We start from the raw sequence: 57,671 nt of genomic DNA, 5'->3' as shown, positions 1-57,671 counted from the left end.
GCTTTTTAAGACATGCCCGGAATACCGCGAGATAGTGCTATCCCAAATTACCGAGGAGGAGTTAGCATGAGCATAGGACCGCGAGGGCCTTTTTTCCATGGAAAGCGGCCTGGTGCAAGGGGCTTTGTCGGTGGACCGCCCATGGTAAGGCCGGCGGAAAAGCCAAAAGACCTGAAGGGTACTTTGAAAAGACTCCTGAAATATCTAAAACCCTTTTTTTTCCAAATTACGATTGTGTTCGTGCTGGTAGTGCTGTCCAATGTGTTCAACGTGCTTGGCCCCAGAATAATGGGAGATATAACTACAGAACTTTTCAAAGGTATCGTTTCAAAAAGGGCGGGCTTAGGTTCAACTATAAATTTTAGATTTATATTGCAAAAAATCACACTTTTGGCTGTACTTTACATATCGGCTGCTTTTTTCACATACATCCAGCATTATTTGATGGCCATAGTATCCCAACACATGGTTTTTTCTCTCAGAAACGAGGTTATGGCAAAACTTACCAAACTGCCTCTAAAATTTTTCGACTCCCGCACCTACGGCGATGTTTTGAGCAGGATTACAAACGACATAGACAATATAAGCACTACGCTGCAGCAAAGTATCTTACAGCTTTTATCTGCTGTAGTTACTCTTTTGGGCATCGTGGCGATGATGCTGGCGATAAGCCCGGTTTTGACCTTTATCACATTATTAACGCTGCCCCTTAGCATTGCATCGACGATGTCCATAGCGTCCCGCTCGCAAAGGCTTTTTTCAAAGCAGCAGGCTGTTTTGGGCGATTTGACAGGACACGTGGAGGAAACCTACGGCGGGTTTAGCGTGATTAAAGCCTTCAACCGCGAAGGGGATTTCATAAAAGCTTTTGTGGAAATGAATGAAAAACTCTACGACGCGTCGTGGAGAGCCCAGTTCCTCTCGGGAATCATAATGCCATTGATGAACTTTATTAGCAACATAGGATACGTGATAGTCTGCGCAGCCGGAGGAATATTTGTAATTAGAAGGGTTCTCGAAATAGGAGATGTCCAGGCCTTCATTCAGTATTCCCGGCAGTTCAATCACCCCATAACCCAGACGGCCAACATTACAAACATCATCCAGTCTACCATAGCTTCTGCCGAGCGCGTCTTTGAGATTTTGGATGAAGAGGAAGAAACCCCTGATAATCCTAAATTGGTACTGAAAGATGTAAAAGGATGCGTGAAATTCGAAAACGTGAGCTTCAGTTACAGCGAAGATGTGCCCCTGATAGAAGACCTGAACGTTGAGGTAAAACCCGGCCAGAAGGTGGCCATCGTGGGTCCGACGGGGGCCGGAAAAACCACCATAGTAAACCTTCTGATGCGGTTTTACGAAATTAAAAAAGGAAGTATAACCGTGGACGGAGTGGACATAAGGGATATTTCCAGGGAAAATTTGAGGAAAATATTCGGGATGGTCCTGCAGGACACCTGGCTTTTCAGCGGGACCATACGGGAAAACATAGCGTACGGCAAAGAAGGGGCTACAGAGGAGGAAATCATAAACGCGGCGAAAGCAGCCCACGCCCACCATTTCATAAAGACTCTGCCGGGAGGTTACGATGCGGTTTTAAACGAAGAGGCATCAAACATTTCCCAAGGACAAAAGCAGCTTATAACCATCGCCCGGGCTTTTCTGGCCAATCCGGAAATACTGATCCTTGATGAGGCAACGAGCAATGTGGATACGGTTACGGAAATATACATCCAAAAGGCTTTGAAAGACCTAATGAAAGGCAGGACGAGCTTCGTCATAGCCCACCGCCTCTCCACCGTAAAGGACGCCGACATGATTTTGGTGATAAACAACGGAAGGATAATCGAGAAAGGCAAGCACGAAGAGCTGGTAAAAAAAGGTGGATTTTACGCGGAACTGTATAAAAGTCAGTTTACTGTCACATCTTGAGCCCGAACAAAAATTTGGGGCTTTCTTTTTTTAGGTGTACATGTATGGTATAATTTTAAGGTGAATAAGATGAAGAAGGTGGTATTGCCATGGGGGAGTTTCGGGTTGTTTCTAGTTTTACTCCGAAAGGCGACCAGCCCAAAGCAATCGCTCAGTTGTCCGAAGGTATAAAAAAGGGATATAAGTTCCAGACACTTCTCGGAGCTACTGGCACCGGCAAAACTTTTACCATCGCTCACATAATAGAAAAGGTCCAAAAGCCGACTCTGGTCATAGCTCACAATAAGACCTTGGCGGGTCAGCTTTGCAGCGAGCTCAAGGAGTTTTTCCCAAATAACGCTGTGGAATATTTTGTCAGCTACTATGACTATTACCAGCCCGAGGCGTACATCCCCCATACCGACACCTACATCGAAAAGGACGCATCCATAAACGACGAGATTGATAAGCTCCGCCACTCGGCCACGGCGGCATTGTTCGAACGGCAGGACGTTATCATAGTCGCCAGCGTTTCCTGTATATACAGCCTGGGTTCTCCGGTGGATTACGAAAACCAGGTTATATCTTTAAGGCCCGGAATGGTAAAGGATAGGGATGAGGTCATTCGCCGGCTGGTGGAAATTCAATATACGAGAAACGATTACGATTTTACCCGCAACACTTTCCGGGTGCGCGGCGACATCCTTGAAATATACCCCGCTTCTTTTACCGAAAGGGCCATAAGGGTGGAGTTTTTCGACGACGAAATCGAGAGGATAACAGAATTTGACACCCTCACCGGCGAAGTTATCGGGGAAAGAAACCACGTTTCGATTTTTCCGGCATCCCATTACGTAACTCCGAAGGACAAGCTGGAAGCTGCTATAAAGTCCATACAGCAGGAACTTGAAGAGCGGGTGGCAGAACTGAAGGCTAAAGGGAAGGTCCTTGAAGCGGCAAGGCTCGAGCAGCGCACGAACTACGACATTGAAATGCTTCGTGAGACCGGATACTGTAAGGGGATTGAAAATTACTCCAGACACCTTACGGGGAGAAAACCAGGAGAGCCGCCCTTTACTCTCCTTGATTATTTCCCGGAAGACTACCTTATAATTATAGATGAATCCCATGTTACGATTCCCCAGCTTAAGGCCATGTACGCGGGGGACCGCTCCCGCAAGGAAGCCTTGGTGGAACACGGCTTCAGGCTTCCTTCGGCCTTCGACAACCGGCCTTTGACCTTTGAGGAATTCGAAGAGAGGATAAACCAGGTCATATTCCTCTCAGCCACGCCGGGTCCTTACGAACTTGAAAAGAGCTCTCAGGTGGTCGAACAAATCATAAGGCCTACAGGGCTTTTGGACCCTGAAGTGGAAGTGAGGCCCACAAAAGGGCAAATAGACGACCTCATCGGCGAGATAAGAAAAAGAGCTGAAAGGGACCAGAGAGTCCTGGTAACCACCCTGACGAAAAAGATGGCCGAGGACCTTTGCGACTATTTGAGGGAATCGGGAATCAGGGTAAAATATCTGCATTCTGAGATAAATACCCTGGAAAGACTTCAGATATTGCGGGACCTCAGGCTCGGAAAATTCGACTGCCTAGTTGGAGTCAACCTCTTGAGGGAGGGACTGGACCTTCCAGAGGTCTCGCTGGTGGCAATTTTAGATGCCGATAAGGAAGGTTTTTTGCGTTCAGAGACTTCGCTGATTCAGACTATCGGACGCGCAGCCCGCAACGCCGAAGGACGTGTAATAATGTACGCCGATACAATAACCGAGTCAATGGCAAAAGCGATAAGCGAGACCAACCGCCGTCGAAAGATACAGATGGAGTACAACAAAAAGCACGGCATAGTGCCCACCACTGTCAAAAAGGGCATAAGAGAGCTCATCGAGGCCACTAAGGAAGTGGACAAAAAGGAAGACTTCCTGCCTGATAAGGACCTTGCCAAGATGACTAAAAAAGAACTGAAAGCCTACGTAGAAAAGCTGGAAAAGAAGATGAGAGAGGCAGCGAAAAATCTGGAATTCGAAAAGGCAGCCCAGCTTCGCGATATCATCTTTGAGATAAAAGCCCAGGCTTTCGGTGTCGTGAGAGAGGGTAGTGATATTCATGTCGAAAGACAAAATAATAGTTAAAGGAGCAAGGGAGCACAACTTAAAGAACATAGATGTGGAAATACCCAGGGACAAGCTGGTTGTGATAACAGGTATTTCCGGGTCGGGTAAATCCACTCTGGCCTTCGATACCATTTACGCCGAAGGGCAAAGGCGCTACGTGGAGTCGCTTTCGGCTTACGCCCGCCAGTTTCTGGGCCAGATGGATAAACCAGACGTGGATTATATAGAAGGTCTATCCCCGGCTATTTCAATTGACCAGAAGACCACCAGCAAAAACCCCCGTTCCACTGTGGGGACGGTTACCGAAATCTACGACTACTTGAGATTGCTTTATGCAAGGATAGGCCGGCCCCACTGCCCGCGCTGCGGCAGGGAGATATCACAGCAAACTGTCGACCAGATGGTGGACGCGGTGATGGAACTTACCGAGGGCACTAAGATACAAGTGCTTTCACCGGTGGTGCGGGGCAGGAAGGGAGAGCATCAGAAGCTCCTGGAAAATATAAAAAAAGATGGTTTTCTAAGAGTTAGAATAGACGGTGAAATCGTGGAAGTTGGTGAAGAAATTAAACTTGACAAGAATAAAAAGCACAACATAGAAATAATAGTGGACAGGATTATTGTGCGTCCCGGCGTGGAATCAAGGCTTGCCGACTCCATTGAAACGGCACTTGCAAGGTCGGGGGGGCTTGTGATAGTAGATGTCATCGGGGAAAGAGAATTACTTTTCTCGCAGAATTTTGCCTGCCCGGACTGCGGCATCAGCTTAGAGGAACTGTCGCCCAGGATGTTTTCCTTTAACAGTCCCTACGGTGCCTGCCCGGCCTGCAGCGGACTCGGGGTGAACATGGAAATCGACCCGGACCTTGTAATACCAGATATATCGAAGTCTGTGGCAGAAGGCGCCGTAGTGCCATGGAGCAGCAGCCCCGACGGGTATTATTTCCAGATGCTTCAAGCGGTGCTGGAGCACTATGGATACGATGTGGAGACTCCTCTCGAGAAGATGGATGAGCGCATGATAGACATTTTGCTATACGGCTCCGACGAGGTAATAGACTTTTACTACGAAAGCCGCTACGGCAGCACAAGGCGCTACCGGGGATATTTCGAGGGTGTTGTCAATAATTTAAAGCGGCGATACGAGGAAACCGATTCCGAATGGTCTAGGGAAGAAATCGAACAGTTTATGAGCACGAGGCCTTGCCCCGTCTGCAAGGGGGCAAGGTTAAAGCCGGAAAGCCTTGCGGTAAAGGTGGGAGGCCTCTCCATAGCCGAGGTGACGGCGCTTTCCATAAGGGATGCCATGAAATTTTTCAGCGAACTTGAGCTTACCGAGAAGGAAAGAATTATAGCTCAGCAAGTATTAAAAGAAATAAAAAGCAGACTCCAATTTTTAATAGACGTGGGCCTCGATTACTTGACGTTGGACAGACCTGCCGGTACGCTTTCCGGCGGCGAGTCCCAGAGGATAAGGCTTGCAACCCAGATAGGCTCGAGGCTAGTCGGAGTTTTATATATACTCGACGAGCCCAGCATAGGGTTGCACCAAAGGGACAACGAGCGCCTTATAAGAACCTTAAAAGAACTTAGGGACCTTGGGAATACGGTGCTGGTGGTGGAGCACGACGAGGATACCATGAGGGCGGCCGATTATATCATAGATATTGGCCCCGGTGCGGGAGAGCACGGCGGTAGGGTTGTTGCGGCAGGACCGGTGGAAGTTATTGAAAAATGCGAGGAATCCTTGACCGGAAAGTTCCTAAGCGGAAAACTTAAAATACCCGTGCCAAAGGAAAGGCGAAGACCCGATGGCAGGTGGATAGTGCTAAAGGGCTGCCGAGAACACAACCTTAAAGATATAGACGTGAAATTTCCGGTGGGGCTTTTTACCTGCGTGACGGGGGTTTCTGGTTCCGGAAAGAGCACCCTTGTGAACGAGATCTTGTACAAAGCTTTGAAGGAAAAGTTATCCGGCGTAAAGACAAGGCCCGGCGACTTCGATGGCATAGAAGGCGTAGAATACGTGGAAAAGGTAATAAACATAGATCAATCTCCAATAGGCAGGACGCCCAGGTCCAATCCTGCCACATACACCGGAGTTTTTAACGATATCCGGGAGGTCTTTTCGCTAACCCCAGAGGCTAGGATGAGGGGATACAAACCGGGCAGGTTTAGCTTTAACGTAAAAGGCGGTCGGTGCGAAGCATGTAAGGGAGATGGAATAATAAAGATAGAAATGCATTTTCTGGCAGATGTTTACGTCCCATGCGAGGTATGCAAGGGCAAGCGCTATAACCGGGAAACCTTAGAAGTAAAGTACAAGGGAAAGAGTATCGCCGATGTGCTCGATATGACGGTGGACGAAGCACTGGAATTTTTCCAAAACCTTCCCAAAATAAGGCGTAAGCTGGAAACTTTACGGGATGTGGGGCTGGGGTACATCAAGTTAGGACAGTCTTCCACTACACTGTCGGGAGGCGAAGCCCAGAGAGTAAAGCTTGCTGCCGAGCTTTCGAGGAAGAACAACGGCGGCACGGTATATATACTGGACGAGCCCACCACAGGACTACATCCGGCAGATATAAAAAAGCTTTTGGATGTGCTTCACCGGTTAGTGGATGGTGGGAGCACGGTCGTAGTTATCGAGCACAACCTTGATGTGATAAAAACCGCCGATTATGTAATAGACCTCGGTCCGGAAGGAGGAGATGCGGGAGGCGAGATTGTGGCTGAGGGCACTCCGGAGGATGTGGCCTTCAACGAGAAGTCTTATACGGGTCATTTTCTAAAGAAAGTTTTGGGATGTAAGAAGTAAAAATACCCGGCCTAATCGGTCCGGGTATTTTTTTGTGCGCCCGGCATAGGGCGAAAGCTCTGTGAAAGTCCACTGCATGCGAGAAAGCAAAGTCTTTCGCCAAAGGCAAGGGTATCCAATGCATTTTGAATTACATCATTAAAAAATTATAATAGTTATGCTATAATAGTTAACTAGCCGGATAATATAGTTAACTAAACGATGACTTCTTTATTGAATTATAATCGTAAGATAGGGGTGGTATTATCGTGAAGGAAGCGATAATTTATAATTTGGAAACCCTCTTAAAAGGTTTGGCAAAACAGGATGGGATAAAAAAAGAATGGGAGGATTTTTTGGTTAATCTTGCGGATGCTTTCGGAAACGCGGACATGAAGGAAAAAATTAAAGAACCGCTAAAAGGTCTTATGAATGTCGTTGATTCAAGTGATTTATTGAAAGGATTTGAGTTTTTGGACGATAAAATAGAAGGATTTCCCCTTGCGGAGATTTTAAAAGTCGTAGTTGAGGTATTTGATGAGTCGAAAAAAGAAAAGGAGACGCGAATAAGAGAACTGGGGGATATTCTTGCCGAACTTGCGACACCAATAATAAGGATCTGGCAGGACATACTCCTCGTACCTCTTATTGGTACCCTTGACAGCCACAGAGCACAAAACATGGCCGAAAAACTTCTGGAAAAAACGGCAAGCACCAGGGCAAAGATAGTCATCGTGGATGTTACGGGAGTGCCGATGATCGATACAATTGTCGGAGGATTTTTAATAGAAATGTTTAACGCGATAAAGCTGCTCGGCAGCGACGTAATTCTGACGGGAATAAAACCGGAAATAGCCCATACCCTTGTAAAGCTGGGAGTTGATTTCAACATGGTAATTATAAAGAGAGACCTGGAAAGCGCTCTCAAGTATGCGATTGGTATTGCACCTGACAAGAGCGACAGAAAACATAGCCGAAAAAGAGGGGACGACGATGAAGAATAAGGTAGTGCCGACTATAAAGCTTTATGATTACCTGCTTGTCCCAATACAAATAGAACTTGACGATAATACGGTTGAAAGGCTTCAGATGCAGATACTCCACGAGATTCACGAGAATGACGTCCGGGGGATAATAATAGATGTCAGCATGGTAGATGTAATCGACAGCTACATATCTTTTGTCCTGTCGGAGACGGCTGGTATGGCTAAAGCTATGGGATGCCATACTGTTTTATGCGGGATTCAGCCACAGGTAGCGCTTACGCTAGCCCAGATGGGAATCAGGTTGAAAGACATAATTACTGCCCGGAGCCTTGAGGATGCTATAGATATTCTGGGTGAGCTGGATTAAGCTGCGCTTTTCAATGTTTTTGCGTTGGGAGAGTGATACCTGGTGATAGAAGTAAATCCCCAGGACTACGATATAGTGCTGAAGATAAAAGATGAAAGCGATATAGCGGTGTCTAGGCAGATGGCAAAAAATTTTGCACAGAAAATGGATTTTTCTCTGGCAGATGTAACTAAAATAGCCACAGCAGTGTCAGAGCTTGCAAGAAATATATACAGGTATGCAAAAGAAGGATACATTTTCATCAGGAAAAAGGAAGCTGGTCCTGAGAAGGCGATAGCCATAGAGATTTTGGCGTGCGACAAAGGACCTGGAATAGAAAATGTAGAACTTGCAGTGAGTGGAGGATATACGACTTCGGAAAGAAGCCTGGGATTAGGCTTAGCAGGGATCAGAAGGCTGATGGACAGTTTTCATATAGAGTCTAAAGTAGGGAAAGGAACTGCCGTTATCGTGGAAAAAAGGAGGCGCGTGTTTTGACGGAAAAGTTAAGGGTTGATATTGCAGTTGAGGCCGATCTTTATATATTGGAGCACCGCCTTAAAAAATTTTTAAGAGAAGTTAATCTAGACATACCAATCGCAATTCTCGTGGCCAAGGAATTGGCCACTAATATTTTGAAATACGGAGATAAAGGTTGTATAGAGGTAGGATTGAAGAATGGCAGTCTTCGCATTTTTGCTGAAGATAAGGGGAAAGTTGCGGTAATAGGCAACGGAGAGAAGCTAGCCGGTGGGCTTGGTATTGGCCTTGAAGTAGTAAAAAAAAGCAGTAATGATTTTAAAATAGAGCAAAAGCCCGGTGGAGGAACAAAAGTGGAGGTATACCTTAATCCTTTTGGAGAGAATAAGAAGGGTTTTGTTTTGCAAGTGGGAACCGCATCAAAGCCACATTATTTGGAAGATGAGTGTGGAGATGTTTGTTTGTGGAAAAGGGTAGGAGATAAATATATACTGCTTGTAGCTGATGTCCTTGGTCACGGCAAGAGGGCGCATGAAGTTGCAAAAGTTATAGAGAGTTACTTTAAAGACACGTTGGAGGAAAAAATTGAAAGGATATACGAAGACCTTCAAAGATATTTATTCTCTACCCGGGGGTGTGCAGCTTTTATTGCCCGTGTTTCGGAGAACGTGATGGAATATATAAACGTGGGTAATATTAAAGCTTGGCTCGTTGATAAGAGGTTTTCAAAGAGAATAATGGGGACAGGCGGTGTCATCGGAAAAATGCATGGTAGTCCGAAAGTGTTTAAGGAGTCTTCATCTCTACTTTGCTCTACATTAATAGTTTGCACCGATGGGATAAAAAATCAATTTATTCCGACACCTGACATGGTATGGTTGAGAACTCTAGATGTTAGAGATGTTGCTTTAAAGATAGTAAATGAATACAGTATAAAAGAAGATGATGCTACTGTGCTGATAGCAAGGGGGGGTTACAGTGAAAAATATTAAAGATTTTATTATGGAATACAAGAAATATCTTTCAGAGTACCTCTTAAAAGGCGGACAGGATGAAATATTATTTGAGGCATATCAGCACCTTATAAAATTAATGGATGACTCATTAGCTCAGGCTGCAAATATACTTGATATTCATAATCAAGTCTTGAAAGAGGTCCTAAATATAAAGCAGGATAACCATGTGGTCCAATGGATTTATATAGAAAGGGCTACAGAGTTTTTGGCCCAGATGTTAATAGCTATGGATGCTTTGCTCCTTTCTCTTAAGGAAAGTATCGAAAAAGATCATCTTACAGGGCTTTACAATAGGCTAGCTATAGATAGAATTCTTTCGAAACTTTGGTCGAATGCGGTTGCATCGAAAACGCCCCTTACAATTGCTATGGTCGATCTAGATAATTTTAAAATTATTAATGACCGATACGGTCACACAATCGGGGATGAATTGTTGAAGGAAGTAAGTGTTGTCATAAAGACCTGCCTTAGAGATAAGGACGTAGTTATTAGATATGGTGGCGAAGAATTCCTCATAATTCTTCCAGAGACAGATACTAATGGCGCTAAAAAGCCTCTGGAAAGAGTTAGAAAACGAATAGAGGAGGGGGTTTATACAGAGGCAAGGGTCAAAATTACCGCCAGTATTGGAGCGGCAGTGTATCCGGATGATCGTCCATTGAGTATTGAAGAAATAATAGAATTTGCAGATGCTGCGATGTACGCAGCTAAGGCAAGAGGTAAAAACAAGCTCGTTTTCTACAGCCAATTGGAATGCAAGAATTAGGAAGGTGTGCTAAAATGGAAGATATCATGAAAGACCGATGCGATATGCCTGTGGTTCCACCGGATGCCGATTTAAGAGAGGTTGCGAAAGCACTGCTTGAAAGTGAGGGAACTCTGGTAGTTGTAGAGAAGGAAGAGGGTGTCTATGGATACATTGACGGTAAATCGATAATAAAGTGGTTTCTCATGGGAGATGAAGGTGCAAAATTTAAGGCCAAGGACATTGCCACTTTGATAAAGGACGAGGATAAACTAGAATCGTCCGTGGACATAGAAGCCATTGTTGAGAGGATAAATAAATACGGAAGGTTGCCATTATTTATTGGCGGAGAGGGAAAAATAACGGGAAGGTTTTCACCGGATAAGCTGATAGGCGAACTTATAAGGTCGCACAGTGAGGAAAGGAAGAAAAGAGTAGATACGGAACACTTGATTGGGGCGGTTATAGACCTCCTTCCCTTTGGGATTGCGCTGGTATCGGATGGCGGCGAGGTAGTACAGGCCAATAAACTTGCTACAGAGATAATGAGGGAGAACTCAATAGGTACTGAAGAATTGAAAGCGATAATTAAGAATAGTAAAAGAAAAATATTCACAACAAGAACAGGAACCTACTACAGGATGTGTACGGATATTTTGCGGGAAACCGATTATTTTTTGGTTACTTTTGCCGATATAACTGCGGAGTACGCTATGGTAGAAAAATTGCGAAGTATGCAAAACGAAGTAGAAACGGCATTTTCAATAATGCTTCCGGACCAGCGCATAGAGGCACGGCTAAAATCTATAGTGGAGTATATGGACGAATATGACGAAAGTACGGGCATGATAAAGATAACCGGAGTGATCAAAAACGGCTGCTTCAGGCACGTCATAAACATGCTAAAGCTAATTGCAGACGCCTTTAGTCAAGGGCTGATGGAATTGCCTGGGATGGAAAAGAATGCCCTTGTGCAGGCTGCAGTTTTGCACGATATCGGGAAGGTGCAGCCGGATTTAAAGGTTGGGGATGTGGTAAATCCGAAAGAAGCATTTGAAAAGGGTCACCTTCATGCATTTCGGGGGGCTGATTTGAGCAGAGCGTTATATGCCATAGATGATAAAGTGTATTATTTGATAAAGTTCCATCATCATGAAGAGAATGAGCTGCCGTCCGACTTTCCAAAGTATCTCTTGCCAATGTACAGGTTTTTCAGATTGATCGATGGTCTTTCAGCCGGGATTACAAGAAGGGGTTCAAGAGTTACAATGAAGGTAAGGGGGACAAAAATACACGTGCGGGAGGAGAGCAGTTTTCCTGCATATAATCAAGAGATTGAGATGGACATTTACACGGGATTTTTTGCTAATAAAAAAATCGTGTTATAACAGTTTGCGATGATTCTTTTTTATTATTAATTTTCAAAAAAAAAAAAAAAAAAAAAAAAAAAAAAAAAAAAAAAAAAAAAAAAAAAAAAAAAAAAAAAAAAAAAAAAAAAAAAAAAAAAAAAACGTGGGAGGATTTTGGTAAAAAATGTCGAAATGTGTAAAGGACGGTATCCCAAAAAGTACAATTTTTTATGTTTTGCTAGCACGGGATCGAATAACGGTAATTATTTTTAAATCTTCCCTGGCTGTATTCAGCCGATGGCCTGTGTAGCTTACCCAAGTAAACTGAAACTTAAAGGCTGCAGGGGCCACATTAAATTCAAAGGGTGTGGGACTGAAGCAGTGACTGCTTAACATCTAAAAAATTATTATGTGATAGGGGGTATTATTTATGGAGAAAAAACTTGCGGCACCGGAATTTTCGCAAGAGGCCGGTGCAAAAGAGGCGGGAAACAAGCGCTTCAACGAGACAGCCAAGAAGCTGGAGGCCCAACGTCGTCAGGCAAGGCTTATTGCCAAGAGACAGCAGTTGGCAGAGAGGATCGCAAGCGCCACAGAGCAGCTCTCGGCAGGAGTAGAGGAGGCTTCTTCAGCAATTAATGAGCTTCAAGCGGCTATGGAACAGATAGCCAAAGGCGCGGAAGAAGCTTCTAGTGCCACCCAAGAGTCCCTGGCGGGTATTGAACAAATCAACCAGAATGCCCAAGTGAGCGTAACCAGGGCTCAAGAATCGTTAAACAAGGTAATTTCTATACAGGCACTGTCTAGCGAGACTTCGCAAAGCATCCAAAAATTGGTGGACGGAGTTATAGCCGCGGCGGCGCGGAATGAAGAGTCCGCCCGGTCGGTGGTGGAATTGGAGAAACAAGCTGAAGAGATCGGTAGCATTATTCGCACGGTAGTTAGGATCGCAGATCAGACTAACCTTCTGGCTCTAAACGCTGCTATTGAAGCAGCCCGGGCCGGTGACTACGGCAAAGGATTTGCAGTGGTAGCAGATGAAGTACGTGCCCTAGCCGAAATCTCTGAAAAAGCAGCGGAGGACATTCGCAGGGTAGTAAGTTGCATCCAGTCGCGGGTAAGGGAGATAGCCGCTGCCATAAATAAAGCGGCAGAAGTGGCCAGGGGAGAGGCCGATAAAGGGCGCGAGGTATCGGCAGGGCTGGGGAAGATATTACAGGATATGGCTACTGTGCGTGAAGGTTCGGAAACAGTATTAACCCTTTCCCAGGAGGTAACGCGGGCCACCCAGGAGTTTCAAAATGAGGCCTCTCAGATAGCCCAGGCGGCTGAAGAACAGAGCAGTGCAGTAGCTGAAGCCCTTACTTCCATAGAACAACAAACTAAGGCTCTAGGCGATATCGGTGCCGCAGTAAATGACCTTTTAGTCCAGGCGGATGCAGTCAAAAGCGCTCTAGACTCCTCCAAAGCTTCTGAAAGTGTAGCCGCGTCAGCTGAGGAGGTTTCTGCTGCACTGGAAGAAACTAATACAGCAGCTAGACAGATTATGACTGCTATTGAGCAGATAAGCAAAGGAGCTCATATACAGTCACAGGCTACCGAGAAATCGCTCGCAGTTGCCGTCCAGGTTTCGCGGCAGATGGAAGGGATAAGACAGGCTGCCGTTAAAAGCCTTGGCCGAGTAGAAGCGATGCAGGAACTATTGAAGCAAAACCGCGAACTTATAGAGAGGCTGATATACGGTATATACCAAGCATTGAAAACAGCCCAGGAAAATGCGGCTGCTATGCGGGACCTGGAACAGGAGGCTAGAAAAATAGATAAGATAGTGGAAAGCATAGTTACTGTTGGTATTCAGACAAATATGCTGGCAGTAACCGGCGCTGTGGAAGCAGCCCGTTCCGGCGAATTCGGGAAAGGCTTTGCAGTAGTAGCCTCAGATATACGGAATTTGGCTCAGGAGAGTGCACTCAATGCGGATCAGATAAAAGATCTGGTACGTTCCATCCAGGACCGCATTGCCCTTGTTATGAGGGAAATAGAAATCGCAGTATCCGAAGCCGAACGTGAAGTAGAAGAAGCGAAAACCGTTGTCGGACAACTTGAGAAAATGACTCAAGACATAGAGACAATAGTCCAGGGGGCTAAGGAGATTGCAGGTAATGCCGAACAGGCTGCAAAAGCGACTGAAGAAGCCAAGAAGGCTGTAGAAAATATTGCCAGCGCCGCTCAAGAGACTGCTTCTGCCTGCGAACAGGCGTCCAGTGCTGCTCGCCAGCAGGCCCAGGGCATGGAAGAACTTGCACGGGCTATTGAAGAGATTGCCACCATGGCCAACGAGCTTCAGAACTTGTAAGGACCATGGCAGCAGGAAAGGGTGAAGACTTATGCCTTTAACCCAGTATGTACTGTTTCGCCTCGCTGAGGAACAATACGGGGTACCTGTACAGGCGGTGCAAGAAACCATACGACTTCCGCATATAACCAGAGTTCCACAGGCCCCCCATTACGTTGAGGGTCTGGCCAATCTCCGCGGGCTTGTTATCTCGGTAGTCAGCGGTAGGAAGAAGTTAGGCCTTCCCGATAAAGAACATGACGAAGATACTAGGGTCTTAATAATAAAACTGGGTGACTATCGTGTTGGATATGTGGTTGATGCAGTAACAGGCGTTGTCACTGTAGATACTGAAGAGATCGAAGCCCTTCCCCAGGACCTCCCCCATCAAGCATATTTCTACGGGCTCCTACGCTCTGATAAGGGCGTTATTATGCTAATTGATCCACAAAAGCTTTTCGGCCAGAACATAAGTTTCCATGTAGGAAAAGAGGAAATCAGGGTGCAAGAATACGGTGACGAAAAATACAGAAAGAGCTTAGAACACGCAACTGGCGAAGCAGAGCGAAAGTTAGTTACCTTTGGCGTCGGGGAGGAAGAATACGGCTTAGACATCGCCTGTGTCCAGGAAATAGTAGCCTACCCGGAAGAGTTAAGTAGCGTCCCTACCTTCCCACAATACGCTGAGGGGATAATGGTACTGAGGGACCAGTTGCTGCCGGTGATAAACCTGGCAAGACTTATGGGGCTAAATGAGGAAGAATACGACCGAAGCAGGAGCAGGGTTATTGTCTTGCATGGTGAACGGGGGCTTTTTGGGATAGTGGTAGACAGTGTATTTGAGGTGCTCACCATAGATGCAAATAACATTGAAGAGATACCGGAGTACCTCCAAGTTGATGCCAGGGTCAAATTTAAGGGAATATGTAAGGTAGACAAAGAAAAGAAAAAGCACCTTACATACATCGTGGATCCCGCTTACCTCATGGGACTAGAAGTAGTGAAGTCCAGGATAGGCAACGTAAATTGTGAAGTCAGGGAAGAAGCCGTGGCAGATAAAAACAGTGAGGGCCAGTATATCCTTTTCAGGCTTGGTGAACAGGACTTTATAACAGAGATAACCTCTGTACGTGAGATTCTCAATGTGCCGGAAATAACACACGTACCCCAGGCTCCTCCCTTTGTAGAAGGGGTAATAAACATTCGAGGCAAGATTATTCCGGTGATAGACCTTCGCAAGCGCCTGGAAATGGGTAGTTTTACCAGGGGAGACCAGAATAGGATTATTGTGGTAGACATTGGAGACAGCCTGACTGGATTTATTGTTGATGCAGTCAAAGAAGTAAAGAGAATACCGCTTGCCGACATTGAGTCTACTAAAGCCCTGACTCCAGTGGGATTGAACCATGAATACCTGATAAGCATAGCGAAGCTGGGACAAAAGGGAGCTGTAGCTTTAGTAATTGATCTCCATAAATTATTGAGCCGTTTTGAAGTGCGTATTTTACAGAGTATGAACGTTGACGCTGCGGAGACGCCAACAACGGAAGAAGGAGAGGAGGTTCAGTAAATAAATTTTTATGGAGAATCGAATCAGAGTATTGATAGCAGATGATTCTGCTTTTGTTAGGAAATATTTGAAGGAAATTCTGGCGGGCGATTCTGAAATAGAAATAGTAGGAACGGCACGGGACGGAGAAGAAGCAGTTAAACTTGCCCTGGCTTTACGGCCCGATGTTGTTACTATTGATGTGGAAATGCCCAAAATGGATGGCTTGACGGCCCTTCAGTACATAATGAATGAAAATCCTATCCCGGTAGTAGTCATATCTTCTTTGACCCAAAAAGGCGAACTTTTGACCTATGAGGCGCTGGCTCTGGGAGCCGTGGACGTTATAGCTAAACCCAGCGGTCCAGTTTCTACTGACTTAAGAAAGATAGCTGAAGATATAAGGCGCAAGGTCAAGGCGGCAGCGAAATCCAATATAAAAGCGGCCACGAGGGCCATAAAAAAGAGGGGGGCGGGACCATATTTTGAGCCTGTCCCCTCGGTTACTTCAATTACGTTTAAAAAACTGGTAATTATAGGAGTATCTACTGGTGGTCCCAAAACGTTGACAGAAATATTACCCGAACTCCCTGCAGACCTTCCTGCTCCTGTCATAGTAGTCCAGCATTTGCCGGCAGGGTTTACTAAAAGCTTCGCTGAAAGGCTTAATAACATCTGCCGGCTGGAGGTTTCGGAAGCCCAAGATGGAGAAATTATTACTCCGGGCAAGATACTCGTAGCACCTGGGCACAGCCATTTAAAAATAGAGCGCAGATTAGGCAGGAACGAAGTAAGAGTGAGACTAACCGATGAACCCCGGGATGCGCTGTATAAACCTTCAGTGGAAGTGGCTATGGAGAGTGCTTTAAAAGTTTTAGGCGGGCAACGGCTGGTTGCTATACTGCTCACTGGCATGGGAGACGATGGTGCTAACGCCATGGTTAAGATAAGAAACGCGGGAGGTATTACTATAGCTGAGGCCGAAGAGACCGCAGTCGTATGGGGCATGCCCAGAGAAGCTATAAATAGGGGTGGTGCCTCCGTAGTGGTCCCTGCCTACCGTGTAGCACAAGAAATAGTTAAAGCAGTAAAGGAGGGATGAGCCCCTGGATCATGAAAACTTTAATAAACTTACAGAACTAATTTACCGCACCGCGGGGCTCCACTATGATTTAAAAAAGAAGTATTACCTGGAGCGCAGGTTGAAAGAGCGCATGAAAGCGCTGGAAATTGAGGAGGTAGAAAAGTATTTACGCATTTTACAGTTTGATGCCATTGAAAGGCAAAAATTTATAAACGCTCTGACTGTGAAAGAAACTTACTTTTTTCGGGAGTACGAACAGCTTAAGTTTTTCGCTGAGGAGATACTACCAAAGATATTAAAGGAGAGGCTTGCTGGTTCGGGCAAAACGATCAAGGTGCTTTCAGCAGGATGTGCGACTGGAGAAGAAGCATACACGTTGGGGATAATCTTGAACGAAATGCTCGAGGGGGAAGACTTCGATTGGTGGGTTGTGGGTATAGACATCGATACTTTCGCCCTGGAAAAGGCCCAAGAAGGAAGGTATGATAGTCGGTCAACCCGTTTAATACCTAAGGAATACTTGAACTGTTACCTTTTAGAGGACGGGGAGTTTTATAAAGTCAAGCCCTTTTTGAAGCAAAAGATTACTTTTGCCTGGGCTAACCTTTTGACTGGTATACCTGAAAATCTTGCCCCTTTTGAGGTCATATTTTGCCGCAATGTGCTTATATACTTTGATGATGTAAGCAGGGAGAGAGTCTTAAATAACCTGTATAAAGCCCTTGTACCAGGTGGATATATTTTCTTCGGTCACGCTGATTTTGTGGGTAAATTTTTTACAATTTTCAAGCCGGAGAGGATAGGCAGGCACCTCGTTTATCGCAAATAAAGCAGGAGGTGGGCTGGTCAGTGGAGGAAGTGGATAGGACGCTACTTGTCTCTTTTCTGGAAGAAGCACAGGAACTTCTTGAGGAAATAGAACAGAAGCTTTTAAAATTGGAGAAGCGTCCCCAGGATAGAGAGCTTATTCACGATCTCTTTCGGGCTTTCCATACATTAAAAGGGTCTTCTGGTATAGCAGGCATGGTGACTTTTCAAAAGATAGCTCACGAGTTTGAAAACCTTCTTGAAATATTAAGAAAAAATGAGATCGATGTAACACGTGACCTAATTACACTTTTTTTCAAAGGTGTAGATGCTTTGAAAGAAATAGCTATAAAACTTAAAAAAAATAGCTGTGAACCTCCCCTTGAACTGTGGATGGAATTATTGGAAGAAGTTAAGGCAAGCCTTGGAGTAAAAAAACCGCCAGCTGGAAGTCAGCTCGAACAAACTGGTGCTGAAAAAATAAATAGCTTTGACGGCCTCTACCTTCTGCCATTCTCTTTTCGCCTTGCTATACTGAACAACATGTTGGAAGAAGATAGATTGGAGGTAAAGGAGCAGGGTCAAAGAAAAGGGAAGCAGCGGACCTACATATTAGCTATAAACTGTGTCTGTGATATTTTTGAAAGAGGTCTTGACCCTTTAAGGCTAGCTCTTCAAGGAATTGAAAGTCTAGGGGGAAGGGTAATATCACTTACAGTCCTGGGCGATAAATTACCCTCTGTTTACGAGTTTGACCCCGAAAAATGTTATTTGCCTCTTATAGTGGCCTTTCAAACTCCAGACAACAAGATAGAAACACTTTTAAACGAACTGGAATTTCTGGCCGATGATGCTGATGTAAATCTGGGAGATATTAGCTCAATCTTTGACCTTTTTGCCCCGGAACTATCGGAAACCCAACTGCCATCAGGTGAAGAGAGGGAGAGACTAAAAACTTTCGTAGAGGGAGCCTCCTGGGAGATACCGGATGAAGGGTTAAAAAAGCAGATTGATTCCTTTATATCGGTGGCCTTAGAAATGTATAGATTCCCAAGTATGAGCAACTCGCTGTTTTGTGAGGCAGTTCTCCTCCTGGCTTTGTTTAAGCAGGTTCTTGTAGAAAAAAATGATATAGACCAGCTTTTGGAAGACTTTCAGGCTTTACTGCTGGAGTATGCGAATGCAGATCATAAAAGCATGTGTGAACTTATGGCTCCTCGGGAAGCCGCCCGGGACATATGGGAGTATTGGAGGGGAGAAGCAGGTGAAATTGAACATGCTGGTGTGGCTGTATCTAAGGAACCCTGCGCAGCATTAACCGGTCCAGGCAAGGCTCCAACTATTGTTTCTTCATCACTTAATTTAAAGGGCGAAAGTATTCGCGTGGATAAACATAAAATTGACCGTCTTATGGATTTGATTTCTGAATTGATCTTGCAGAAGAACGGGGTGGAATACTGGATTAGAAGGCTCCAAAAAATGGTACAGGATCGCGAGCTGCTTTATGCATTAAAAGTGCAAGAGCAGGGTTTGACGGCGGTAGTTAGAGAACTCCAGGAAACTGTAATCAGCTTGAGAATGACGCCATTGCGGGAACTTTTTTCCAAGTTCCCCCGTTATGTGCGGGATATATCTATAAAGCTTGGTAAAGAAGTGGAGCTTATTTTTGAAGGGGAGGACACCGAAGTTGACCGGGAAACGATAGAGAGGCTTTACGAACCACTCCTTCACTTGATACGCAACGCTTTAGACCATGGACTGGAGACGCCTGAAGAGCGGACGAGAAAGGGGAAGGAAAGTACAGGGCATTTAATCGTAAAGGCTTCCCGTGAGGCTTCGGCGGTGTTTATAGATGTAATAGACGACGGCCGCGGGATTGACGTGGGAAAGGTGAAATACAAAGCTGTACAGAATGGTCTAGTCTCCATGGAAGAGGCCGAAAAAATGAGCGATCAGGAAGCCATGAGATTAATATTTATGCCCGGCTTCAGTACCGCGGACAGTGTAACAGAAATATCGGGCCGTGGGGTTGGTATGGATGCAGTACAGCGTACATTAAAGGGACTCGGTGGTTCTATTGACCTGCACAGCATCCCTGACAAAGGGACAACTGTAAGGTTGATATTGCCTCTTACTCTTTTGACTACCCAGGTATTAGTAGTAGAGGTGGCAGGGGAAGAAATCGGCATCCCTGTAAGTGATATTGAACGAATAATAGAAGCCGAAAAAGTTCACCATTCCTCTGCTTGGGGAGAAATCGCCAAGGTAGGTAACTGCACCTTAATTATACAGGATTTGGCGTCGATACTAGGTGTTTCGGAGGCGAGAAATCGACTCCAGGATAGAAAGGCTATCGTGTTAAGAGCAGGAGTGTGTCTTTTAGCGGACCGCATTTCGGCCACAGAAGACTTGGTAGTAAGAAAGTTGACCGGAGAGCTTTCCGGTTTAAACCTTTACCTGGGGGTAGCGGTAAGGGGCAACGGTAAAGTGCTTATGATACTTAACACTCGCAGCTTGAGAGAGGCGATTGCTTATGAACATTGAGCTCCGGGATGGGAACCTCATAATAGAGGAAAGTTTGACTATTGAAGATGCTAGGAACGCCTGGAAGCTAATATTCGATAATCAACATGAAATTAAAACTGTAGACTTAAACGGTCTCAAAGATATTGATTTGGCCGGTATACAGGTGTTATTAATGCTGGTTCGCTTAAAACGGGATATAGATCTCATAATACCACTGGCACAAGGAGATTCCAGGTTTTTAATTTTCTCTGCAAATAGTTAAGATAAAGTATGTGGGGTGTAGAAAATTGGCGTGGCACGAATTGAGCTTTTTTCTTTGTGGAATTTCTGTAGGATGGGTTTTGGGTCGCATTCTAAGTCATTCTCTTGAGATACCAGCTTTTCCGAAGGGACAAAGAGCACTCTCAGAGGAACCTTTGGCCGACTCGGTTGAGATCAGGGAACCGGAGACTCATCCGGGAGTTGAAACCAGCCAGCATAATTTAGAATTACCAGGGTTATCTCAGCTTCTAGAGATAATTGAGCTGCAGATTAGAAGTCTGGTATCGGAGAGCGAAAAAGTGTTCTCATCGATACTACATAACATAGACCAGTTGCAGGAGCGGGTGCGGCACAGTCTTGCTAACGCTCAAGAGTTAGGGCGAAAGATTTACAGTTCCGCTTCTGAAGGCAACGGAGGAATAGTCGGGCGAACCATAAGAGAATTAGTGTCTTTTTCCCATGAAGCTGAAACTGCACTGCAACAAGTGGTTAATAGGCTGACTATTAGCCAAGATAATTGTAGGAGTATAGCAGAAAAGGCCGAAAAAGAACTTTACGGCTTTGTAGAAGAAGTAAGCAGCATAGCTTACAAGACCAAGATTTTGGCCCTAAACGCTTCTATTCTGGCAGCTCATGCTGGACAGTATGGCAGAGAGTTTGAAGTCGTTGCGCATGAAGTAAGACTGTTGGCGGATATGGTGTATGAGGCTACTTTGAGGGTGAAGCGGATTGCGGAGGACATTGCGGGTTCTGTCAAAGAGGTATCTTTAGAGATACAAGATTACTTAAACGAGATTGAAGGTGAGAAACAACAGATAGATAACACCATAAAGAAAGCGAGTCAAGATATTAATAGTGCGGCACATGAAGTAGAAGGCCTCATTTCTAACTTGATTTTTGAAATTGAGGGTTTCTTTCAGGATATAGACAGCACCATAGTCGCTGGACAGTTTCAAGATATAGCTAGGCAACGTTTGCAACATGTCCTTGAGGTGTTGCGGGAGTTGGGTGATTTGCTGCGCTTGGATTTGGGAGTGTTTGATGTTGTCAGTAGACGTAAACTAGAAGAAATAATAGCAGGTATGGTGCAGAAATATACCACCTACGTAGAGCGGCAAAATCATTACGCAGCCCTGGGTATGAAGTATGAAGAGAGCCTAGGGGATAACATAGAGCTTTTCTAAAAATATATGCCAAGGGGGAAAAATCCTATGGCAGAGGTGTTAATTGTAGACGATTCAGCCACCATGCGCTTAGCTTTAAAAACTGCTCTAAAACAAGCGGGGCATGTCGTCCACGAAGCGTGTGACGGAGTTGAAGCTCTAAATAAATTGAATGAGGGTCTAAAAGTTAAGGCCATCATTACAGATCTCAATATGCCGAATATGGACGGCGTTACTTTTATACAGACTGTAAGGAAGTTGCCAGGCTTCAAGTTTGTACCCATACTTATGTTAACAACTGAAAGTTCTATGGAAAAAAAAGAAGAAGGGCGGAAGGTTGGCGCTAGTGGCTGGATTGTGAAGCCCTTTAGTCCTGAACAATTGCTAGCAGTGTTAAAAAAACTGGGTGTGTAACCTCCTTAAAGGAGGGAACCTTGCAAGCTCAAGCATGAAATTGACCTCTCATGAGATTATCCTGATCATCCGCTCAACCGATAAGAGGGTGGCAGAGGCCAATCCTGCCATCTTTGCACAAACCCAAATATAAAGGATAATTCCTCTCGAAAAATACGCTTGAGGAGAATTTTTTATAAGGAAGATTATGGGCGGTGATTATAAGATGAATGTATTTGCGGAAAAATATGATTTACCTTTAGTTCCACCCGATGCCAGTTTAAAAGAAGTTGCGAAAGCACTGCTTGAAACGAAACCGACTTTATAGTTATAGGAAACGAGGATGATATTTATGGATATATCGACAATAAATCAATAATAAAGTGGCTTCTAACAAAAGATGAGAATGCAAAGCTTAAAGCCAAGGATCTTGCAGTTTTGATAAAAGATGAAGATAAAATGGAATTATCATCGATATAAAAACTGCTATTGAAAGGATAAATAAACATGGAAGACTGCCTTTGTTTACTAGTAAAGGTGGAAAAATAAAAGGCAAATTCTCGGCTCAAAGAATTATGAACGAACTTTTAATGACTCATGATGAAGAAAAAGAAAACGGGACATTTTTTGATTTCCTTTACAGATATAATGGCGGAATACACTATGATGGAAAAATTGAGAAGTAGTCAAAATGAAGTGGAAACGGCATTTTCAATGATGCTTCCGGACCAGCGCATAGAGGTACGGCTAAAATCCATAGTGGAGTATATGGACGAATATGACGAAAGTACAGGCATGATTGTGTTCGGCATGCCGAAGGCGGCAATAGAGCGAAAGGGAGCGGATATTGTAGCTCCATCTTACAAAATTGCCGACATTATTATAAAAAAGGTGAATGAATATGTTAGAGGTCAAGATAAGTGAATTGGCGGAACAGTTGAAAAGTGGAAAAAGCAAAAATGAACGCATACAGGCGGCGCTTGACCTTGGGAGTATCAAGGCGAAAGAAGCCGTGGATGTCCTAGTAGAGCAGCTTTTAGTGGAAGAAGATGAAGCTGTGCGGGAAGCGATAGTCACTTCGCTTATAAAAATAGGGGATGAATATGTGGCAAATCGTGCTGCAGAGCTTCTAGAATGCGAAGATGCTTATGTTAGAAATGCGGGAGTGGAAATACTCTCTATAATAGGCGGACCTGCCATCGAAATACTGCGAAAGATGATAAACCATCCCGACAGGGATGTGAGAATTCTGGCAGTAAATGCGCTAGGGGAAAGCCATATAAGGGAAACAAATAGGTATTTGCGCCGCGTGATAATGGAAGATAATGACGAAAATGTGATGGCATCGGCGATAGAATACCTGAGTGAGTTGGGGTTTGAAAAGGAAGATAAAGAAGTTGTAATGAGGGCTGCAAAAAGATTTTCAAGTCCCTTTTTCCAATATGTAGTAAAATCCGCAATTGAAAAAATGGCGGATTTATAGGGTTGAAATGAGGTGCAAAAGTGACGGCGGAGGAATTCATAAAGCTGAGGGACTTTATATACAGGAAGACCGGGATTTATTTTGAAGAGCGAAAAAAATATCTGCCTTAGAACATCAATTACGGATAGGGGGGCGCTCCGCAGTTGGCATGAGCTGCTTAAGGGCAGCCCCACAATAGACACCGGCTTTTCTACACCTCGAAGCGCTCCACCTGTTCTTCCAGCCGTTTGGCTACTTCCAATACCTGCTGGGCATTACTGGCTATCTCTTGGGTAGAAGCAGAAAGTTCCTCGGCTGCAGCTGATATTTCTTGAGCTGATGCAGAAGTTTCTTCAGCTACGGCACTTATGCTCTGGACACGGTCGAGCACTACATCCTTTGCTTTTACTGTATTGTCAAGTTCGCGATAGGTAGATTCAATCATTGGTCCTATTGCTGCTACAGATGCTAATATGTTGTCAAAGGACTTAATGGTATGCTCCACATTCTCCAATTGGTTAGCTACTTGTCTTGTCACTTCTTCAGAAGTTGAAACCACTTCATTTGTTTCGGAAATAATATTGTTTAGTAAAGCTCTTATTTTGTCAGAAGATATGCGTGACTGCTCTGCCAATTTGCGGACTTCTTCTGCAACTACTGCAAAACCTCGGCCTGCTTCTCCAGCCCGGGCTGCTTCAATAGCTGCATTCAATGCCAAAAGATTAGTCTGTTCTGCTATTCCATTGATTACTTCCAGAATCTCTCCTACTTGGCTAACCGAGCCTTTCAGTTCATCAAGCCTTTCTACAACTATTTTGAAGGCTTCGCGCACATTCTTTATGGAATTGATTAGGCTATCTAGTTCTTTTTTGCCAGTATCGGCAAATGAAGAAGTTTCTTCGCTGTTGCTCTTTACACGACCGAGTTCAATGTAAACTTTTTCAAGGCTTGTCGTTATATCTTTGACGAGGTCTAAAATTTCTTGCAAGTGACTTGCTTGATCAGTGGCTCCGGACGCGACTTGTTGTATGGCATTGGCTACTTCATTGGAAGATGAAGCAATCTCTTCGGATGTCGCGCTTAGTGTTTCTGAATTGGCTGTGAGATTTTTTGCTTCTTCTTTAAGGCTAAAAAGCAGTTTTCTGAAAGTGATTTGATTTTTATGGATGGCATGGGCCAATTTTCCTATTTCATCTTTCCGGCGCAAAAATTCTTCCGGTAATGGCCTTGAAAAATCACCGCTTGCTATAAATTCGAGATGGTCGATAACTGAAATAAGGGGTATGGTTAGAAATCGGGCAAAAAAATAAGCTATTGTAGTTAAGGCTAATAATACGATAATGCTTATTGCAGCTTTATTAATGTCTGTCATCGAAGTATTATAAATTATTAATTGGCATATTGAGCCAATCATTAAAACTGTGAGCGTAAGTGCGACGATTTTACTTCTTAAGCTATTTAAGAACATCGTCCATTCCCTCCCCACAAGTTCCGTTCCGCTTTGTGTTATACAATAATATAGAAACTTATTTTTTAAAAGTTGTCAATACTTGTCAAATATGCTACTCATTAGCAGAATTAAATTCTAATGCGGCAATTACTGAAAATCGAAGATGGAGGCTCTTGAAATATAACAAAGTATATGCTAATATAATAATTGCAATTTGTGCCGAAGTGGTGGAATTGGCAGACGCGCTACATTCAGGGTGTAGTGGGCGAAAGGCCCGTGCGGGTTCAAATCCCGCCTTCGGCACCAGAAAAAATGGCGGTTTCCAGAGGGCTCCGGAAACCGTTTATTTTTTTTTAAAATGAACTTCTAACAAACATCAAACAGGGAATACTAACAATTAATCAGAGGTTCAAAGTAATTAAAGAATATTCTCTCTAGAAATATCTCATATTAATAAAAAAAGGTGAATTAAAAATGATACCTTCCATACAGAATATCGAAGATATAGAAAGGGCAATAAGCGTTATAAAATCTTCCATAATGAAAAGGGGAGCGTTGCCGGAAAATCTGGTTGAATCAATAACTGCTGAACTTACAGTATCGAAACCGGAAATAGCATCATGTTTCCTGGATAAGCTTTTCCGAGAGTGTCCCGGAGCGGCAAAATATTTTGCAAAACATCTCAAAGACAAATTTTAAAGCGGCTAAAAAAGCCGCTTTTATTATTCAAACCTGAAGATTCCGAGGGCCCTATAAGTAGCTTCGTTTACTATTCCGGTAGCTTTAAGACCATTTTCTTTTTGAAAGGTCTTTACAGCTTCCCGTGTCCCAGAGCCGTAAATTCCGTCAAAATTGCCGTTGTAGAAGCCGTAATTATAAAGCCTTTTTTGCACCTCCACCACATCCGAGCCCCTGCTACCCTGCATCAGGGTTCTAAAGCCGAAGGTGAAAGGCCCGTCCACGCCTCCCACTATATAAACCTTTGTGCCCACCTTTACCCAGCCGAAAACTTCTTCCACGTGCCTGTTGTGCATCCTGATGCACCCGTGGGAGGCGAAACCGCCGATGGAATAGGGCTTGTTTGTACCGTGGATGCCGTAAATTCCCCAGGGAACGCTGAGCCTCATCCACCGGCTGCCGAATCCCTCGCCCCATTTTGATTTTTCTGTAATCCTGAAAAGACCTATAGGAGTAGGGGTTTCGAAGGTACCCACCGCTACCGGAAAGGTCTTAAAGGGCTTTCCGTCATCCAAGACTACAAGCTTCCTTTCAAGGGTATATATTACCAAAGAAACTTCGCCTTTTAGTTTTTGGCCGGAAACATCCTGGTTGGCCTGTGAAGGTGAATAAAAAGCCGCTAAAAATATAAATATAAAAGCAGTGACAATAAGTAATTTTTTCAAAATTTCACCTCCCAGCGCTCACGGTTATATTTTGTCCTTTAAAAACGAATTGCATACGAGGGGATAAGATGCGTGTAAGCGTTATAATTCCGGCTTTTAACGAAGAAAAAAATGTGGAATTTGTCGTAAGGGAAGCAAAGAAAATCGAAAATTTAAGGGAAATAATAGTGGTGGACGATGGTTCAACAGACCGTACTGCTGAAAAAGCAGCCAACGCAGGTGCAGCGGTAATCAGGCATGAAAAAAACAGGGGAAAAGGGGCTGCTCTGATGACGGGCTGTTTTGCCGCAAAAGGAGAAATAATCGTTTTTCTCGATGCGGACCTTTGTTTTAAGGCCGATGACCTAGAAAAGCTTTTGGAACCGATAAAAAAAGGGGAGGCCGATATGACCGTGGCTAAATTTCCAAAAGCCAGGAAAAAAGGCGGATTCGGGCTAGTGAAAAGTCTTTCGCGGTGGGGAGTTTATCTCATGACAGGGGAAAAATTTAATGCAGCGTTGTCAGGCCAGCGAGCGTTTAAGCGCGAAATGCTGAAAAGCGTTGGGGAAATCCCGCCTGGATTCGGCGTAGAGGTGGGGTTTTTGATAGACGTGCTCAGAAAAGGTTATAGAGTTATCGAAGTGGACGTGAATATGAGCCACCGCGAGACGGGAAGAAGCCTGCGGGACTTTGCGCACAGGGGGCGGCAGTTTAGAGACATTTTGCTCACGCTGCTACGAAAGTTGTACGCTGTATAACATATAAAAAAGGCATCTCCGTTTGGAGATGCCATACTATTTATCCAAGCATTTCGGCGAGGTCCTTTTCTACGTTGCTTATGAGTTTCAGGTTGAAGTTATCCTGGAGGACCTTCATCACTCCCGGCGTAATGAATTCGGGGGCTTTGGGGCCGATATAGATATTTTTCACTCCCAGGCTCAAAAGGCCGAGAAGTATTGCCACAGCTTTTTGTTCGAACCAAGAGAGCACTATCGAAAGGGGCAGGTCATTCACCGAACAGTTGAAAGCTTCGGCAAGGGCCGTTGCTACCTTTATCGCCGAGATGGAGTTGTTGCACTGGCCGAAGTCTATATAGCGCGGGATGTTGGTTCCAGGCACGGTGCCGTAATCCACGTCGTTGAAACGGAATTTGCCGCAGGAGGTGGTGATGATAACGCAGTCCTTCGGCAAAGCTAAGGCGAGCTTCCTGAAGTACTCGTTGCCGCTGCCCGGAGTGTCGCAACCTGCTATCACGAAGAACCTTTTTATTTTTCCGGCCTTTACGGCGTCAATTATTTCGGGGGCGATTTTAAGTACCGTTTCGTGATGAAAGCCGGTCACTACCATCTTATCGGAATCTACGTTGGCTGGCGGGAGCGACAGGGCTTTTTCGATAACGGGTGTGAAATCGTCGTTTTCGATTTTCTGAACGCCCTCAAGTCCCGCGGCGCCGTAGCTGAAGAAGCGGTCGGAGTACGTGCCCTTTATTGGCATTATGCAGTTGGTGGTCCCTACGATAGCGCCAGGAAACTCTTCGAAAAGTTTCCTTTGGTCGGTCCAGGATTTGCCTAAGTTCCCTTTTAGATGCTTGTATTTTCTAAGTTCTGGATAGCCGTGGGCAGGCAGCATTTCGGAATGGGTGTAAATGTTTACGCCCTTCCCTTCGGATTGTTCGAGCAGTAATTTAAGAGCGTGGAGGTTATGGCCGGTTACCAGGATGCAGTGGCCTTCGATTTTGTCCTGGGGAACTTCCACCGGTTCCGGGATTCCGAACTTGGACGTATGAGCCTTGTCTAAAAGTTCCATGACCTTTACTGTTGCCTTGCCTACCTTCATCGCCATATCTATATGCTCCTGCAGGTTGAAGTTAACGTTGGTTAGGGTCATGTAAAGAGCTTCCTGTACGGTGGCGTCTACTTCGGGGTCGGTAAAGCCGAGTTCTCTAGCGTGGACCGCATAAGCAGATATACCCTTCAAACCTAAAATTATCGTATCCTGGAGACTGGATATATCCTCGTTTTTACCGCAAACTCCGATTTTTGTGCAACCGCCTTTTGGAGTTTGCTCGCACTGATAACAGAACATATAATCCCTCCCTGGTATTTTTTTGTTTCAATTAAAATAATAACGCCAAAAAACTGTAAATTCTGTGATGAAAATCACATTCAGGCCTAAAACTGGACTCTTTTTTGGATTAATATGCTCTTGAATTATGGCCGAGGATATGGTAAGATAATAGTGCGGTTGTGCCGAAGTGGTGGAACTGGCAGACGCGCCGGACTCAAAATCCGGTGGCCGATGAGGCCGTGCGGGTTCGACTCCCGCCTTCGGCACCATCCAATGAAATCAAGGGTTTGAAGGATTAGCCTCCTCGAAAAAGGGCCAAAAAAATCCGGTGTCCCTGATTGAGGAGGTGTTTTTATTTTCTATGGCAAAGTTAGCAAGGCTAAAAACTCCCCAATTAGACTTCCGTTTCATCTTGAGCGAATTCCTTCTTTCAAAGCAGGCAGATGGCATTTCTCCCCGTACGCTGGAAGACTACAGACGGCATGTTAATTCCTTCCTCCGTGCCAGCCCCAATATTTCTGATTATGATTCGCTATACAAGGCAGTAATAAAGTATTTCAGCCAGCCATGTTCTCCGGGGTATCGAAATATTAAACTTCGTTATTTGCGTGCCTTTTTTAACTGGTGTGTAGAAAAAGGCTATATCCCTGCCAATCCAACAGCAGGCATAAAAAAGGCCAAAGAAGATATTGACAATATCCGTCATGTCTCCCTTGAGGAAGTGAAAAAACTCCTCCAACAGCCGGATAAAAGCACCTATACGGGCCTAAGAGATTACTGCCTTATGCTCGTACAGATTGATACAGGCGTAAGGCCCGGGGAGTTACTACAGGTTAGAGTTTCAGACCTTAACCTTGACTCAAGGGAGATACGGATAAGGCCCGAAGTGGCAAAAACAAGGGTAGGGAGGACGCTTGCAATCACTCCATTTACAGCCCAGCAGATTGCAAGGTTCTTGAGAATACGCCCGGAGCATTGGAGGGATGATGTGCCGTTATTTGCTTCCGAGAATGGCCTTACAATGGATGAAAAGCATTGGGCAAAAAGGATAAGAGAATACTGCAAAAAAGCAGGGATAAAAGTCACTCCCTACGGTTTACGCCATACCTTCGCCATTGAGTTTCTAAAAGCCGGTGGCGACCCCTTCAGCCTCCAGAGGATTTTGGGCTATGCAGATTTGACTATGACAAGGCGGTATGTCAGGCTTTCGCAGGACGACATAAGAGAAGTGCATGAAAAGGCTTCTCCAGTGCAGAAGTTACAGCAGATGGGTAAGCGTGCACCGAGAAAACTGCCGGGAGGTGTGAAATAATGGAGGACTTCGCACCTATCCGGTTAAAGAAGAATGATAATCCCCTTTGGAAAGCATTAGTTCGTCTCGGGAGAAAGAGAAAAATTGAATTTTACGAGTTTAATAAATTAAAGGTTTAAAGGGTTTTTTGTGTTTGGCATAAAGGTGATAAGACAATATTTATAAACACCGATATTTTAGATAGTGAGTTTAAGTGTCATGTGTTAGCTCATGAATTAGGCCACGCAGTGCTCCACGCAGGAGTATGTAATAGAGATTTGTATTTCAATGATAAGGAGTATAGCACCAAAATAGAGAATGAGGCTAATAAGTTCGCCGATAGGCTAATTAGGCTATTGAAAAGAAAACTCCAAGCCGGAGAAGAAAAGTAAAAATCAAGTGCCGGGGTGGGATAAATCCTCCCGGCCTTTTTGTTTCTTTACCGCCTTCATATTTGCCTTTTAAGGCGCTTTTTCTTGCTCCGGATAGTCCTATATCCTCCTATATCCCCCTGTTCTGCAAAAGGCTTTTACTTCCTTCCTGAATGTCCGAAAATGTCCGTTTTTAGGTGGTTTTTGCGTTATTTTCGTTATCTAGCCAATTGTTCTGCTATAGATTCTAGTTGGTTGCATATTGCTTTCAGGGTTTTGGATATTTCTTCATATTGAAGCTTAAGATTTTGGTAGGAATACCAAAATAGTTGTGCTTTAATTTCATTATAATCTATGTCCGTTTTAGTGCCTACCACCTGCCCTTTTTGATCAAAAGGAATAACTTTTAATTCTGAAGAAGTATTAGTTTGCGGTTTAAACATTATTCAACGTCTCTTACCGCTTCATCAGGCTCAAAATTACCGCAACTATTCCTGCCGCCGTCATGGGGCCAATGGGGACACCTTTGAAAAATGCAACTCCTATCACTGATCCTAGAACTATTCCTGCTACTACGGAAGGGTTATCGCTGATGAATCCCAGCCCTTTCCCGGACAAGGTTACCGTTAGGGTGCCAGCGAGTATAGCTAATATAGCTACCGGACTTCTTAATAAATTTTCCATGTCCCTCAACGTTATTTTTCCGCTGACAAAAGGGGTTAAAATGCCAATGGTTAGGATGATCACGCCAATTTTTATGGCATGTTCATCAAGGAAGAGTATGACTGAGAGAATTCCTTGATCCAAATTTTTACCAACTCCTTTTGTTTAATAATCCTGTTGATTTAATAATTTTCCGCTTGCTAACCTTCCTTCTAAATCGTCTATAAACTGCCTTGCAGTCCTCCCGGAACGTTGATTGTTCCACAATTCCCATCTTAACGCCAATTTTCTCAAGGTTTCTCCATCCAAATTTATTCCTCTTTTCTTCGCTATTCCCTCTACTATTTCAAGGTAAGCTTCCTGATCGGGAGAGGGGAACACCACGGTTATTCCGAAACGATCGGAGAGAGAGAGTTTCTCTTGTACAGTATCCTTGGGCTTAAGCTCATCAGTGCGGTCTTTTGTAAATTCTTTGACGATGTGCCTCCTGTTGGAGGTGGCATAGATCAATAAGTTTTCAGGAGTCTTTTCCAGACTGCCCTCTAAGATAGCCTTTAAGTATTTGTATTCCGTTTCATGCTCTTCGAAGGATAGGTCGTCTATAAAAACTATAAAGCGCTGGGGTCTGGTTCTCAGTAGAGATATTATTTGGGGAAGGCATGTCAACTGATATTTTAAGACCTCAACTATTCGAAGGCCCCTTTCGCCGAATTCATGGAGCATTGCCTTTACAGTCGAGGACTTACCGGTCCCTCGGTCGCCGTAAAGGAGCACATTGTTGGCCTTGAAGCCCTTAACGAATTGTTCAGTGTTCCTCAAGACTTCCATTTTTTGTTCTTCATAGCCTATTATATCATGAATCCTTATGGGATCGGGTTCTGCTATCCCTATCAGGTCCAATTTTCCGTCTTTCTCCTTGACTCGGAAGGCCCAGTATTTGCCGAAAATCCCACACCCCACTTTTTTATAAAATTCTGCCAAATCATCTACAAAGTTTTCCCACCCCGTTGAAGTTTCCAGCTTTTGCTTCAAGTTATATTTTTCCCTGTAGTAATATTCTGGATATGGGAACTTATTTCCCTTTGGTTCGCGGTTGATAGGGATAGAAGGTAAGTCAAGCCCTAGCTTTGCTTTGATGAAGCTCAAAATGACTTCAAAATTAAATTCAAAGACGGACTTAAGGAGCTTTAAATCAGTTTTGACGAGTTTTTTAAGGTGATCTGCAGTATCTTTTCCTGCCCTTTCAGAGCTCAAACTGAAAGGATTTTCATCTTCAAGCATGAGGTCGAGTATTAGGTTCTGAAAAGAATTTCCAACACCAAGAGCCCTTTCGCTTTTAGCCAAAAGTCCGTATAATAGGTCGCAGTAAGCTTCAGCGGAAAGCAAAGGATCGCCGGACTTCGCAGCTTTTAATAGGTTTTCGAATTTCTTTATCAAGGGGTCTTCCAGGAGTCTCCTGTATACCGAAAGACTTTTCAATGACAAAATTGTGGAGCTTACAATTGAGTTCATTTCTGGAGCCATACCTTTCTTCAACTCCTTTTTAATTATAGTGAAGGGGAAATGAAACTTATTTAAGACTTGCTTTAGAGCAACAAGACGAGCAGGAAGCTCCATGTCAATTAATTCGCTAATGGTTAATTGCACTCCTTCTTTTACTTGATGAATTTAAAAAATCTAATATGTCATGGAAGGAATTTTGGAAAGAATAGAGAATTATTATAATGTGTTAAAATTGTGAATACCGTAACCTTTCGGGTGCCCCGAGATGGGGAGAATAGGGAATCAGGTGAAAATCCTGAGCGGACCCGCCGCTGTGACGGGGATTCCCCTTGCAAAATGCCACTGGGAAACCGGGAAGGCGCAAGGGGAGATGAACCGAAGCCAGAAGACCTGCCCGGAAGGTTTGCTAAGGGATGATGGTAAAGTCCCTAGCTGTAATTTATTACAGTTAGGGACTTTTTATTTTACAAAAAAATTAAGGAAAAAGGAGGATGTTTATGGAAATCTTGGAAAGAGCATTAAAAAGTATAGGGGAACTGGATAATACGGCCATGCAAAGGGCGAGGGAAAGGCTGGACAACTTGACAAAACCTAAAGGGAGCCTGGGAGCCCTGGAAGACCTGGCAGTAAAATTAGCTGGGATAAGCGGTAAGGTGTTTAATGATTTCAGAAAAAAGACCGTGATTATAATGGCGGGTGACCATGGCGTTGCGGATGAAGGGGTCAGTGCATATCCAAAAGAGGTAACCCCCCAAATGGTGGTGAACTTCCTTTCTGGAGGGGCTGCCATAAACGTACTCGCGCGCCACGAAGGAGCCGAGATAATTTGTGTTGACATAGGAGTAGCTTCAGATGTGGACCATCCAGGCCTGCTTGTAAGAAAGGTAAAAAAAGGCACAGATAACATTGCAAAAGGTCCTGCCATGAGCAGAGAAGAAGCGATAAAAGCCATCGAAGTAGGAGTTGTCACCGCTTGGGAAAGCATAGATAAAGGCTCCGACCTTATTGCCACGGGAGATATGGGAATAGGAAACACCACGCCTAGCAGTGCAATACTTGCTGCATTTTCAGGTAAGCCCCTTGAAGAAATAGTCGGCCGCGGAACCGGGATAGATGACCTTCGCCTGCAGAAAAAATTAAACGCAATAAGAAAAGCTCTAGAGGTAAATAAACCCGACCCTGAAGACCCAATAGGGGTCCTTGCAAAAGTAGGGGGCCTGGAAATCGCAGGCATTGCAGGGGTAATTTTGGGAGCGGCCTCGCGCAGAGTACCTGTCATCATAGACGGTCTTATATCGACTGCCGGTGCCCTTATTGCTTCTAAGATAGATCCCCGTTCAATAAACTTTATGATAGCGTCTCACGTATCTGAAGAACCAGGTCACAAAGTAATGCTAGAACTTTTGGGGCTCAAACCCATGATCTTCATGAGAATGAGATTGGGTGAAGGTACTGGCGCAGTACTTGCCATGAATCTTGTAGAGGCGGCAGCAAAGATAATAAAGGAAATGGCGACTTTTGAGGAAGCAGGTGTTTCAAAAGAGGAAATATAATTAAACTAATAAGTCAAATTTTCGTAAAAACTCCTGTATTCTTCAGCGGCGGCCTTTTCTGCTCTTTTTCTTACCCTATTTACTTCCTCAAAGCTGGATTTCAAAACATCTACGACATAAAAATCAAGTGCGGAATTCTTTACCATTTCCTCAAGCACTTTTACGGCCTGCCCTTTGGTCATTCCCTTTCTGTAAGGTCTGTCCTCGGTGATAGCGCAAAATACATCGGCAACTGACATTATTCGGGAGCCCAGGGGCAGGTCGTAAGCCTTGTAATGGAAGGGATAGCCGCTGCCGTCCAGCTTTTCGTGATGAAAGGAAGCCCATGCCGTTATTTCTTCTAAGCCTTTTAGCGGTTCTAAGATGCGATATGTAAAAAAAGGATGGGATTTTACGATATCAAACTCTTTTTTAGTGAGACTTCCATTTTTTTCTAGAATTTCTACAGGCACCGCTAACTTTCCAAGGTCGTGTAAGTACCCCGCTATACTCATCATTAAGCATTCCCTTCCGGAAAAACCGCAAAGTTTTGCTAAGTATTCGGCAGTTGCCGCAACACCGCTGGAATGTGTAGCGGTAAAGCGGCTTCTGAAGTCTATTATATGGGAAAACAATTTTGCCACATCTAACAGGGTTTCAAGTTGGAGTTCGATTACAGGCAGTGTAACTCTACTCTTTAGAACAGAGCTTAAAAAGGGTGAGGTCACTTCCAGCCAAAAGCTCTCCTTGACAGCCACGTTTTTAAAGGCTTCTACAAGCTCAGGCAAAAACAGTCGATTGGACTGGCTTTCAACCCTCCTTACTATTTCCTTTGACCTTCTCAAAATGTCCATTTGGCTGCTTCCCGTGAGCACCGCTATGCGGTCAGCAAGGTGGAGTATGTGGCTGCCCAGAGGTACTGCTTTTCCGCTAAATTCTGCGCCTTCTCCATAGTTCCATGGGACGTGATGAAATCTTACCAGCTCGGCAATCTTGGAAAAAGGCAGGTAAGTTTTTAAAAGCTGGTAGCTCAACTCAGCGTGTTTATAGGGATTTTCCAGTTCAAACTGAAGAGCGTCTATACGTTCCTTAAAGGAAAGGGCCCCTATATCGTGCAATGCTCCTGCAATTATCAGGTCGTTTAAGTTTTCAGGAGGAAGATTTAATTCGTAGCCTATCATATATGCGATATATGCCACCTTAAAGTGATGATTGGCTACTAGGGGGCTTATGAGGTCTATAGTCTCCGATATGGACATGATGAAGTCGAAGAGTTGGATTTTTGGTTGTTTTACCATAAAAAGCTCCTTTCGAAAACTCTTGAGTTTTCTTAAAGGCTGAGATATGGTAAATTATATATTGATTATACCATAACCAATAGTAAAAAAGGTGAAAAACCGTGTTATTCATAGTAACTGCATATCACGTAGAGGCAAAGCCCATTATTGAATATTTTGGGCTGAAGAAGGTTTTAAAAAATAGCCGTTTCCAGGTTTTTGCCGGAAAGGAAATGGCTCTGGTGGAAAGCGGTCCGGGGGCTATTGCCTCCGCTTGTGCCACTTCCTTTTTATTAACCGAGTTTAAAGCTAGGAGCAAAGACATCGCGCTTAATATAGGCATCGCCGGTGCAAAAAATGATAATCTTAAAAAGGGCGAAGCTATCCTTTGTCACAAAATAATCTATAACGATACAAAGAGAGTATTTTATCCTGATATACTCGTAAAACATAATATGAAGGAAGGGGTTTTGGAAACTTTTGATTTTCCAGTGGTTAAGGGAGATTATCCTGCAGAACTTATTGAAGGCGACATAGTTGACATGGAAGGTGCTGGATTCTTTGAGGCTGCATCATTTTTCCTGCCTCCTCATGGCGTCCACTGTATCAAAGTTGTTTCTGATTATTTGGAAAGAGCAGTAGAGCCGTCTTTCGTATTGGATATTATTGGAGAAAACCTGCCTTTGATAGAGGGTTTCATTTCATCTTTAGAGTCGATTCACCGTTTTATGCCAAGGGGGTTATCTGAAAACGAAGAAAAGATAATTGACAAACTTGCGGAAAACCTCAGACTCACTTTTACGATGACTCATCAACTGAAGAATTTAATTCAGTATTATCTCTCAAAAAACGAAGGTCTACCATGGGAGCTTTATGAATTTTTAAACATAAAAGTGAATTCAAAAAGCGAGGGGAAGGTTTATTTTGAAAGGATTAAAAAAATGCTTTGTTAGAAGTTTTTCTCACATATACGTCGAAGAAGGGGTGGAGGAATCTCCTTTGACGAAAGAAATACTAAAAAAGTTTCCGAAGGCCGTCAAAGTCAGGATAAAGCACTACAAGGATGTATTTTGCAGGCCAAGGCAAAACTTTTTCGTTCAAGAGTCAAGCAGGAAACTGATAATCGCAGCCAAAAAAGGAGAGTTGCTGTACCAGGGGCCTGATATTTGTCACAGTTTCGGAAATGAAAACTTTTACTACGCTTCGCCGGCTTTGAACTGTGTTTATTCGTGCGATTACTGTTACCTTAAAGGAATGTATGCTTCGGCGAATCTGGTAATTTTCGTGAACGTAGAGGATTTCTTTAAGGAGATCGAAGACTTGATAAGGCGAAATCCGATTTACCTGAGCATTTCTTATGACACTGATTTATTGGCGCTTGAAAGAATTGCACCCCTTTGCACTAGGTGGATTGAGTTTGCGAGGGGAAAAGAGGATTTAAAGCTAGAAATACGCACGAAGAGCGCAAATTATTCAGCCATAAGCTATCTTGCGCCTGCTTGCAATGTGATTTTAGCCTGGACTCTTTCTCCGGATGAGGCAATTAAGAAGTATGAAAAAAATGCGCCTCCCCTCGAACTCCGACTCAAAAATGTAAAAAAGGCCATCGGCGATGGCTGGAATGTAAGGCTTTGCTTTGACCCGGTTTTGTATTTTGAAGATTGGGAAGCGGCTTACGAAAATTTGATAAGCCGGACTTTTTCGGTGATTCCGGCAGATAAGATAAAAGACGCGAGTATTGGCGTCTTTAGGATACCCCGCGATTACTTAAAGAGGATGAGGAGAAATTTCCCGCCTTCGGAGATAATCCACTACCCTTATACAGCGAGGGAAGGAGTATATACTTATGATGAAAAAATTAAAAGAGAATTAACGGAAAAAGTCTGGTCTCTATTAATAAAGCATGTCCCGGAGGATAAAATTTTCGTTTTGTAAATATGTCCTTTAAAACTTTAAAAATCTTTGCCTTGGACTTTTTTCCAGGAATCTAGTTCTTCTATAATAGTCCTGCATACGGAGGCAAGCAATTTTATCTCATGAGCAGGCCTGGTTTTGACCATAGCCAAAAGTTCGTTAATTGCGCTATCCGAGTCTGTTTGTGCTTTATAAATTTCGGCGTCCTCCAAAATGTAGTCAAGGCTCACGTTTAGGGCCTTGGCTATTTTCGAGAGAGTTTTGAGAGAGGGTATTTTATCTCCCCTTTCCACCTGCCCAATGTAGCTGTAATGCAGACCAGCCCTTTCTCCGAGTTCCTCCTGGGTCAGGTTGCGCTGTTTTCTCAAGCGCCTGATTCTATTTCCTATGCCGTAAAATATTTCCCTGTGCTCCATCAAACCAACTCCTGATAAATCTTCTTACTATATCGTGCAATTTTTAGCAAACAAAGTAAAGAGAATAAAGGTACTAAAAAATAAGTCAAATATTGTCGATTAATATTATAAATATTTTTCATCAAATAGAAGGTTTTTAAGCGCTTTTGGTGAATAATAAGTAAAAGGAGTGACTTCGATGAAGAAAATTATGCTTATCGATGGGAACAGCCTGATGCACAGGGCATTTTACGCACTTCCTCCACTTATGACGTCAAAAGGCATTCACACCAACGCCGTTTACGGCTTTGTCAACATGCTCATGAGAATCATAAAAGAAGAGGCCCCTGATTACATAGCGGTCGCTTTTGACCGAAAAGCACCGACTTTCAGACATCAGGAATATGCGGCATATAAGGCAAACAGAGTTAAGATGCCGGAAGAGCTGACCGGGCAGTTCGATATTTTAAAGCAAATCCTGAAAGCTATGAACATCCGCTATGTGGAAAAGGAGGGCTATGAAGCCGACGACCTTCTAGGGAGCTTGTCGAAGAAAGCCGAAGAAAAGGGATTATTGACGTTAATTGTTACAGGAGATAAAGATACGCTTCAGTTAGTTTCGCCTAAAGTTCGCGTGATGCTAACCCGAAAGGGCATCACGGAATTGGAACTTTACGACATCCAAAAGATAAAAGAGCGCTTCGGCATAAAACCAGAGGCATTTCCGGATTTAAAAGGGCTGATGGGCGATGCGTCCGATAACCTGCCGGGAATTCCGGGGGTTGGTGAAAAGACGGCTTTAAAATTGCTCCAAGAATACGGAACCCTGGAAAACATCCTGGAAAATACTGATGCCTTGAAGGGTAAGTTGAGGGAGAATATACTCCTTTACGGAGAACAGGCAAAGAGCAGCAAAAAACTGGCAACAATAGTGAGGGATGTAGACCTCGAGTTGAATTTGGAAGAGCTGGCTTTCGGCGAACCGGATTACGAAAAGCTAGCCCGGATTTTCAGAGAGCTTGAATTTTACAGCCTCCTCGACAGGCTGCCGCGACCAAAGGAAGGTAATCAAAGGGAAACTGTGTCCGTTTGCATAACTGATATTGGGCAGTTAGGGAAGGTCATAGAGGAAATAAAGGCAAGGAAAGCTGTAGCTATTGAATTCCAAACAGAAGGCAAAAGCCCAGCAGTTCGTCTAAAAGGTATAGGGATTTCTGCTTCCTGCGACTGCAGTTATTTTGTGCCGGAAGAAATCTTAAGGGAAAATCAAAGTTTGAAAGATAAGGTTCTGTCGCTTCTTGCCGACCGTGAAATTGCGAAAGTCGTTCATGATGGCAAAAGGTCGAGAGTCGCACTTGCAAAGGAGGGAATCGATTTTATATACGATTTTGACACTATGCTTGCGGCATACCTCATCGACCCGTCAAAGACCCGATACGATTTGGAAAGCTTGATTTATGAAAATTTGGGTGCGGAGCTTACGGGTTCTGAAGATGCGGGCAAGCGGGCATCATTCCTTTTGCCATTAAAAGAAGTGCTGAGCGAGAAGCTCAAAAATCAGGACATGGAAAGTCTCTTCAAAGATGTGGAGATGCCTTTGAGCATAGTGCTTGCGGATATGGAAATGTCAGGAATCCGGGTTGACCCGGAAAAACTTAAAAGGCTTTCCCTTGAATTCGGGAAAAGGCTAGAGAACCTCACCGATGAGATATATAAACTTGCAGGTTTGGAGTTTAACATTAATTCTCCGAAACAGTTGGGAGAGGTTCTCTTTGAGAAATTGAGCCTTCCTGTTGTCAAAAAGAAAAAGAGCGGGTATTCCACGGACGCCGAAGTACTGGAAAAGCTAAAAGGCACCCATCCGATTATAGAGAAAATTTTAGAATACAGATTTCTTATGAAAATGAAATCGACTTACGCCGATGGGCTATTGTCCCTGGTAGACCGGGAAACCTTCAAGATATACAGCAATTTCAACCAGACGATAACTGCTACAGGGCGTATAAGCAGCACCGAACCCAACCTACAGAACATCCCGGTGAAAACCGAAATAGGAAGAAAAATAAGGGGTGTTTTTGTTGCGGAGAACCCAGACCACGTGTTGCTCTCCGGCGATTACTCCCAGATAGAACTTAGGGTGCTTGCCCACATCTCGGGAGATGAAGGACTGATAGAAGCGTTTGTAAAAGGCGAGGATATTCATGCCAGGACTGCAAGCGAGGTTTTTGGTATACCCAAGGACCGGGTCACTTCTCAATTGAGAGATAGAGCTAAAGCTGTAAACTTTGGTATAATTTATGGTATAAGCGATTACGGTTTGGCCCAGAACTTGGGGATTACTACCGGCGAGGCAAGGGAGTATATAGAAAGCTATTTCAATAGATACCCCAAAGTAAGGGATTACATAAGAGAGACCATAAAAGATGCGAAGATAAAAGGATACGTAACCACAATTTTGAACCGCAGGCGCTATATACCTGACATAAACAGCAGAAACTACAACCTGAGGTCGTTTGCTGAAAGGGTCGCGGTAAATACCCCGATACAAGGGAGTGCCGCGGACATTATAAAAATGGCTATGGTAAAGATATACAATCACTTCAAAGAACTTAAACTCAAGACGAAGATGCTGATTCAGGTTCACGACGAGCTGATTTTCGACGTGCCGAAAGAAGAACTGGAAGTGGTAAAAAATATCGTAAAATCGGATATGGAAACCGCAGTACCGCTCAGGGTTCCGCTGGTGGTAGATTTCAAGGTGGGAAAGAGCTGGGAGGAAATAAGTTAAGGAGGAGGAAGCTTTGAGAGTAATAGGTCTTACCGGCGGAATCGCAAGTGGGAAAAGCACAGTTTCTAAGATGCTGCGAGAGAAAGGTGCATATATTATCGATGCTGACGAGATAGCCAAAGAGATAGTAAAACCGGGCAAACCCGCATGGGAAGACATAGTGAGACATTTTGGGAAGGAGATCTTGGACGAGTCGGGGAATATTCTCCGGAAAAAATTGGCCAAAATAGTTTTTTCTGATGAGAAAGAATTAAGTGTACTAAACCGAATAACTCATCCGAGGATAGTGGAAGAGATTAAACGGCAACTTGAAGAATGTAAGAAGAGAAATGAAAAGATTGTCGTAATAGACGCTGCCCTCCTACTTGAAATAGGGCTTGATGTGTTAGTGGAAGAGGTATGGGTCGTAGCAGTAGACGAAAAAACTCAAATAGAGAGGCTAATAAAAAGGGAAAACTACATTAGCTACGCCGAGGCTGTGGAGAGAATAAGGGCCCAGATGCCTCTTGAGGAAAAGCTTAAATTTGCTACCAGAATAATTGATAACAGCAGGGACATAGAAGATACGCAAAAACAAGTGGACGAGATATGGAGGGAAATAGAAAAGACGTGGGAAGAATCACAACGAGGAACATAGCAATTTTTATTTTATTTTTGGTTGGATTGGTTTCGCTTTACAGCAATGTGCTGTGGTTTTTAAGGTACCTTTATCCGCTAAAGTACGAGGAATATATAGTGAAATATGCGGACGAATACGGTGTGGACCCTTATCTTGTGGCTGCTGTCATAAAAGTGGAGAGTAACTTTTCGCCGGAGGCAGTGTCACCTAAAGGTGCTATGGGATTAATGCAAATTATGCCCGATACAGCCCGGTGGGCTGCTGAGCAAATAGGGATTGGAAATATAAAGGCTAGAGAATTTTTCAATCCAGGGGTAAACATCCGCATAGGAACTTGGTATCTTGCTGGGCTAATCAAGGAATTTAAGGATACCGATTTGGCTCTGGCCGCATACAATGGAGGGAGGGGCAATGTCAGGGAGTGGATAAAAAGCGGAATTTTCGATAAGAAAAAGAACCCCAATTTCATACCTTTCGAGGAAACCAGGCGTTTTGTGCAAAAGGTAAAGAAGGCCTATTTTTGGTATAAAAGATTGTACGATTTTGAAACCAGAACCTAGACTATAATATCATTATGGCGGAGGTTATTTTATGAAGGAAATGAAGAGTCTAGAAGATGTAAAAAATTTCAAAGTAGATGAAGACAGGCTCTTTTTTTCGGCTACCCATGAAGAAATAAAAAAAGGAGCTACCACCGACATCTATTTCATTAAGACCATGGAAATATTGAAATACATGGGCCTCGAAAATACGGATGTGGTGGCCGAGGTCTTTCCGAGAAAAGCCGGCATAATGTGCGGAGTGGAGGAAGTTTTGAGCCTTTTGAAGGATAAAAACGTTGAAATCTACGCCCTTCCTGAAGGCGAGAGATTTTCTCCCAAAGAAACCGTGATGAGGATAAAAGGCCCTTACGGCGAATTCGGTATTTTTGAAACCGCTCTTCTTGGTATTTTAGCCCAATCCAGCGGCTGGGCGACGGCAGCCAGGGAGTGCAGGGAAGCGGCGGGAGACAAGGTGATGATTTGCTTTGGCGCCCGTCACGTGCACCCTGCAGTGGCGCCGGTAATGGAGAGGGCGGCGGTGATAGGCGGTGCCAGCAACGCCAGCTGCATACTGGCTGCAAAACTCCTTAACCGGCAGCCGTCGGGAACGGTACCCCACGCGGCCATGCTCATCGCGGGGGACACCGTATCGGTGGCAAAAGCATATCACGAGATTATGCCCCCAGATTCGCCGAGGATTATCCTGGTAGATACCTTCAAAGATGAGGCCGAAGAATCGCTGGCTGTAGCCGAAGCATTAGGAAAAGCCCTCGAAGGAATAAGACTTGATACCCCCAGCGAAAGAGGTGGGGTAACCAGAGAACTGGTTTATGAAGTAAGAAAAAGGCTCGACCAAAAGGGTTACAATTACGTGAAAATATTCGTGTCTGGCGGTCTTACCCCGGAAAGGATAAGGGAGCTTTCCGAGGCCGGCGCGGATGCTTTCGGAGTCGGAAGTTACATTTCAGGGGCATCGCCGATAGACATGACCATGGACATCAAGGTGGTGGAAGGCAGGCCTGTGGCAAAGAGAGGCCGGATTCCAGGCATTATAGAAAATCCCAGATTGAAAAAGATTAAATAAACCTGTAAACCAGATTAAAGCTCGGGGAACCAAAGTTTTATTTCACGGTAGGCACTTTCAGGACTATCAGAAGCATGGACGAGGTTGTGAGTCGTGGAGGTAGCAAAATCGCCTCTGATAGTGCCGGGAAGTGCTTCTTCAACTTTGGTGGCTCCGTTGAGCAAGCGCACGAGCTTAATGGCATTTTCCCCTTCGAGAACCATTGCAAAGACAGGTCCAGACGTTATGTACTCCACAAGTTCGTTGAAAAAAGGTTTTGAGGAGTGCTCGCGGTAATGTTCTTCGGCAAGTTCTTTTGATACCTTTGTGAGCTTTGCTGCGACCAGCTTCAGACCTTTTTGTTCGTAGCGCTGTAAAATGGAACCTATAAGGCCGCGATTTACGCCGTCGGGCTTTATCATAACGAAAGTTTTCTCCAAAAAAATACCTCCTTTGAATTTTTTTAATATATTTTACATAATATTATTCTATGCTGCAAGTTCTTAAAAAAGGGTGAGGAAAGTGTTGTTTGAAGACCGGAAGGAAGCTGGTAAAAAGCTGGCACAGGCTCTTTTGAAATACAAAAACGATAAAAGTGCGGTGGTTTTCGCCGTGCCTCGGGGCGGTGTGGTGGTAGCGGAGGCCGTCTGCGAATATCTCCAGATTCCCCTTGACGTTGTCGTCGCCCGAAAGATAGGTGCACCTTTTAACGAAGAGCTGGCAATCGGCGCCGTCTCTCCTGATGGCGACGTTATAATAAATGAAGAAGCGGTAAGAGTATTGAAGGTGAGTGAAAGCTATTTAATGGCACAAAAGCAGAACAAAATCAATGAGATAAAGGAAAGATTAAAAAAGTACAGGGGAAGCGATGTTTACGAGAGTCTGGAAGGCAGAACCGCTATTATAGTCGACGATGGAATAGCTACGGGTTATACGGTAAAGGCTGCTGTCGACTTCATACGGGGGCTAAATGCCGAGCGCGTTGTCGTTGCCTCACCCGTCATAGCTCCGGATACTCTCGTTGAATTTGAAGGCTTGGTAGACGAAGTGGTTTACATTTATTCCGATGAGCCCTTTTACGCCGTCGGCCAGTTTTACAAGTTTTTCCCGCAAATTTCTGACGAGGAAGTGATTTCGATTATAAAAAAAATAAAGGGTAAAGGAGAATAAAAATGCACCTATTTATGAAAGCAATTATTATGGGAATAGTCGAAGGCTTGACTGAATTCCTTCCCGTTTCTTCGACAGGCCATCTAATAATAGCGGGAGACCTGATAAATTTTAAAGGAAGGCCGTTTCACATAATGTTCGAGATAGTTATACAACTTGGGGCAATATTTGCGGTTATATTCTACTATAGGCATAAAATAATAAGTTCCTTTAAAGAGTTGCTGCCCGGACAGAGGGGATTCCGCTTCTGGCTTAATATTTTTATAGCCTTTTTGCCCTCGGCAATACTTGGAGTGCTCATAAATGATTACATCGAACGCTATCTTTTTTCGTCTTTTACTGTGGCGATTGCCCTGATATTGGGTGGATTTCTTATGATTTTGGCCGAGAACGTGTTCGGGCGCTACGGTATCGAAGACCTTGAAGAAATGACACCAGGAAAGTCGCTGATAGTAGGTATTTCCCAGTGCCTTTCGCTTTTTCCGGGTATGTCGCGCTCTGCTTCCACGATAATGGGGGGTATGGCTGCGGGACTATCAGTAAAAGCTGCTGCCGAATTTTCCTTTTTCCTCGCGATCCCGACAATGCTGGGGGCTACCACCTATTCGCTTATGAAGGGGTTTTCTTCGGTGACTGCTGTAGAATGGAAGGCGTTGGGAGTAGGATTTGCGGTTTCCTTCATCGTGGCCTTACTTGCGGTGGATAGGTTTTTGGCATACCTTACCCGACATTCTCTTAAAACCTTTGCGTATTACAGGATACTCATAGGTGCGCTTATGCTTTTTCTAGTGTATGCTGGGGTGGTAGGGTGATATGCTAAAGTGCAAAAGTCCTTTCGGAGTACATCGTTTTCACATATTCGCTCATGTCGACTACAAAAAATCCACGCCTTGGCCAGTCTATTTTTACATCAGGCCTGTTTAGGGGGATTTCCTGAGATCTGTTTCCTAAGAAAATGCGCATTATCAAATCTTGGGCCATAATACCCGGGTCGAGGTATAAATTGGTATCTACAGTAAGTTTGATTTCGTCTCCCGGATCCAAATAAATCAGGTTGAAGGGCCGTGCGGGTTTGGCTTCAAATATTTCTACAAGGTCTTTGTAGGTATATAAAATCTTTCGCCCTGTGGCGGTTACCCTTTTTCCTCCGAGAATTACGCCGTAAAAATTGAAGGCGTCCTTCGAAAGGCTTTCCTCTATTAATTTGTCGTTTACGGTGATTGCAAGGGAAATTTCATGGTAATCGGCAATGTAGATGGCCCTGCTTGCGAAAAGTTCGATGCTGAACTCCACGGCTTTATTCCTCCTTTGAAAAGCAATATTATATTTTAATCTATTCATTTTGAAGGTGGTTTGTTAATGAAACCCTAGTGAGGAGGGATTTTTTTGAAAAAACTCGGGGATTTCAAACAGGAAGTGATGAAAATAAATAACCGCGTCAACGAGGAGATGTACGGCAGGGGGCTCGATTGGCAAAAAGTTGAGGTAATAGGAGATAAGATAATAATAATAGCTTTGAACCGACGGATATCGGTTTTAAGGCACTTGGACAATAAAGATAGTTTCACCGCAAGGTTGATGGACCTGGCTTTATTGAACGAATTTAAGGTGAGATTTAAGAAAAATTTTGAAGAAGCCACCGGTCTGGAAATAAGGAGTATTTTGAAAGATTACGACCCTGTGAATCAACTGGCGGGTACTATAATAATAACTGTCAAACCCGTAGAAGAGTTTTTATCTAGAGAAAATTTGTAATACAAAAATAATAATCTATATTGACAAAAAAATGATTATATGATATTTATTTATGTAAACAAGAACTGATCAAGAAAATAAGTGGACTGGATAAGAGAGATCCGCAAGGATAGCTCGAGGCCGTCAAATAAGTGCTTCTAAAGGGAACGATTGCGCCATTTCCTGAAGAGGAACGTGGTGTGGTTTTCCCTGTAGGAAGTATTTATTTGGCGGCCTATTTATTTTTGCTTACAAAGGGGGATTTTATAAAGATGCAGATAAAAGTAAAAGATGTAATAAATGTGCTCGATGACATCACCGGCGGCAGAGTTGTAAGAGGCACTGAGGACCTTTTTTCCGGCAGGAATCCTTTCGTCGTCATGAAATCTTCTAATATACCCGGTAAATCGGTTATGGAGATACCGGGCCTGGTGTTCGGAGACCCCGAGGCGAAAGTGAACAAAATAGCAGTCGTTATGACCCTGACAGAAAGCTGTATAGAATTGGCTGCGGCTACGGGAGTCGACCTCATCGTGGCTCATCATCCTGTAGCCGATGCAGCAAACTCTGGCGGGGTAACCTTAAAAAACTATTTGGGGCTTTACGGCATCAACGTCATAGAGCTCCATGAGGCTTTTCACGGCCTGCATCCAGGTATATCATACCTTCATGGCCACAGGGCATTCCGGGTTGACATAAAGTACGGCGGCGTACCAGGAAACATCCTCTACGTAGGAAAGGTACTGGACGGTATTAAAACGCTCGGCGACATCTTGGACAGGCTCGACAAAATGATGGACATCGAAAGAGAGTTAAAATTAGTCGAGTGCGAAAGATCGCTATACGGTTGCGGTGATGTGATAGATTCGGTTACGGCCGTAAGAGGCGAGATTTTGGTGGGCACTCCAGAGACCCAAGTAAATACTGTGCTGCATATCTTTCCCCATACGGGATTTACGCCAGAGCACCTGGAGAAGGCAAAAAACGAGCATCCGGAGGCGGATACGGTATTAGCTACCATAAGCAGGACGAGAAGGGACAGCGGGCTGGTTGCTAAAGCAAAGGAACTGGGGCTCAGCTTTATATGCGGGAACTGCCATTCCATGGAAGTATTTGAAAACGGGCTCCCCTTAGCTTATGCCTTAAGGAGTTACCTGCCCGAAGATGTAAGAATTGTCATCCTTAGAGAGAGGATTACCTCGATACCTATGGAGTACGTTGGGGCATCGTCTATAAAAGAGTACGCAGTCTATATAGCAAAGAATTATCTTGTCAGAAAAAAAAAGGGGGGATACAGGCTAAAGCAAAACAAAAATAAATCTTGAAAAGTGAATTATTTTACAAAAGGAAGGAGGAAGCATAATGGCATTGCGGGAAAAGGAATTACCTGAAGTAGGTCGTAAAGTAGAGACGATAGAATGGGTGGGCCTTGTACTTCTTTTGAGTTCTCTTGCCGTTCTCTTTGTAAGGCCCGGGGTAATCGGCGGTATTTTCGACGCGATGGTCAATAGGGTAGTGCCGATTGTGGTAAAAGTATATCTAACCGGGACCCTGGGGAGTGCTATTATACTGAGTGTCATGACTGGGCGGATCTTGGAAAGGCTTGGTTTTACCGATGCGCTGGTACGCCTTTTTACCCCGGTTGCTAGGCTGATGAAAATTACTCCCCTCATAATTGTGCCTGCAATATACAACATTTTGGGGGATATAAATGCCGCAGGGCGGATAACCGCACCGTCCTTGAAAAAAGCGGGGGCTACTAAAGACGAGCAAAAGATAGCCATTGCCACCATGTGCCAGGGCAATCAATCGTTTTCCACATTCATGCTGGGGCTCTTGGCTTTCACAAAAGGGGGACTTTGGGCATTTCCGATAATAGTGGTTGGGCTCTTCCTTCCTGTGGTGCTCGTCCCTCTCCTGCTGAGCAAGACATTATACAGAGATGTAAAATTTAAGGACGTAGCCGAAATGCCGAGGTTTACCCCCAATACTCCGGCGATACCCACCATCTTCAACGGCGCAAGAGAGGGAGCGGAGCTGTTGTTTCTGCTCTTGATACCAGCGGCTGCTGTGGTGTTTGCCTTGATGGGGGCCCTTGATTTCTTAGGGGTTTGGAAACCGATAGAAAGTGCTCTAACCGCATTCCTTAGCGCGCTTTCTATAGATCCCCAGACGGGAATGCAGTCGATACTGGTATCGCCGACTCTAGCTATGAACACCCTGGTAGAGACCATAAGCAACGTTCCTCCGCGCCTTGCGATAGGTTCGTTCATTCTAGCCGCATCGGGCTTTCCACTTCAGATTCCGCTGGCCCAGATTCCGGCCGTATGGTCTCAGAATTCGGACCTAACCGCAGGAGAGGCCATGCAGGCTGCTATCGTGGGAATGATTATCCGCATCATTTCGGCTTTCTTGTTATCATGGATTTTGGTCCCGATCGTTATTTGAAGATATACGAAAGAACCTCAATTTACGAGGTTCTTCTTTTTGTTATTAATTATTAATTATAAAAAAAATAATTAAAGCGGCGGCATTAGCTGTCATTGTAAGCCATTTTTACTCCCCTGCTGATAATATTATTAAACTAGGTAATAGAGTTTTCGGCAGTTCAGATTAAGCAGTAAAGGAGTTAGATACTTATGAATATATATAGTTATATAGAAAGATTTATTTTTTTGTTGAGCTCGCTATCTATTATTCTTTATTTATTTTGTAAGGGAAAAAATTATCCTTTTAAAAGAGCTTTTAGGAGTGCATTTTTTATATCACTCGCCGCTACTATAGCACAATTTCTATGGGATATGTTACTATAAAAGTTATATAAAACTTAGATTGTGGGTATAATATTTTATATAATTTTATAAAGGAACCTCTCAATGCGATTTAAATCCCAGAATGTAAATTTTATTTTTATTTAAGCCGATCCGACATTTTGACTGCTCTTGACTTTAATGGCTTTAAATTATATAATTATTGCCGTTCGCGCAAATATTATATTTATCTTTCTATTCAGGGCCTTGTAAAATACAGGGTCCTTTTTAAATCGCATAATGGGGGTGAGGTAATGGACGTCAGGCAACTTTCAGAGGCAGTGACCGAAAAGACGAAGGTCGATACTACTGCAAGGGATGTGGAAAAAATAATTTCTGGTCTTGCAAGTTCTTCTCATTTTTGGGAAATAGTGTGTGCTACCCAAAAACCGTTCAGCGTTGTAGCGGAAATAATTGGCGCTCTAAAGGAAAAAGGTCTTGTCAGAGTAGACCAGGAAGGAGAAATTACTCTTACCCCGCAGGGGCAGGAATTTTTAAAGGAAAATTTCATAGCCCCAAGAAGGGACTATACGTGCCCTGCCTGTGAAGGTCGCGGAATCGGATTGGAAAAAATAAAGGAATGGATGCAGAAATTCGATGAGCTTACGGTAGACCGGCCCAAAGCCATCATAGACTATGACCAGGGATACATCACTACTGCCAGCGTTATGGCAAGAGTGGCTCTTATGACCGAACGGGGGGACCTTGAAGGCAAGAAACTTTTAGTGCTTGGCGACGACGACCTTCTGAGTTTAGCAGCGGGCCTTACAGGGATGCCCAAAGAAATAGTGGTCCTGGAGATAGACGAAAGGCTTGTAAATTATATCAACGAAAAGGCATCAATGCTCAGCGTGCCTGTAAAAGCGCTGAAGTACGACTTCAGGGATAAACTTCCGGAACAGTACGTGGGGTATTTCGACACCTTCAACACCGACCCGCCTGAGACGATAGAGGCGTTGGAGGTTTGCATGACTCGAGGACTTTCGAGCCTTTCGGGAGAAGGGTGTGCCGGATATTTCGGATTGACCCGCACCGAGGCGTCGCTAAAAAAGTGGAGTCAGTTCCAAAAGATGCTGCTTTCCAAGTTTAAAGTGGCGATTACCGATATAATCGACAATTTCAACCATTACGTCAACTGGGACTACCTGTTGGGCAGCATCAGGGATGACTACTCCTTCGTTCAAGTAAAACCTAAGCTCAATTGGTACAGATCTTCTATGTACCGAATAGAAACGGTGAGCGGCTTTGAGAAAATCGAAAACAGACCCATGCCCTGCGAACTTTACGTGGACGAAGAGGCTTTAATTTACAAACCCGACAAAAGCCGTTGACAAAGGTTGAAAAGTGGGGTATATTAGAAAAAAATTGAAAGTGTAAAAGCGATGACGGGGAAAGTAAGCACCGGGAAACCTCAAGCGAGCCGGTGGCGGTGGGAGACCGGCGGATTACCGGTGGCCGAAAATCCCCCCGGAGCGAGGCCCGAAACGCAAGGAGTAGGAGCCTACGGCGTTGCCGTTATCTCAATGAGAGGGCCGGGCGGATTTCGTCCGGCGCCATCAGGGTGGTACCGCGGGAACAGTCTCGCCCCTTTTTTGGGGCGAGATTTTTCGTTTTATGGAAAATATAAAGCTGCAAGGATTTTTGATGGAGGGATATAAGTTATATGTTCAAAAAAGTAGAACCTACTATGAACTTTGTTCCCATCGAAGAAAAGATCCTTGATTTTTGGAAAAAAGAACGGATTTTCGAAAAAACTTTGGAAAATCGAAAAGACGCTCCGCACTACGTTTTCTATGAAGGCCCCCCCACCGCCAACGGCAAACCCCATGCAGGCCACGTCCTTACCAGGGTTATAAAAGACCTTATTCCGAGGTACAAAACCATGTTGGGCTACAGAGTGGAGCGCAAGGGGGGCTGGGACACGCACGGCCTTCCGGTAGAACTGGAAGTGGAAAAGCAGCTAGGGATAAGCGGAAAACCCCAAATCGAGGAATACGGCGTCGAAGAGTTCATTAAAAAGTGCAAGGAAAGCGTATTCACCTACGAGCAGGAATGGAAGAGGATGACCGAGCGTGTAGGCTTCTGGATAGATATGGAGAACCCCTACGTCACCTACCACAACACCTACATCGAATCGGTTTGGTGGGCGTTGAAAAAAATTTGGGAGAAGGGTTTGCTTTACAAAGGCCACAAAGTAGTGCCTTACTGCCCTAGGTGCGGAACATCACTTTCCAGCCATGAGGTGGCCCAGGGTTACGAGGAAGTGGAAGACCCGTCGGTATTTGTGAAGTTCCTGCTGGAAGGCGAGGACAGAACTTATTTCCTCGTTTGGACCACGACGCCTTGGACGCTGCCGTCGAACGTGGCACTGGCTGTAAAGGAAGATGCGACCTACGTAAAAATCGAGCAAAACGGCGAAAGTCTGATACTTGCCCAAGAAAGGCTGGGTGTCGTAGAAGGGGAATATAAAGTCCTCGAGGAATTCCCAGGGGCAAAACTTGCAGGACTAAAGTACAAGCCAATATTTCCGTTCTTTGAAGAATACAAGGATAAAGCTTTTTACGTAGTAACGGGAGATTTTGTGACAATGGACGAAGGAACGGGGATAGTTCATATAGCTCCGGCCTTCGGTGAAGACGACTACCGGATGGGACAGAAATACGGACTCCCCGTACTGCAGCCCGTGGACACCCAGGGAAGATTTACCGAAAAAGTCATGCCCTGGACGGGAATGTTCGTGAAAGATGCCGACAAAGGCATAATAAAGGACTTGAAACAGAGGGGACTTCTTTACAAATCCGAAAGATACCTTCATACCTATCCGTTCTGCTGGAGATGCGACACGCCGCTCCTTTATTATGCCAGGAACAGTTGGTTCATCAAGACGACGGCGGTTAAAGAAAGGCTTTTAGAGTTAAATCAAAAGATAGGATGGCACCCGGAGCATATAAGGGACGGGCGTTTCGGGAATTTCCTGGAGAACGTAATAGACTGGTGCTTGAGTCGGGAGCGCTACTGGGGCACGCCCTTAAACATCTGGGTATGCGAAAAGTGCGGAAAGGAACACGCCGTGGGAAGCATCGAGGAAATGAAGGCGATGAGCAAGCTGCCAATTGGAGATATAGAGCTGCACAAGCCCTATGTGGACGAAGTTATATTGAAGTGTCCCGACTGCGGCGGCGACATGAAGCGCGTCCCCGAAGTTATAGATTGCTGGTTCGATTCGGGCTCCATGCCTTTTGCCCAATTCCACTATCCTTTCGAAAACGAAGAAGTGTTCAGGGAACGCTTCCCTGCTGATTTCATATCCGAAGCCATAGATCAGACCAGGGGATGGTTCTACAGCCTCTTTGTGATTTCAACATTGCTGTTTGATACCTCGCCCTACAAGAACGTCCTCGTTATGGGGCACGTCCTCGACCAGTATGGGCAGAAGATGAGCAAGCACAAGGGCAACGTGCTCGACCCCTGGGAGGTGCTCAACGAGCAGGGAGCCGATGCAATGAGGTGGTACCTGTACGTGGCAAGCCCTCCGTGGATGCCGAGCCGCTTTTACAAGGAGGCGGTGAGCGAGGCCCAGAGGAGATTTTTAGGGACCCTTTGGAACGTATATTCATTTTTTACATTATACGCCAGCATTGACGATTTCGACCCGAGGAAATATTTCATTCACCCGAAAGAAAGGTCTGAGATGGACCGCTGGCTGCTTTCCAGGATAAACAGCACTAATAAAAAGGTCAGGGAGAGCCTTGACTACTTCGACATAACGGCTGCAGCAAGGGCATTGGAGCATCTGGTGGACGACATGAGCAATTGGTATGTCCGCCGCTCGAGGGAAAGATTCTGGAAATCAGAGATGGATGGCGACAAAGTGGCTGCTTTCCTTACATTATACGAAGCACTGGTAACGCTCATTAAGATGGCAGCTCCCTTTGTTCCCTTCATAACCGAAGAACTCTATCAAAACCTGGTGAGGGTTCCCTACCCCGAGGCGCCCGAGAGCGTCCACCTTTGCAATTACCCAGAGGTGCGGGAGGAACTTATCGACGAAAAACTTGAATACAAGATGGAAATGGCGAGAAAAATCGTAGAATTGGGCCGGGCTGCGAGGAACAAGGCAAAAATCAAAAACCGCCAGCCTCTTTCAAAGATGATGGTGCAGCTCAGAAATCCCAAAGATGAGCAGCTTATAAAGGATCTGACCGATATCATAAAAGAAGAGCTAAACATAAAGGAAATAGAATACATCGTAATGGCAGAACAGTACTTCACCTATACATTAAAGCCGCGCTTTGACCTTTTGGGTCCCAAATACGGAAAACTCATGCCCGCTATTGCCCGGGAAATTTCTAAGGCCAATGCTGCCGAATTGATTAGGGAAGCCAGGGAAAAAGGCGAAGTTGTCCTCAATGTGGAAGGTCAGGAGGTAAGGCTCACACAGGAAGAACTCGACATAAGGGCCCAGGACAAAGAGGGATTCTGCACAGAAGGAGAGGGCGGCTACTACGTCGTGCTCGACACTACAATTACCCGCGAGCTTATGCTGGAAGGAATAGCAAGAGAGCTAACCAGCAAAATTCAGAACATGAGAAAAGAAGCCGGATTCGAAGTGGAGGACAAGATTTACGTCTATTACACTGGGGATTGCGTAATCGACGAGGTGTTAAACTCTCATGGCGAAGAAATCAAAGGCGATACCCTTGCTATTTCCATCGAAAAAACCGCACCGCCTGAGGGTAGCTTCTCCAGGGAGTGGGACATAAATGGGCATAAAGTAATTTTGGCCGTAAAAAAGATGTGAGGTGAGGAATTTGTGAATGAGGTTATCAGGGTTTTAAAAGAAAGAAGAAGTGTGCGCCAGTACGAGGCCAAACCAATTCCTAAGGAAATATTGGAAGATATTATAGATTGCGCAAGACTTGCTGCTACTGCGAGAAATTACCAACCTTGGATATTTGTAGTCGTGACCAACGAAGAAGGAAAAAAAGAACTGGCCAAGCTTGCAACCCATGGCAAATTCATTGCCGAAGCTGCAGCGTGCGTGGCAGTTTTTTGCGAGAAGGAAAGTACTTACAAAGTAGAAGATGGGTCTGCGGCTACCGAGAACATCCTCCTTGCCGCAAAAGCTTACGGAATCGGTTCGTGCTGGGTGGCAGGTCACGGAAAACCTTACGCCGAAGATGTGAGAAAACTACTTAATGTGCCCGAGAAATATGAACTCATCTCCCTTGTCGCGCTCGGGTACACCAGCCAAACCCCTAATCCTCCTAAAAAATCGCTCTCCGAAGTGCTGAAATGGGAAAAATATGGGTAAGTTGTAAAGTCCGGGGATGGGCCCCGGGCTTTGCCTTTTTAGAAAACTTCCTAATCGGCTTTTTAAGAGTTAAAATACAAAGATGAGAGCGCAATGAAAGCTGGATACATTGATATGCAGTTAAAAAGAAAGAGAGGAAGATAAAAATTGGAGATAACATTTACAGGTATTTCTCCTTTCAACCTGAAAGCGATGACGGAATGTGGCCAGGCCTTTCGGTGGAACAGGATGGAGGACGGGGGTTACCTGGGCGTGGTGGGAAACCTGGTGATGAAGGCCTATCAGGAGGAAGATACTTTAAAGGTGTTAACAAACGGTGGCGAGGAGTCGATTGAAATTATCCGGGATTATTTTGACCTGGAAAGAGATTACAGGGATATTGAAGAAAAATTATGCGCCTTTCTGGAATTGACGCCGGCTGTAAAGTTTTGCAGCGGTAACCGCATCCTGCACCAGCAGCCCTGGGAAACCCTGATCTCCTTTATTCTTTCAGCCAACAACAGCATACCGAATATAAAGAGGTCGATAGAGCGGATGGCGAGATGCTTGGGAACTCCTGTGGAGTTAGAGGGAGAAAAATACTATACTTTTCCCACTCCGGAGGTGCTAGCGTCTCTAACGGAATTCCAGATCAGAGATACCCGCTGCGGTTTCAGAGGCAGGTACATAATTGCGGCGGCCCGGATGGTAGCAGCCGGTGAAATAGACCTGGAAAAACTTAAGGATTTTCCCACGGAAGAAGCAAGAGAGATGCTCATGCGAATCCCAGGCGTGGGACGCAAAATAGCCGACTGTGTGCTCCTTTTTTCCCTAAGAAAATTCGACGCCTTCCCAGTAGACGTGTGGATAAAAAGGGTTGTCGAGCACCTTTACTTTGGCGGCAGGGAAGTGCCGGTGAAAGAGATTTTAGATTTTGCGGAAAAAAGATTTGGGAATCTTGCCGGGTTTGCTCAGCAGTATCTTTATTATTATACAAGGAGCTGCTGGGGTGATATTCAAGCCAGTTATAAAAGAATATAGGTTTGGCTTTCCATTTATATTGCCCTTGTTTGTTTTCCTTATAATTGATAGAATAATCTTAACAAACAAAAGACAGGTGGGGATCTTCCATGATTGTGGAAACGACCATAAATGCACAAACCAAAAACTACTTAAAGGAAAAGAAACTAGCGGAGTTAATCAAGAAAATGGAATTCGACAAAGAATACATGGTACAAATATTCAATTTTTTCACGGATGTTCATCTCCAGGATGTTCAGAGGTTTATAATCGCCTACGGTATTACTGAAAAGAATATAAAAGATTTCTACGAAAAGTACGTAAAGCCGTATTATCCCAACAAACAACTGGAGGAGATGTTTGAAAATGCCTGAGCACTGGATTAACCTATTTCAGAAGGCAATTGGTATTTTAGAAAATTCCGGTATAGCTGAAAATGAGTGGTCATTCGGAGGGGGAAGCGCACTCTCATTATATTATAACCATAGGGAAAGTTTTGATGTAGATATCTTTTTGACAGATGCGCAGCACTTGCTGTTGGTGACCCCGCGACTGAATTCTTATATAGAAGGAATTAAAGATTATACCGAGATGTCGAATTTTGTAAAATTGAAAATGGATGAAGGTGAGATAGACTTTATACTGGCTCCCCATTTGACCGAAGATTGGTACGTAAAAAAAGAAATCTTGGGCCGTAAGATTCAGGTAGAAACCCCTTGGGAAATAGTTATAAAAAAGCTTTTCTACAGGCCGGAAAGTTTGAAGGTTAGGGATGTTGTAGATACTGCCGTAGTCCTTAGAAATGAATGGTATAAGATGCTGGAGAATAGTAAAATTTTAGCTTCCAAAGTCGAAATATTGGACTTCAGGTGGGAGAAAATAAAAAGTTTTTATAAAAAAGAGGCTGAAAAACTTATAATTCATGACACTTCAATATTGGAGGAAGCAACTGAACTTTTTGATAGGTACCTTCAGGAGATAAAGACAAAGTGAGATATAATTTTCGTGATAGAAACTTTATTGCCATAAGCCTATTTTTTTGTTATACTATATTTAGATAATCATCAAAATAGCTTGGAGGGATTTGTGTGGCTGAAAAGAAAAAGTCCGCCCTTCCGGTAAATTGGCTTTTATTGGGCCTTATAGCCTCCCTGTACGTTATTGGGTTTGCCGTATACCCCCAGCTTCCCGACATGGTGCCTTCCCACTGGAACGCTTCCGGACAGGTGGACGGGTACATGTCCAAAACTGCCCATGTATTTTTCATGCCTACGGTTGTTCTAGGACTTTATATGCTTCTTTCCTTTGCTCCGGTCATTGACCCGAAACCGGAAAGCTACAAAAAGTTTAGGTACGTCTACGGAACCTTCAGGACGATAATGGTCTTGATTTTTTCCGCGTTATATATAGCCACGACTTTGTACGCCCTGGGTATTCCCGTTTCAATAGGAAGGTTTACCATGCTGGCCATCGGCTTAATGTTTGTTTTCCTGGGAAATTACATGGGAAAGATAAGGCACAACTACACTTTCGGGATAAAGACCCCGTGGACGCTGGCAAGCGAAGAGGTTTGGAACAAGACCCACCGCATTTCCGGGCCTCTTTGGGTGATTGCGGGTTTTATTTGGATTTTGGGCCTATTTTTGGAGGAAAAATTGGGATTTTTCCTGAGCATGGGATCGATCCTTGCCGTTACCATCTTCGGCTTCGTCTATTCGTATTTGCTCTTTAGGAAAATTAAGAGCCAGGGATAAGGGATATAGGGGGAATTCATAATGGGTCTGAGTTCGGCCTTTAAGGCCCTTTCCGATCCCGTGCGAAGGAAAATCCTGTATATGCTGAGAGAAAAAGACATGACAGCCGGAGAAATAGCGGAGAAGTTCGATATATCTTGGCCCACCATATCTCATCACCTCAACGTGCTAAAACAGGCAGGCATGGTTGTAGACGAGCGGAAAGGACAGAATATCTATTATTCCCTCAACACGTCGGTTTTTGAAGAAGTTGTGGCTTTTCTCATGGAACTCTGGAGGAAAATTTAGTTGAATAAAATCCGAGACCTTACCTCCGATTATCTTCTAAAATTTTTTTAAACCATTATTAAGTAGAAGAAGGATTTCGTCTATAAGGTGTCGAATGTTTAATACAAGACCTCACAGTCCTTATTGTTTCTTGTGTTTGTTTCTTGTGTAGCTGGTCTTTTTTTTTTTTTACTTTTATCACCTTTTAACTACTTAAATTTTCCAATGCCATCTGAGCCTTGCATATTGAAAAAATTTATAATATAATAAATATGGTAAGAAAGTCATAAATAACTAAATAACCCAGTGGATGATGGGTGCGGGAGAGACCCCTTAAAGGGGCGCCGAAGGTGTAAGCGGCAGCGCCCGCGAAACTCTCAGGCAAAAGGACCGCATCCGGACATGCCTCTGGAGAGCCGAAAGGCACCGACGGGGCAATTTCCCGAATTTACAAAATTCGGGAGAGAATCTCTCAGGTAGACGACAGAGAGAAATAAAGGGCTTAACCCTTTATTTCTCTTTTTTGTTTGCTTTTGGGGATAATAAATTAAGACGTGCTATGAAAAGTCAATAGGTTATAGCAAAAATTTTTGACAATCACATGGAAATTCTGTTCATGCATTGTTGCCGGGTGGAGACCATTGATAATCCGGGTCATAAGGCCGGTTATCCTTCCAAAGAGAATAAATCAAGTGAACAAGTTTTCTTGCTACGGCTCCTGTAGCAACATTTAAATGCTTTCCCTGGCTGCGTTTTAGCTCATAATAAGCTTTCAACTCTGGGTTAAACCGACGGGCTGAAACCGCAGCTAACCACAAGCTGTTTCTTAAAACAGGGGAACCACGTTTGGACATGCGGTTACGAGTACCCTCAAACAATCCAGAAGCCCTTACAGTAGCATCTAAACCAGCATAGGCTACAAGAGCCCGGGGGTTAGGGAAACGGGAAATATCACCTATCTCACCGATAATTGCAGCAGCAAGGACAGGGCCAATGCCCGGAATAGTTTCAATTACGTGGCGATAAGGTGTCTCTTTACTGGGACGAAGCTCCTCCATAACTTCGTTAATAGCGTCCTCGATAACCTTTATCTGTTCTTCAATAAATTCAATTTGCTCAATCAGCAAACGAAGCTGAAGGGAGAAAGCGTCCAGAGCGATGGTAATACCGAAGGTTCCTTTAGCCGGAGATTGAATCTTTTTAGCTCTTTCTTCACCGAACCTGCCGCGGGAATGTTCTTTAAGGAAAGCAGATAACTCTGAAAGGTCCACTTCAGCCAACTCTTCCGGCGCCGGATAAGATTTAAGCAGCTCCTTTGAAGTCCGGATAAATACGTCGGAGAAGCAGCCGGGGTATTCTGGGAAAATCCTATCTAAGATACCAAGTACTCTATTCTTAAGGCTACCGACCTGGCGGATGAACTCAAAGCGGAG

55 protein-coding genes, 2 tRNA genes, 1 pseudogene, 3 riboswitches and 1 other annotated feature (1 of these 62 running past the window's edge) are annotated in these 57,671 nt (G+C 44.3%); of the genes and pseudogenes, 47 read left to right on the top strand and 11 right to left on the bottom strand.

Annotated elements, in window-relative coordinates; genetic code table 11:
- The 21 genes from BUB66_RS06730 to BUB66_RS06630 all read left to right on the top strand — a co-directional run.
- Positions 1-70: the final stretch of an ABC transporter ATP-binding protein gene (locus tag BUB66_RS06730; protein WP_073256605.1), read on the top strand. Its footprint begins 1,655 nt before the window's first position; 70 of the gene's 1,725 nt are visible here — the last part of the coding sequence; its start codon lies off the left edge, out of view; its stop codon occupies positions 68-70.
- Positions 67-1,932 (top strand): ABC transporter ATP-binding protein, encoded by a 1,866-nt coding sequence (locus BUB66_RS06725; protein ID WP_073256602.1) that lies wholly within the window; start codon positions 67-69, stop codon positions 1,930-1,932. Before BUB66_RS06730 ends, BUB66_RS06725 begins: the two co-directional genes overlap by 4 nt.
- An 89-nt stretch (positions 1,933-2,021) precedes the next feature.
- Complete coding sequence (gene uvrB, locus BUB66_RS06720; protein WP_073256599.1) at positions 2,022-4,052, top strand: excinuclease ABC subunit UvrB; 2,031 nt, start codon at positions 2,022-2,024, stop codon at positions 4,050-4,052.
- Positions 4,027-6,852, top strand: coding sequence for an excinuclease ABC subunit UvrA (gene uvrA, locus BUB66_RS06715; protein WP_073256596.1), 2,826 nt, complete (start codon positions 4,027-4,029; stop codon positions 6,850-6,852). Before uvrB ends, uvrA begins: the two co-directional genes overlap by 26 nt.
- Positions 6,853-7,100: 248 nt before the next feature.
- Positions 7,101-7,835 carry an STAS domain-containing protein gene (locus BUB66_RS06710; protein ID WP_073256593.1) on the top strand — a complete coding sequence of 245 codons (735 nt, stop codon included), beginning with the start codon at positions 7,101-7,103 and terminating at the stop codon, positions 7,833-7,835.
- A complete protein-coding gene (locus BUB66_RS06705) occupies positions 7,825-8,184 on the top strand; it encodes an STAS domain-containing protein (RefSeq protein ID WP_073256590.1) in 360 nt (119 codons plus the stop codon). The genes BUB66_RS06710 and BUB66_RS06705 overlap by 11 nt, the downstream gene beginning before the upstream one ends.
- A 42-nt stretch (positions 8,185-8,226) precedes the next feature.
- Complete coding sequence (locus BUB66_RS06700; RefSeq protein ID WP_073256587.1) at positions 8,227-8,661, top strand: anti-sigma regulatory factor; 435 nt, start codon at positions 8,227-8,229, stop codon at positions 8,659-8,661.
- Complete coding sequence (locus tag BUB66_RS06695) at positions 8,658-9,635, top strand: SpoIIE family protein phosphatase (protein ID WP_073256584.1); 978 nt, start codon at positions 8,658-8,660, stop codon at positions 9,633-9,635. Before BUB66_RS06700 ends, BUB66_RS06695 begins: the two co-directional genes overlap by 4 nt.
- Positions 9,622-10,425, top strand: a complete 804-nt coding sequence (locus BUB66_RS06690) for a GGDEF domain-containing protein (RefSeq protein WP_073256581.1) — start codon at positions 9,622-9,624, stop codon at positions 10,423-10,425. Before BUB66_RS06695 ends, BUB66_RS06690 begins: the two co-directional genes overlap by 14 nt.
- 14 nt (positions 10,426-10,439) lie before the next feature.
- Positions 10,440-11,792, top strand: coding sequence for a CBS domain-containing protein (locus BUB66_RS06685; protein WP_073256776.1), 1,353 nt, complete (start codon positions 10,440-10,442; stop codon positions 11,790-11,792).
- A 391-nt stretch (positions 11,793-12,183) separates the two neighbouring features.
- Positions 12,184-14,109 carry a methyl-accepting chemotaxis protein gene (locus tag BUB66_RS06675; RefSeq protein ID WP_073256575.1) on the top strand — a complete coding sequence of 642 codons (1,926 nt, stop codon included), beginning with the start codon at positions 12,184-12,186 and terminating at the stop codon, positions 14,107-14,109.
- Between the two features lie 31 nt (positions 14,110-14,140).
- Complete coding sequence (locus BUB66_RS06670; protein WP_073256572.1) at positions 14,141-15,658, top strand: chemotaxis protein CheW; 1,518 nt, start codon at positions 14,141-14,143, stop codon at positions 15,656-15,658.
- Positions 15,659-15,668: 10 nt separating this feature from the next.
- A complete protein-coding gene (locus BUB66_RS06665) occupies positions 15,669-16,739 on the top strand; it encodes a protein-glutamate methylesterase/protein-glutamine glutaminase (RefSeq protein ID WP_073256569.1) in 1,071 nt (356 codons plus the stop codon).
- Between the two features lie 4 nt (positions 16,740-16,743).
- Positions 16,744-17,550, top strand: a complete 807-nt coding sequence (locus BUB66_RS06660; protein ID WP_073256566.1) for a CheR family methyltransferase — start codon at positions 16,744-16,746, stop codon at positions 17,548-17,550.
- A 20-nt stretch (positions 17,551-17,570) separates the two neighbouring features.
- Positions 17,571-20,072, top strand: coding sequence for a chemotaxis protein CheA (locus BUB66_RS06655; protein ID WP_073256564.1), 2,502 nt, complete (start codon positions 17,571-17,573; stop codon positions 20,070-20,072).
- Positions 20,062-20,316: a hypothetical protein gene (locus BUB66_RS06650; protein ID WP_073256560.1), complete on the top strand. Its 255-nt coding sequence runs from the start codon at positions 20,062-20,064 to the stop codon at positions 20,314-20,316. Before BUB66_RS06655 ends, BUB66_RS06650 begins: the two co-directional genes overlap by 11 nt.
- Positions 20,317-20,341: 25 nt before the next feature.
- Positions 20,342-21,499 carry a methyl-accepting chemotaxis protein gene (locus BUB66_RS06645; RefSeq protein WP_073256557.1) on the top strand — a complete coding sequence of 386 codons (1,158 nt, stop codon included), beginning with the start codon at positions 20,342-20,344 and terminating at the stop codon, positions 21,497-21,499.
- Between the two features lie 27 nt (positions 21,500-21,526).
- Entirely contained in the window at positions 21,527-21,892 is a 366-nt protein-coding gene (locus BUB66_RS06640; RefSeq protein ID WP_073256554.1) for a response regulator, read from the top strand.
- Positions 21,893-22,392: 500 nt separating this feature from the next.
- Positions 22,393-22,557 carry a hypothetical protein gene (locus BUB66_RS12135; RefSeq protein WP_159431511.1) on the top strand — a complete coding sequence of 55 codons (165 nt, stop codon included), beginning with the start codon at positions 22,393-22,395 and terminating at the stop codon, positions 22,555-22,557.
- Positions 22,520-22,795, top strand: a complete 276-nt coding sequence (locus BUB66_RS12335) for a hypothetical protein (protein ID WP_198409392.1) — start codon at positions 22,520-22,522, stop codon at positions 22,793-22,795. Before BUB66_RS12135 ends, BUB66_RS12335 begins: the two co-directional genes overlap by 38 nt.
- Entirely contained in the window at positions 22,773-23,354 is a 582-nt protein-coding gene (locus tag BUB66_RS06630; protein ID WP_073256548.1) for a HEAT repeat domain-containing protein, read from the top strand. Before BUB66_RS12335 ends, BUB66_RS06630 begins: the two co-directional genes overlap by 23 nt.
- 190 nt (positions 23,355-23,544) lie before the next feature.
- Here the strand turns inward: BUB66_RS06630 and BUB66_RS06625 are convergent, their stop codons facing one another.
- Positions 23,545-24,801, bottom strand: coding sequence for a methyl-accepting chemotaxis protein (locus BUB66_RS06625; protein ID WP_073256545.1), 1,257 nt, complete (start codon positions 24,799-24,801; stop codon positions 23,545-23,547).
- A 200-nt stretch (positions 24,802-25,001) separates the two neighbouring features.
- Here BUB66_RS06625 and BUB66_RS06620 point away from each other — a divergent pair.
- Both BUB66_RS06620 and BUB66_RS06615 read left to right on the top strand, forming a co-directional pair.
- Positions 25,002-25,089, top strand: a tRNA-Leu gene (locus BUB66_RS06620).
- Positions 25,090-25,257: 168 nt separating this feature from the next.
- The gene (locus tag BUB66_RS06615) at positions 25,258-25,482 is read left to right on the top strand and encodes a hypothetical protein (RefSeq protein WP_073256542.1); all 225 of its coding nucleotides are present in this window, start codon (positions 25,258-25,260) and stop codon (positions 25,480-25,482) included.
- Between the two features lie 23 nt (positions 25,483-25,505).
- Here BUB66_RS06615 and BUB66_RS06610 read toward each other — a convergent pair whose 3' ends face one another.
- Positions 25,506-26,186 carry a L,D-transpeptidase family protein gene (locus BUB66_RS06610; protein WP_073256539.1) on the bottom strand — a complete coding sequence of 227 codons (681 nt, stop codon included), beginning with the start codon at positions 26,184-26,186 and terminating at the stop codon, positions 25,506-25,508.
- Positions 26,187-26,254: 68 nt separating this feature from the next.
- Here BUB66_RS06610 and BUB66_RS06605 point away from each other — a divergent pair, with 68 nt between their 5' ends.
- Positions 26,255-26,923: a glycosyltransferase family 2 protein gene (locus tag BUB66_RS06605; RefSeq protein WP_073256536.1), complete on the top strand. Its 669-nt coding sequence runs from the start codon at positions 26,255-26,257 to the stop codon at positions 26,921-26,923.
- A gap of 40 nt (positions 26,924-26,963) precedes the next feature.
- On the opposite strand, the gene hcp is transcribed toward BUB66_RS06605, so the two are convergent.
- A complete protein-coding gene (hcp, locus tag BUB66_RS06600) occupies positions 26,964-28,250 on the bottom strand; it encodes a hydroxylamine reductase (protein WP_073256533.1) in 1,287 nt (428 codons plus the stop codon).
- Between the two features lie 163 nt (positions 28,251-28,413).
- Between hcp and BUB66_RS06595 the strand changes: the two genes are divergently transcribed.
- The 3 genes and pseudogenes from BUB66_RS06595 to BUB66_RS12725 all read left to right on the top strand — a co-directional run.
- Positions 28,414-28,501 (top strand) — tRNA-Leu (locus BUB66_RS06595).
- 92 nt (positions 28,502-28,593) lie between these two features.
- Positions 28,594-29,544 carry a tyrosine-type recombinase/integrase gene (locus BUB66_RS06590; RefSeq protein WP_073256530.1) on the top strand — a complete coding sequence of 317 codons (951 nt, stop codon included), beginning with the start codon at positions 28,594-28,596 and terminating at the stop codon, positions 29,542-29,544.
- Between the two features lie 143 nt (positions 29,545-29,687).
- A pseudogene (locus BUB66_RS12725) lies at positions 29,688-29,915 on the top strand (ImmA/IrrE family metallo-endopeptidase); the annotation flags it as partial.
- A gap of 197 nt (positions 29,916-30,112) precedes the next feature.
- Here the strand turns inward: BUB66_RS12725 and BUB66_RS06580 are convergent.
- Genes BUB66_RS06580 through BUB66_RS06570 form a run of 3 tightly spaced genes read right to left on the bottom strand, consistent with a single transcriptional unit; the run spans position 30,113 to position 32,069 of the window.
- The gene (locus tag BUB66_RS06580) at positions 30,113-30,337 is read right to left on the bottom strand and encodes a hypothetical protein (RefSeq protein WP_073256528.1); all 225 of its coding nucleotides are present in this window, start codon (positions 30,335-30,337) and stop codon (positions 30,113-30,115) included.
- Between the two features lie 13 nt (positions 30,338-30,350).
- Positions 30,351-30,701: a DUF441 domain-containing protein gene (locus tag BUB66_RS06575; RefSeq protein WP_073256525.1), complete on the bottom strand. Its 351-nt coding sequence runs from the start codon at positions 30,699-30,701 to the stop codon at positions 30,351-30,353.
- Between the two features lie 21 nt (positions 30,702-30,722).
- Positions 30,723-32,069: an ATP-binding protein gene (locus BUB66_RS06570; RefSeq protein ID WP_073256774.1), complete on the bottom strand. Its 1,347-nt coding sequence runs from the start codon at positions 32,067-32,069 to the stop codon at positions 30,723-30,725.
- Positions 32,070-32,296: 227 nt separating this feature from the next.
- A riboswitch (cobalamin riboswitch) is annotated at positions 32,297-32,472 on the top strand.
- Between the two features lie 85 nt (positions 32,473-32,557).
- On the opposite strand from BUB66_RS06570, the gene cobT reads away from it, so the two are divergent.
- A complete protein-coding gene (gene cobT / locus BUB66_RS06565; protein WP_073256512.1) occupies positions 32,558-33,613 on the top strand; it encodes a nicotinate-nucleotide--dimethylbenzimidazole phosphoribosyltransferase in 1,056 nt (351 codons plus the stop codon).
- A gap of 5 nt (positions 33,614-33,618) precedes the next feature.
- Here cobT and BUB66_RS06560 read toward each other — a convergent pair whose 3' ends face one another.
- Positions 33,619-34,890 (bottom strand): HD-GYP domain-containing protein, encoded by a 1,272-nt coding sequence (locus BUB66_RS06560; protein WP_073256509.1) that lies wholly within the window; start codon positions 34,888-34,890, stop codon positions 33,619-33,621.
- A gap of 101 nt (positions 34,891-34,991) precedes the next feature.
- On the opposite strand from BUB66_RS06560, the gene BUB66_RS06555 reads away from it, so the two are divergent.
- Together BUB66_RS06555 and BUB66_RS06550 are read left to right on the top strand one after the other, a co-directional pair.
- Positions 34,992-35,822: a 5'-methylthioadenosine/S-adenosylhomocysteine nucleosidase family protein gene (locus tag BUB66_RS06555; protein ID WP_073256506.1), complete on the top strand. Its 831-nt coding sequence runs from the start codon at positions 34,992-34,994 to the stop codon at positions 35,820-35,822.
- Complete coding sequence (locus tag BUB66_RS06550) at positions 35,794-36,804, top strand: SPL family radical SAM protein (protein ID WP_073256503.1); 1,011 nt, start codon at positions 35,794-35,796, stop codon at positions 36,802-36,804. The genes BUB66_RS06555 and BUB66_RS06550 overlap by 29 nt, the downstream gene beginning before the upstream one ends.
- Before the next feature lie 17 nt (positions 36,805-36,821).
- Here the strand turns inward: BUB66_RS06550 and BUB66_RS06545 are convergent, their stop codons facing one another.
- A complete protein-coding gene (locus BUB66_RS06545) occupies positions 36,822-37,199 on the bottom strand; it encodes a helix-turn-helix domain-containing protein (RefSeq protein WP_073256500.1) in 378 nt (125 codons plus the stop codon).
- A gap of 178 nt (positions 37,200-37,377) precedes the next feature.
- Here BUB66_RS06545 and polA point away from each other — a divergent pair, with 178 nt between their 5' ends.
- The 4 genes from polA to BUB66_RS06525 are packed head-to-tail and all read left to right on the top strand — an operon-like array spanning position 37,378 to position 42,211.
- Positions 37,378-39,966, top strand: a complete 2,589-nt coding sequence (polA, locus tag BUB66_RS06540) for a DNA polymerase I (RefSeq protein ID WP_073256497.1) — start codon at positions 37,378-37,380, stop codon at positions 39,964-39,966.
- Between the two features lie 13 nt (positions 39,967-39,979).
- Complete coding sequence (gene coaE, locus BUB66_RS06535) at positions 39,980-40,603, top strand: dephospho-CoA kinase (RefSeq protein ID WP_073256494.1); 624 nt, start codon at positions 39,980-39,982, stop codon at positions 40,601-40,603.
- A complete protein-coding gene (locus BUB66_RS06530) occupies positions 40,555-41,145 on the top strand; it encodes a lytic transglycosylase domain-containing protein (RefSeq protein WP_073256491.1) in 591 nt (196 codons plus the stop codon). The genes coaE and BUB66_RS06530 overlap by 49 nt, the downstream gene beginning before the upstream one ends.
- A 31-nt stretch (positions 41,146-41,176) precedes the next feature.
- Positions 41,177-42,211, top strand: a complete 1,035-nt coding sequence (locus tag BUB66_RS06525; RefSeq protein WP_073256488.1) for a nicotinate phosphoribosyltransferase — start codon at positions 41,177-41,179, stop codon at positions 42,209-42,211.
- A gap of 14 nt (positions 42,212-42,225) precedes the next feature.
- Here BUB66_RS06525 and ndk read toward each other — a convergent pair whose 3' ends face one another.
- Positions 42,226-42,630 carry a nucleoside-diphosphate kinase gene (ndk, locus tag BUB66_RS06520; RefSeq protein ID WP_073256485.1) on the bottom strand — a complete coding sequence of 135 codons (405 nt, stop codon included), beginning with the start codon at positions 42,628-42,630 and terminating at the stop codon, positions 42,226-42,228.
- 73 nt (positions 42,631-42,703) lie between these two features.
- On the opposite strand from ndk, the gene BUB66_RS06515 reads away from it, so the two are divergent.
- Positions 42,704-43,360 (top strand): phosphoribosyltransferase, encoded by a 657-nt coding sequence (locus BUB66_RS06515; protein ID WP_244269781.1) that lies wholly within the window; start codon positions 42,704-42,706, stop codon positions 43,358-43,360.
- Positions 43,361-43,362: 2 nt separating this feature from the next.
- Positions 43,363-44,172 (top strand): undecaprenyl-diphosphate phosphatase, encoded by an 810-nt coding sequence (locus BUB66_RS06510; RefSeq protein WP_073256479.1) that lies wholly within the window; start codon positions 43,363-43,365, stop codon positions 44,170-44,172.
- Positions 44,173-44,176: 4 nt separating this feature from the next.
- Here the strand turns inward: BUB66_RS06510 and BUB66_RS06505 are convergent, their stop codons facing one another.
- A complete protein-coding gene (locus BUB66_RS06505; protein ID WP_073256475.1) occupies positions 44,177-44,653 on the bottom strand; it encodes a hypothetical protein in 477 nt (158 codons plus the stop codon).
- Positions 44,654-44,746: 93 nt separating this feature from the next.
- On the opposite strand from BUB66_RS06505, the gene BUB66_RS06500 reads away from it, so the two are divergent.
- From BUB66_RS06500 to BUB66_RS06445, 11 genes are all read left to right on the top strand, one after another.
- Complete coding sequence (locus tag BUB66_RS06500) at positions 44,747-45,115, top strand: Na-translocating system protein MpsC family protein (protein WP_073256472.1); 369 nt, start codon at positions 44,747-44,749, stop codon at positions 45,113-45,115.
- 251 nt (positions 45,116-45,366) lie between these two features.
- Positions 45,367-46,419, top strand: a complete 1,053-nt coding sequence (locus BUB66_RS06495; RefSeq protein WP_188092880.1) for a Nif3-like dinuclear metal center hexameric protein — start codon at positions 45,367-45,369, stop codon at positions 46,417-46,419.
- A gap of 37 nt (positions 46,420-46,456) precedes the next feature.
- Positions 46,457-47,542 carry a hypothetical protein gene (locus tag BUB66_RS06490; RefSeq protein WP_073256469.1) on the top strand — a complete coding sequence of 362 codons (1,086 nt, stop codon included), beginning with the start codon at positions 46,457-46,459 and terminating at the stop codon, positions 47,540-47,542.
- 616 nt (positions 47,543-48,158) lie between these two features.
- On the top strand, positions 48,159-49,235 hold the full coding sequence (locus tag BUB66_RS06485; RefSeq protein ID WP_073256467.1) for a bis-aminopropyl spermidine synthase family protein: 1,077 nt from the start codon (positions 48,159-48,161) through the stop codon (positions 49,233-49,235).
- A 42-nt stretch (positions 49,236-49,277) separates the two neighbouring features.
- Positions 49,278-49,496: a binding site (T-box leader), on the top strand.
- A gap of 71 nt (positions 49,497-49,567) precedes the next feature.
- The gene (gene ileS, locus BUB66_RS06475; protein WP_073256461.1) at positions 49,568-52,705 is read left to right on the top strand and encodes an isoleucine--tRNA ligase; all 3,138 of its coding nucleotides are present in this window, start codon (positions 49,568-49,570) and stop codon (positions 52,703-52,705) included.
- Between the two features lie 12 nt (positions 52,706-52,717).
- Positions 52,718-53,218, top strand: a complete 501-nt coding sequence (locus tag BUB66_RS06470) for a nitroreductase family protein (RefSeq protein WP_073256458.1) — start codon at positions 52,718-52,720, stop codon at positions 53,216-53,218.
- Between the two features lie 147 nt (positions 53,219-53,365).
- Positions 53,366-54,238 (top strand): DNA-3-methyladenine glycosylase family protein, encoded by an 873-nt coding sequence (locus BUB66_RS06465; RefSeq protein ID WP_073256455.1) that lies wholly within the window; start codon positions 53,366-53,368, stop codon positions 54,236-54,238.
- Between the two features lie 89 nt (positions 54,239-54,327).
- Complete coding sequence (locus BUB66_RS06460; protein WP_198409390.1) at positions 54,328-54,591, top strand: hypothetical protein; 264 nt, start codon at positions 54,328-54,330, stop codon at positions 54,589-54,591.
- Positions 54,584-55,210, top strand: coding sequence for a nucleotidyl transferase AbiEii/AbiGii toxin family protein (locus BUB66_RS06455; protein ID WP_244269786.1), 627 nt, complete (start codon positions 54,584-54,586; stop codon positions 55,208-55,210). Before BUB66_RS06460 ends, BUB66_RS06455 begins: the two co-directional genes overlap by 8 nt.
- A 95-nt stretch (positions 55,211-55,305) precedes the next feature.
- Entirely contained in the window at positions 55,306-55,971 is a 666-nt protein-coding gene (locus BUB66_RS06450) for an SdpI family protein (protein WP_073256449.1), read from the top strand.
- A 21-nt stretch (positions 55,972-55,992) separates the two neighbouring features.
- Positions 55,993-56,259: an autorepressor SdpR family transcription factor gene (locus tag BUB66_RS06445; protein ID WP_073256446.1), complete on the top strand. Its 267-nt coding sequence runs from the start codon at positions 55,993-55,995 to the stop codon at positions 56,257-56,259.
- A 289-nt stretch (positions 56,260-56,548) separates the two neighbouring features.
- Positions 56,549-56,641: riboswitch (glycine riboswitch) on the top strand.
- Positions 56,642-56,644: 3 nt separating this feature from the next.
- Positions 56,645-56,727, top strand: a riboswitch (glycine riboswitch).
- Positions 56,728-56,852: 125 nt separating this feature from the next.
- Here the strand turns inward: BUB66_RS06445 and BUB66_RS06440 are convergent.
- Positions 56,853-57,671 (bottom strand): IS110 family RNA-guided transposase (locus BUB66_RS06440; RefSeq protein WP_073256443.1); only part of this gene is annotated, 819 nt, incomplete at its 5' end.

Source organism: Caldanaerovirga acetigignens (assembly GCF_900142995.1).
Lineage (GTDB): Bacteria > Bacillota > Thermosediminibacteria > Thermosediminibacterales > Thermosediminibacteraceae > Fervidicola > Fervidicola acetigignens.
Note: the sequence above shows the minus strand (reverse complement) of the source record. Positions and strands in the feature narration are given on the sequence as shown.

What these genes read in the sequence shown, in the direction of transcription:
- BUB66_RS06725 (WP_073256602.1), top strand. Translation starts at nt 67, where the DNA reads ATGAGCATAGGACCGCGAGGGCCTTTTTTCCATGGAAAGCGGCCTGGT.
- uvrB (WP_073256599.1), top strand. Translation starts at nt 2,022, where the DNA reads ATGGGGGAGTTTCGGGTTGTTTCTAGTTTTACTCCGAAAGGCGACCAG.
- uvrA (WP_073256596.1), top strand. Translation starts at nt 4,027, where the DNA reads ATGTCGAAAGACAAAATAATAGTTAAAGGAGCAAGGGAGCACAACTTA.
- BUB66_RS06705 (WP_073256590.1), top strand. Translation starts at nt 7,825, where the DNA reads ATGAAGAATAAGGTAGTGCCGACTATAAAGCTTTATGATTACCTGCTT.
- BUB66_RS06685 (WP_073256776.1), top strand. Translation starts at nt 10,440, where the DNA reads ATGGAAGATATCATGAAAGACCGATGCGATATGCCTGTGGTTCCACCG.
- BUB66_RS06675 (WP_073256575.1), top strand. Translation starts at nt 12,184, where the DNA reads ATGGAGAAAAAACTTGCGGCACCGGAATTTTCGCAAGAGGCCGGTGCA.
- BUB66_RS06670 (WP_073256572.1), top strand. Translation starts at nt 14,141, where the DNA reads ATGCCTTTAACCCAGTATGTACTGTTTCGCCTCGCTGAGGAACAATAC.
- BUB66_RS06665 (WP_073256569.1), top strand. Translation starts at nt 15,669, where the DNA reads ATGGAGAATCGAATCAGAGTATTGATAGCAGATGATTCTGCTTTTGTT.
- BUB66_RS06650 (WP_073256560.1), top strand. Translation starts at nt 20,062, where the DNA reads ATGAACATTGAGCTCCGGGATGGGAACCTCATAATAGAGGAAAGTTTG.
- BUB66_RS06640 (WP_073256554.1), top strand. Translation starts at nt 21,527, where the DNA reads ATGGCAGAGGTGTTAATTGTAGACGATTCAGCCACCATGCGCTTAGCT.
- BUB66_RS12335 (WP_198409392.1), top strand. Translation starts at nt 22,520, where the DNA reads ATGGCGGAATACACTATGATGGAAAAATTGAGAAGTAGTCAAAATGAA.
- BUB66_RS06630 (WP_073256548.1), top strand. Translation starts at nt 22,773, where the DNA reads ATGTTAGAGGTCAAGATAAGTGAATTGGCGGAACAGTTGAAAAGTGGA.
- BUB66_RS06625 (WP_073256545.1), bottom strand. Translation starts at nt 24,801, where the DNA reads ATGTTCTTAAATAGCTTAAGAAGTAAAATCGTCGCACTTACGCTCACA.
- BUB66_RS06615 (WP_073256542.1), top strand. Translation starts at nt 25,258, where the DNA reads ATGATACCTTCCATACAGAATATCGAAGATATAGAAAGGGCAATAAGC.
- BUB66_RS06605 (WP_073256536.1), top strand. Translation starts at nt 26,255, where the DNA reads ATGCGTGTAAGCGTTATAATTCCGGCTTTTAACGAAGAAAAAAATGTG.
- hcp (WP_073256533.1), bottom strand. Translation starts at nt 28,250, where the DNA reads ATGTTCTGTTATCAGTGCGAGCAAACTCCAAAAGGCGGTTGCACAAAA.
- BUB66_RS06590 (WP_073256530.1), top strand. Translation starts at nt 28,594, where the DNA reads ATGGCAAAGTTAGCAAGGCTAAAAACTCCCCAATTAGACTTCCGTTTC.
- BUB66_RS06580 (WP_073256528.1), bottom strand. Translation starts at nt 30,337, where the DNA reads ATGTTTAAACCGCAAACTAATACTTCTTCAGAATTAAAAGTTATTCCT.
- BUB66_RS06570 (WP_073256774.1), bottom strand. Translation starts at nt 32,069, where the DNA reads ATGAACTCAATTGTAAGCTCCACAATTTTGTCATTGAAAAGTCTTTCG.
- cobT (WP_073256512.1), top strand. Translation starts at nt 32,558, where the DNA reads ATGGAAATCTTGGAAAGAGCATTAAAAAGTATAGGGGAACTGGATAAT.
- BUB66_RS06560 (WP_073256509.1), bottom strand. Translation starts at nt 34,890, where the DNA reads ATGGTAAAACAACCAAAAATCCAACTCTTCGACTTCATCATGTCCATA.
- BUB66_RS06545 (WP_073256500.1), bottom strand. Translation starts at nt 37,199, where the DNA reads ATGGAGCACAGGGAAATATTTTACGGCATAGGAAATAGAATCAGGCGC.
- polA (WP_073256497.1), top strand. Translation starts at nt 37,378, where the DNA reads ATGAAGAAAATTATGCTTATCGATGGGAACAGCCTGATGCACAGGGCA.
- BUB66_RS06530 (WP_073256491.1), top strand. Translation starts at nt 40,555, where the DNA reads ATGGAGGGAAATAGAAAAGACGTGGGAAGAATCACAACGAGGAACATA.
- BUB66_RS06525 (WP_073256488.1), top strand. Translation starts at nt 41,177, where the DNA reads ATGAAGGAAATGAAGAGTCTAGAAGATGTAAAAAATTTCAAAGTAGAT.
- BUB66_RS06510 (WP_073256479.1), top strand. Translation starts at nt 43,363, where the DNA reads ATGCACCTATTTATGAAAGCAATTATTATGGGAATAGTCGAAGGCTTG.
- BUB66_RS06495 (WP_188092880.1), top strand. Translation starts at nt 45,367, where the DNA reads ATGCAGATAAAAGTAAAAGATGTAATAAATGTGCTCGATGACATCACC.
- BUB66_RS06490 (WP_073256469.1), top strand. Translation starts at nt 46,457, where the DNA reads ATGGCATTGCGGGAAAAGGAATTACCTGAAGTAGGTCGTAAAGTAGAG.
- BUB66_RS06485 (WP_073256467.1), top strand. Translation starts at nt 48,159, where the DNA reads ATGGACGTCAGGCAACTTTCAGAGGCAGTGACCGAAAAGACGAAGGTC.
- ileS (WP_073256461.1), top strand. Translation starts at nt 49,568, where the DNA reads ATGTTCAAAAAAGTAGAACCTACTATGAACTTTGTTCCCATCGAAGAA.
- BUB66_RS06460 (WP_198409390.1), top strand. Translation starts at nt 54,328, where the DNA reads ATGATTGTGGAAACGACCATAAATGCACAAACCAAAAACTACTTAAAG.
- BUB66_RS06455 (WP_244269786.1), top strand. Translation starts at nt 54,584, where the DNA reads ATGCCTGAGCACTGGATTAACCTATTTCAGAAGGCAATTGGTATTTTA.
- BUB66_RS06445 (WP_073256446.1), top strand. Translation starts at nt 55,993, where the DNA reads ATGGGTCTGAGTTCGGCCTTTAAGGCCCTTTCCGATCCCGTGCGAAGG.